Here is a 57,671-nt window from a genome sequence, read left to right on the forward strand (position 1 = left end):
AGGAGCGCGCCGTCGGGCGGGACGGCCAGGGCGAGCGCCCAGACGGCGACCGCGGCGGCCGCGAGCCGCGGTTCCAGCAGCGCGCCGGCCTGGACGGCCGCGACCACCGCGGCGACCCAGGCATGCCGGGGCGGCCGGACGGTCCGGGCAACCACGGCGAGCACGACCCAGCTGGCGGTCGAGACCAGCCCGACCGTCCGAACGGCGTCGTCCAGCGGCGCCTCGCCCGCCGTGCCCACGAGGCGTGGGCCGGCGAGCGCGGCCGCGAACGCCGCCAGGACGACGAAGGTGGGCAGCCACGCCGACGCGCGCCTGGCCACGCCGGAGACGCCGCGGGCGACGGACATGCCGGCATGCGGCGTCGTACTGGGAACGGGGCTGGTCATCGTTGCTCACTCGGCTCGCAGGACGTCCGGCACGCGCAGGCGGGCCGCGCGCCGGGCCGGAACGGACGCCAGGAGGGCCGCCATCATGACCGTGGCCGGCACCGCCAGCGCCAGCGCGAGCGCCGCGACCGGCGGCACGTAGATCAGCGGGGTGCTCGTCGCGACCGCCCGCCACAGCGCGCGGCCGAGCAGCAGGCCGACCGGCACGCCGACGGCCAGGCCGATCGTCCCGATCAGGGCGGCCTGGGTCAGCAAGATCATCCGGGCCTGCCACCGGGTCGTGCCGAGCGCCCGCAGCACGGCGACCTCGTGCCGGCGGCGGCGCACCCCGACGAACAGGGCATGACCGACCGCGCCGAAGGCGAGCACCCCCAGGAAGACCCCGAGCAGCCGGGGCAGGACCGCGATACCGCGGAATCGGTCCCGCTCGTCGACTGGGATGTCGTCGAGCAGGACGAGGAAGGCGTCGTGGGCGCCGACGGCCGCGTTGAGCCGGTCGCGCACGGCGGGGGCGCTGGCGCCCGCCCGCAGCTCGACGCGGATCTCGTGGTATTTGAAGCCGTCCTGGAACAGCGCGCGGTAGCCGGCCGCGCTTACCCAGCCGCCCTCGTTGTAGGTGGTGTGCGGGTCCTGGGGAACGAAGGCCAGGCCGGTCAGCCGCATCGGCGTGCCGGCCGCCGGGTCACGCCCGGCGACGGTGAGGACGTCGCCCACCTTGACGCCGGTCCGGCGGGCGACGCCCGGCGCCAGCACGATCTCGCCCGGCGTGGCCGGAAGACGGCCCGAGAGCACCTGGATCGACGGCGGGTGCCCGGCCACGGGGTCAAGGCTGAACAACGTCACCGGCAGGCGCTCGACGGTCGCGACATTGACCCGGGTGTCGTTGACCGCGAGCACGTCGGGGTCGGCGGCCGCGGCGCGCAGGAGGTCGTCGGCCGGCGCGACGTCGTCGCCGCCGAAGCCGACGAAGCTCCCGACCGCGAAGACCTGCCCGAACCGGGCGGGGTTGGCCACCGCGTCGGCGACGCCGGCCTGGAAGGTCAGCGAGCCCAGCACGCCGAGGACCCCGACGACCGCGCCGACCAGCGCCGGGCGCACGGCGGCGCCGGCCCGACCCGTTTCGAGCGCGAAGCGCGCGCCCGTCTGCACCGGCACCGGCAGGCCGAGACGGTAGGCCAGGCGCGCGACCGCCGACCCGCGTGGCCGGACCGGCCGGACGCCGCGCACCGACGCGGCGAACGCCGTCGTGGTCGCCGCCACCGTCACCAGCAGCAGCGTCACCCCCGCGACGGCGAGGATCACCAGGAGATCGACGTGGACGCCCGGATCGGGCTCGACGAGCGTCGCGGACCCGATCGGGAACAGCGGCGAGGCGGCCACCGCCGCGCCGGCCCCGGCGAGCACCCCGGCGGCCGAGGCCACGACCGGCCCCGCGGCGGCCGCGACGGTGGCCTGCCGGGTGGTCAGGCCGAGCGTACGTAGCACGCCGAGGTCCGCGGTCGCGCCGATCACGAAACGGACGACGGCCTGCCCGACCAGGACCAGGGCTGCGAGGTAGGCCGCCAGCGCGAAGGCGGCCAGACCGACCGCTTCGAACGTCGTGGTCTCGCGGAAGCTTTGCTCGTCCGCGACGACGTTGAGGGTTTCGACGGAACGCTGCGCCACTCGGTCGAGCGCCTGCTGGAACGCGGGTATCCCGGCGGCGCCGGCGCGCAGCCGGACCACGGCGTTCACGATGGCCGCGTCGCCGGTGGTGCCGAGCAGGTTCTCCCGGTAGGTCTCGGTGAACGCGAAGGTGGTGCCAATACCGCCCGGATTGTCCTGTCCTTCCCGGAACCACCAGCCGGAACGGACGACGCCGACGATCGTGAGCCGCTGGCGAGGGCCCGAGTAGGAGATCGGCTCCTCGTTCAGGGCGGCCGCTTCGGTCTGCGCGGGCGTCGGCAGCAGCGCCGTCACCGTGTCCCCGACCGACAGCCCGGTCGTCTCGACGAAGTGCGGGCTGACGACGGCCTCGTCCGCCCGCGCCGGGTCCGCGAGCCGGCCGGCCAGCACCGCGGGGCGCTCGACCGTCCGCATGATCTCGCCGTCCATGGGGGGAGACAGGACCTCCACCTCTGGGTGGCCCTCGATGGCGAAGGTGCCGGTGAGCAGGGCCGTGCCCAGCGCCTCCACGCCGGGCAGGCGCCGCACGGGGTCCCAGTCGAAGCCCGGCTCGTTCGGCACGGCGGCCACCGTGGCCGGTGATGTGACGGCGAGGATCCGGTCGAGGGCCGAGGCGCCGCGCCGGGCGCCGGCCGCCGCGGTCATCACGGCACCGGTGGCCAGCGCGACCAGCAGCGCGAGCGTGAGCAGCGACAGCCAACGGCGCCGCAGGTCCAGCCGCAGCCACGCCCACACCGGCCGCCAGACACGCGCCACCGGACCACCGCCGACCCGCGCGCGCCCGTCCATTGCCGTCTCCGACGTTCTGCCTGTCATCGTCGCTCTCACTCAGCTCTCAAAACGTCCGGCACGCGCAGGCGGGCCGCGCGCCGGGCCGGAACAGACGCCAGGACGCTCACCGTGACGATCACGGCCGGGACGACGAGCGCGAGAGCGAGCGTCGCGACCGGCGGCGCGTAGATCAGCGGTGTGCTCGTCGCGATCGCCCGCCACAGCGCGCGGCCGAGCAGGACGCCGACCGGCACGCCGACGGCCAGGCCGACGATCACGATGACGGCGGCCTGGGTCAGCACGATCGCCCGCGTCTGCCACCCGGTGGTGCCCAGGGCACGCAGCACCGCGACCTCGTGCCGGCGGCGGCGCACCCCGACGAACAGGGCGTGGCCGACCGCGCCCACGGCGAGCACGCCCAGGAAGGCCCCGAGGAGACGGGGCAGGACGGCGATGCCCCGGAAGCGGTTCATCGCGTCGATCGGTAGCTCGTCGGTCAGAACATAGAAGGCGTCGCCGGTGCCCGCGGCTTTGTTGAGCCGGTCACGCACGGCCGGCGCGCTCACGCCCGGCCGCAGCTCGACGTGGAGCTCGTGGTACTTGAAGCCCTTCGAGAACAGCGCGCGGTAGCCACCCGCGGTCACCCAGCCGCCCTGGTTGTAGTCGGTGTGCGAGTCCTGCGGGACGAACGCCAGCCCGGTCACCCGCATCCGCGTGCCATCCGCCGGGCCCCGCCCCACGGTGATGACGTCACCCACCTTGACGCCGGTCCGGCTGGCGACCCCGGGTGCCAGCACGATCTCGCCCGAGGTGGCCGGCAGCCGGCCGGACAGCACGGGGACAGGCAGCGGGCGGGCGGTGGCCGGGTCGAGGCTGAACAGCGTCACCGGCCGGCCCGCGACCTCCGCGACGTCGACCAGCGTGTCGTTGACCGCGAGCACGTCGCGGTCGGTGGCCGCGCGGCGCTCGATGTCATCGGCCGGCGCGAAGTCGTTGTCAAGCCAGCCGACGGTGCTCCCGACCGCGAAGTTCTGCCCGAACCGGGCGGGGTTGACCGCCGCGTCGGCGACGCCGCTCTGGAACGTCAGCGAACCCAGCACACCGAGGACGCCGACGACCGCGCCGACCAGCGCTGGGCGCACCGCGGCACCGGCCCGGCCCGGTTCGAGCGCGAACCGTATTCCGGTGAGCGCCGGGGCCGGAAGGCCCACGCGGTAGGCCAGCCGCGCGGCCGCCGACCCACGCGGGCGCGCGGGCCGGACACCGCGCGCCGATGCCGCGAACGCCGTCGTGGTCGCCGCCACCGCCACCAGCAGCACCGTCACGCCCACCACCGCGGCAAGCACTCCGAGGTCGACGTCGAAGCCCGGCCTGGGCTCGACGGCCGCCGCGGAGCCGATCGGGAACAGCGGCGAGACGGCCGCCGCCGCGACGGCCCCGGCAAGCGCCCCGGCGGTGGTGGCGAGCACGGGACCGGCCGCGGCCGCGACGGTGGCCTGCCGGATGGTCAGGCCGAGCGTGCGCAGCACACCGAGGTCCGCGGTCGCGCCGATCACGAAACGGATCACGGCCTGCCCGACCAGGACAACGGCGGCGAGGTAGGCCGCCAGCGCGAACGCCGCCAGCGCGCCGGCCTCGAAGGTGGTGGTCGCACGGTAGTCCGCCGCGCCCTTGACGACGTCGAAGGCGTCGACGGGGTGTGTCGCCTGCTGGTCGAGCGCGGCCTGGAAGGCCGGTACCCCGGCGGCGCCGTCGCGCAGCCGGACCAGGGCGACCACCAAGCCCTGGCCGCCGGTGCCGAACAGGTTCTCCCGGTAGGTCTGGGTGAACGCGTAGGTGGTCTCCAGCCCGCCTTGGTAGTTCGGCTCGTCGCGGAACCACCAGAAGGAGCGGACGACACCGACGATCTTGAGCTGCTGGCGCGGGCCCGAGAACGAGACCGGGGCCGAACCGTTGTCGGCCATCGCGGCGGTCTCGGCCGGGGTCGGCAGGATCGCGGTCACCGTATCCCCCACCGACAGCCCGGATTTCTCGAGGAAGCGCGGGCTGACAACCGCCTCGTCCACCCGGGTCGGGTCCGCGAGCCGGCCGGCCAGGACGACCGGGCGCTCGACCGTCTGGAAGATCTCGGTGTCCAGCGGCACCGAGCCGGCGTCCACCCCGGGGTGGCCTTCGATGGAAAGGGAGCCGGATGCCAGGAACGTGCCCAGGGCCGCCACGCCGGGCAGGCGCCGCGCGGCCTCCCAGTCGAAGTTGGGCTCCGTGGGCACCGGCACCAGCGTGGGGGGCAGCGTGACGGCGAGCATCCGGTCGAGGGCCGAGTCGCCGCGGCGGGCGCCGGCCGCCGCGGTCATGACCGTGCCCGTGGCGAGCGCGACCAGCAGCGCGAGGGCTATCAGGGAAGGCCAGCGCCGCCGCAGGTCCAGCCGCAGCCACGCCCAGACCGGCCGCCACAGGCCAGCCACCGGGCCGCCGATGCCCGGCGGCCTCGGGCCTGGCGCACTGTCCGCGGTTCGATCCGACCCCTGTTTCGTGATCATGGCGGCCTCAGGCCACGATCCGGCCGTCGCGCATCGGCACGACGCGCTGCGCGCCGGCCGCGACATCCGCTGAGTGGGTGATCATGATGATCGTCTGGCCGTCGGCGTGCAGTCGGCGGAACAGCTCGAGGATCTCCAGCCCGCCCTCGCTGTCGAGCGCGCCGGTCGGCTCGTCCGCCAGCACCAGCGTGGGGGAGTTGACCAGCGCCCGCGCGATCGCCAGCCGCTGGCGCTGTCCACCGGACAGCACGGACGGAAGCTGGTCGGCGCGGTCGGCGAGGCCCAGCAGGTCGAGCAGGTCCCGGGCCCTGGACTCGGCAGCGCGCCGGCGCATTCCGCCGATCGAGGCTGGCAGCACGATGTTCTGCAACGCGGACACGCCGTCGATGAGGTTGAAGAACTGGAAGACGATGCCGACATGGTGCCGCCGGAACCGGGCGATCCAGTCCGGGTCGCGTTCGCTGATCCGCTCGCCGACGACATCGACGGTGCCGTCGTCGACGGCTTCCAGGCCCGCGATCACATTCAGCAGCGTCGACTTGCCGCACCCGGACGGGCCGGTGACGGCGACGAAGTCGCCGGCCGCGACGTCCAGGTCGACGCCGCGCAGCGCCCGCACCGGCGCGAGATCGGCGTCGAAGGTGCGCCGCACGCCCCGCAGCCGCACGACCGGCGCCGTGCCCGCGTCGCCCACCGCGGCCCCCCCGAGATCGGCCGCGGTGGGCGGCGCGGGCGCGGCGCCGCCAGGAACGGCGGCGGTACCAGCGCCGGGCTCCGGCCCGGCGGCGCCGCCGAGCAGGTCAGTACTCGTCATGTCAGTTCCTTCCCCCGGCCGGCGTACGCCGGCATTCCCTTCCGCCAGCGACGCGCCGGCGGTTTCCGTGAACGCGGCTCCTCGGATGCGGCCGCGTCGCCCGAGTGTCATTGGCCGCCGAGAGACGGCCCGCTGACGGCCGTGCGAGGAACAGCCGCGCCGGCTTACTCATCGCGCGCCTGGACATTGCCCCGGCCACGAGTGGGCCACCACCGGCGGCCGCGGCCGGAAACACTCGCGCCAGCCCGGGCGACGGGCGTGACGGCGAGCCCGCCCGCCGCGCCCACCGCCTCCACCTGCAGGGAATCTGCCATGAGAGCGCCGACCGGTGGGACGCATTCCACCAGGCGCGGGAAGTCGGCCACGTCGGGGCCTGGAGAACTCGCTCCAGAGCGAGGCGGGTGCAGCTGGAACGGGCGTACCGGGGTGGTGCGGCCTTTGACGGTGCGCGCCGGCATCTCCCAGACGTCGAACTCCCCGTGGCCCCGCAGCGCGGCGGCGGTGGCATCGCTGATCACCGTCGTCCCGGCGGGCCGGGCGAGGTCTCCCAACCGCTGGGCGAGGTTCACGGTGTCGCCGACCAGGGTGTATTCCAGCCTCTCCTCGCTGCCGAGCAGGGCCGCCGCCACCGGGCCGCTGCACACCCCGATACCGAGCCCGAACGGTTCCAGGCCGTCCCCGGCCCAGGCCTGGTCGAGGCCGGCCTGCCGGGCGTGCATCGCGCCTGCCGCGCGGCAGGCCGCCAGTGCGTGATCCGGACGGGCGAACGGGGCGCCGAACACGGCCATCACCGCGTCGCCGACGTACTGCATCACCGTCCCGCCGTGGCCGAGGATCGCCGCATTCATCTCGCGGCGGTGGGCGTTGAGCTGGCCGGCCAGCACCGCCGGATCGGTGTACTCCGCGATGGTCGAGTAGCCGCGCACGTCCGACATGAGCACCGTGACCTCGAGCCGCTCGGTGCGCCCCGTGGCTGCGCCCACGTCGGTGCGCAGCTTCTCGGCGAGCCCCGACGGGAGCAGCCGCGACAGCGTCTCCCCCTGCTCCTCGCGGCGCAGCAGCGCGGTGTGCAGCAGCCGCAGCCTGCGCAGCGCGCCGCGCCGCCCGGCGCTCGCGCCCTCGGCCAGCCGCAGGAAGATCTCCTCGATCTCGCCGTTCATCGCCTCCGGGGTGCGCCGGCGCGCCGCAGCGATCGCCTTCACCGGCCGGCCGGCGGCCATGTCGGCGAGCAGGTCCTCCTGGTCGGCCGTCAGCTCCCCGCGCCGGGTCACCGGCGAGAGCATCGTGGCGACGATCTGCGGGTCGAGCATGGAGCCCCCGGTCGCGACCTCCCGGATGGCCCTCGACAGCCGGTCGGAGTCGCCCACCTGGTCCTTGAGCAGGTAGGCGAAGCCGGCGGCTCCGTCGGCCAGCAGGGCGATCGCGTACTCGGGGTCGTCGAACTGCGACAGCACCACCACCCCGGTGCCCGGATGCCGGCGGCGGACCTCCTTGGCGCCGGCGATCCCCTCGTCCTGGAAGGTGGGCGGCATCCGGATGTCGGTCACGACGACCTGCGGGCACAGCTCGAACGCCGCCCGGACCAGCTCGTCGCGGTCGGCCGCGACCGCCACGACCCGTACGGCCGGGTCGGTGCCAAGCAGCGCACGAATACCTTCCCGCGCGATGAGGTTGTCATCGGCGAGCAGTACCGTGATCGGTTCCATGGCGTCCATTCAGCCGGATTCGGCCCGTCACGCCAAGGAGATCAGCACGGCATTTCTGGCGTGCTAGCACCCGGTGGCCCGGGTGCGGGCCACACAGAAAGCCGGTGCCGGCCGCCGGCCGCCGGCGCGTCCGGCCGTTGTCCACCAGGTTCTCCCTGGTCAGGGCGCGGCGCGGGGGCCGGCCCACGCCGGCAGCACCCGGCCCGCGGGGTGCTGCCACGCACGGAGCAAGCGGCTGACGCCCTCGGCGGCGCACGGGCGCGCCCGTAGCTTCTGACGGTGTAAACCGGACGGCGGGATTTCGGAAAAGACCCGCCTCACATTTCCTTTTGGAGGGCGTGATGGGAACGCGGATGGTCGAGTCGAGCGTCATGTCGTTGTCCTGGATTCCTTCGGAGGCTATCCGGGGATTCGGCAAGCTTCCTTTCTCGCTCGGGGTCAGCCACTACGACGAGCCGCTGCCCGCCCAGGTCGACGACCTCGACGCGCTGCGCCGCGCGGACCGGTTCCGGTTCGCCAACCGCCTCTCGGCGGCCGCGACGTTCGGGGACGACGGCGAGGTGCTGGCGTTCCGCTACACGGGCGGCGCGGTGACCGGGTCGACCACGGTCCGCCTCGGCGGGCTGGGCGCGACGTTCGCCGGGGTCGCCATGCCGGACATCCAGGCCGAGCCCGTCGTGGGCGACGGCTGGGTGCGGTTCACCCAGACCGGCGGCGGCCGCACCGCGCTCCCGCTGCCGCGCCAGACCGCGCGGCCGCCGTACTTCCGGCTGCAGAGCCCCGTCACCTGGTCGACGCTGTCGCTGACACTGTTCGCCGACGGGCGGGCCGAGTACGACATGGTCGGCGCGAGCGCCTTCCCCCGGCACTGGGTCTACGACGCGGACGGCCACCTGGTGCTCAAGTCGGGGATCACCGACTGGTCGAGCTGGACCTCGCAGCCCTCGTGGCGGCACACGCCATGGGGCGACGAGGACTCTCCGGCGCTGGTGGTCGCCGCTGAGACGGCCCTCGAGCGGGAGCTGTCCCACCACATCATGCGGGCCGGTAAGCGGCCCCAGATCGACAACCTGGCCGCCGGCACCGAGCTGGTCCGGCAGGGCACGCCGGGCGACGCGCTGTTCCTGCTGCTCGACGGGGTGCTCGGCGTCGACGTCGACGGCACGCGGATCGCCGAGGTCGGCCCAGGCGCGATCGTCGGCGAGCGCTCGCTGCTGGAGGGCGGCCTGCGGACCGCGACGCTGACCGCGCTGACCGCGGTGCGCGTCGCCAGGGCCAGCAGGGACGCCGTCGACCTCGCGGCCCTCGCGCAGCTGGCCCGCGGGCACCGCCGCGAGGAGGGGGACGGTGCGCCGAGCGAACCCGGGCCACGGGCGCCGGCGATCCCGGCGGCGCGGCGCGAGTCGGTGACCGCGTGAACGTGCACCTGCTCGGAGTCCGCGGGTCGACGCCCGCGCCCGGCGAGCCCTTCGCCCGCTACGGCGGCCACACCTCCTGCGTGGCGGTCACCGCGGCGGGCGAGCCGGGGCCGACGCTGCTGCTCGACGCGGGCACCGGGGCCCGCAACCTCGACGCCCTGCTCGGGCCGGCGCCGTTCCGGGGCACGGTCCTGCTGACCCACCTGCACTGGGACCACACCCAGGGGCTGCCGTTCACCCGGTGCCTCGACCGGCCGGACGCGCGGGTCGACCTGCGGGTGCCGGCCCAGCGGGGCCGCAGCGCGGCCAGCCTGCTCGCCCGGTCGATGTCGCCGCCGAGCTTCCCGATCGGGATCTCCGGCCTGCGCGGGCAGTGGCGCGCCCGGCTCGTGCGCCCGGGCCGGCTCACCGTGCCGCCGCGGTTCGCGGTCACGGCGGCCGAGGTCCCGCACAAGGGCGGCCGCACGTTCGGGTACCGGGTTAGCGCGGACGGGGCAAGCCTCGCCTACCTGCCCGACCACGCGCTGGCGGGCCGGCCGACGGCGGCGGCGGTGGCGCTGGCGGCCGGCGTGGACCTGCTGCTGCACGACGCCTCGAACGGCTTCGGTGACCGGGCAGCGGCCGACGCCTACGGCCACTCGACGATCGATGACGCTATCCGCTTCGCGCGGGACTGCCGGGTACGGTCGCTGGTCCTCATCCACCACTCCCCCGGCCGGACCGACGCCGACCTCGACGCGCTCGCGGCCAGGCTCGCCGCCGACGGCTCCAACGGCGACGACGACGGCCCGGCGGTGAGCCTCGGCAGGGAGGGCGAGGTGATCTGGTGCGGCCAGCCGGCCGCGGCGCCCGTCCACGCCGGCTGACCGTGCGGGGATGGGGACGCCGCGGCCGCCGGCTCGACGGGCGGGCTACTCGCCCGTGACGAAGGCCAGAGTAAAGCCGTCATAGCCCTTGGTGCCGACGGTCTGGACGGCGGTCGCGCTGACGCGCGGCTCGGCGGCGATCAGCTCGTGGACGCGGCGCGTCCCGACGACCGAGGGCTCGGTGTTGTCGGGATCCGCGACGGCGCCGCCGCGGACGACGTTGTCGATGATGATCAGACTCCCGGGCCGGGTGAGCCTGAGCGCCCACTCGAAGTAGCCCGGGTTGTTCGGCTTGTCCGCGTCGATGAAGACCAGGTCGAACGGGCCACCGCCCTCGGCGGCGAGCTTTGGCAGGGTCTCCAGCGCCGCTCCGACCCGCACGTCGACCACGTCCGCGACGCCGGCGCGCTCGGCGTTGGCGCGGGCGACGGCGGCGTGCGCCGGGTCCACCTCGAGCGTGACGAGCCGGCCGCCGGCCGGCAGCGCCCGTGCCAGCCAGATCGTGCTGTAGCCGCCCAGCGTGCCGACCTCGAGGATCGAGCGCGCGCCGACGGTCCGGGCCAGCAGTTGCAGCAGCTTGCCCTGGCTCGCCGACACCTGGATCGCCGGGAGCCCGGCCGCGTCGCTGGCCCGCAGCGCCGCCGCCAGCGCCGGGTCGGCCGGCACCAGCAGCCCCTCGAAGTAGTCGTCGACGGCGTCCCACAGCTCCCGCGTCATCCGGCCTCCTCGCCAGCGCCCGTCATGGCTCTCGCTCTCGCCGTCCCCAACTCTCCCCCGACACCCGGGACATCTCCAGGTGATTCCGGCCGCGCCCACCGCGGTCCCGTCGCGTAGGGCCGCAGCGCGGCGCCGTCAGCGGCCGGTGGGGCCGAAGCGTTCGGTGCGGATACGCGACGGGTCGTGGCCCTGGTCGACGAGCAGGTCGGCCACGGTCTCGACGAAGCCGGTGGGGCCGCAGACATAGCACGTGGGGCTGAACTCGGCGGGCCAGCCGGCGGCGGCCAGGTCCGGGCCGGTGATCCGGTGGGGCGGGACCGGCCAGCCTTCCGGGACGGACCGGCTGTAGACGTAGGCGACGTCGAGGCCGCCGTCGTCGGGGCCGAGGCCGCGCAGCTCGGACGCGTAGTACGTCTCGCCGGGGCCGCGCAGCGCGTAGACCAGCCGGAACGGGACCCGGCTGCGGGCCGCGCGGCGGGCACGGATCATCGCCATCAGCGGGACGATCCCGGAACCGCCCGCGACGAGCAGCACCGGATCGGGCGGGCCGTCCGGTTGCCACACGAACCAGCCGCCGATCGGCCCGCGCAGCTCGACCGGATCCCCCACCGCGAAGACCTCGGTCAGGTAGGGCGACACCTCACCGTCCGGCACCCGCTGGACGGTGACTTCCACCCGGTCGCCGTCCACCGGCGCGGCGATCGAGTAGGCGCGCGACGCGCGATAGCCGTCCTCGGCGGTCAGCCGGACGTCGACCCGCTGGCCGGCGAGGTGCCCCGGCCAGCCGGGCACGTCGAGGACGAGCGTGCGGGCGGTTGGCGTCTCGTCGACGACCTCGGTGAGCCGGCCGACCCGCCAGGCCATCCGGGCCGCGACCCGGGCCGGGCGGCCGGTCACGGAGTCCTCGCCATCAGTCGCCCTGGTAGCGCTGCTCGAGCCACGGGTCGCCGCGGTCGTGGTAGCCCGCGGCCTCCCAGAAGCCCGGCGAATCCTCGACGAGGAGCTGGATGCCGCGGACCCACTTCGCGGACTTCCAGAAGTACAGGTGCGGGACGAGGAGCCGGGCGGGGCCGCCGTGTTCCGAGTCCAGATCCTCGCCGTCGAACGTGTGGACGATCCAGGCCTGGCCGTCGAGCAGGTCCTCCAGCGGCAGGTTCGTGGTGTAACCGCCGTAGGAGTGGATCATCGTGTAGTCGGCGGTCGTCTCGACGTCGGCGAACAGGGTGTCCAGCGAGACGCCCTTCCACGTGGTGCCCAGCTTCGACCAGCGGGTGACACAGTGGATGTCGACCGTCGGCGTCTCCTGCGGCAGGGCCTGGAGCTCGTCCCAGGTCCACGTGTACTTCTCGCCGGTCTCGGTCGTGATGGTGAACCGCCACCGGTCCAGCGGGACGCGCGGCGTCGGTCCGGCCGACAGGACCGGGAAGTCCTCTTCGAGGTATTGGCCGGGCGGCAGCGTCGGGCTCAAACGGCGCCGGCCCTGGAAGCCAGGCGAGACGATCCCCATGCGCCTACACGTACCACGACACCGGCGGTGCCAGGTCCGGAACGGCGTCCGACGGTCCCTCCGACGACGTGATCCGACCCACGGCCGGACGCCGCCCGGAGATCGCGGATTCAGAAATCGCGGATGAGCAGGACGACGGCGACGCCGACGCCGAGGGTGATGACGCCGGCCCGCAGGCCCTTGGCGGGCAGGCGGCGGGCGACGCGGGCGCCGAGCACGCCTCCGATCGCCGAGGCGACGACGAGGATGCCGGCATAGGCCCAGGCGACCTGGGCGCTCACCAGGAAGATCACCACGCCGACGGCGTTCACGATGAACGACAGCAGCGTCTTGAGGGCGTTCGTGCGCTGCAGGTCGTCGACCAGCAGGATCCCGAGGACGCCCAGCAGCAGCACACCCAGCCCGGCCCCGAAGTACGACCCGTAGGCGCCGGCGAGGAACACCCCGACACGCGTCGGCCAGGTAACCGGCTGCGCGGCTCCCGCGCCCACGGTCATTTCCGCGCCCACGGTCATTTCCGCGCCCAGGGTCACCTGGGTGGTCGCCGTCGCCACACCAGCCGAGGGCACCGCAGGCGGCGTGGCGGCCGCCGCCGAGGCGGTGGTCCTGGCCGCGCGACGGCGGGCGACGAGACCGCCGAGCCTCGTCTGGCTGGCCAGCAGCGCGCACGAGAGCAGGACCAGGAACGGGACGGCCGCCTTGAACGCACCCTTGGGCGTCACCAGCAGGATCACGGCCCCGACGACGCCACCGAGGACCGCGGCCGGCCCGAGCGCCCGCAGCCGGGCGGCCTGGCCCGCGAGCTCGCGCCGGTAGCCCAGCGCGCCGCCGGCATAGCCGGTGACCAGCCCGACCGACGAGGTGATGTTGGCGGTGACGGCCGGCAGTCCGGCGGCCAGCAGCGCCGGAAAGGCGATCAGCGTGCCGCCGCCCGCGATCGCGTTGACGCCACCGGCCAGCAGCCCGGCTCCGGCCGTCAGCGCCGCGTCCACCCCGTTCACGCCCTACACCCTCCGGTCCACCCACCGGACCCGCCTTGTGCCCGGCTCACAATTCTCGCGGCACCTGCGGCCAGGCCCGTCCCGAGCACCCGGACCGGCGCTTTTGCGGATCTTGGGCCGTGGCTCCCGGCGGGCCGGTGCCCTGACCGTCAGATGACGCGGGTGCGGATGAGGACGCCGCAGACGGCGGCGGAGGGGGCCAGCGGGAGCCAGGCGGTGAGCAGGCGGTAGCCGAGGACGGCGGCGATCGCCGTCGCCGTGGGCACGCCCGCGCCGGTGAGCAGCGCCGTCAGCGCGGCGTCGAGGCCGCCGAAGCCGCCGGGCGATGGGATGACGGCCGACAGCGCGCTCGCCACCAGGTAGACCACGATGATCTTCCCGGGGCCGAGCGGCGCGTGCAGCGCGGCCGCGATCGCGCACAGGGTCGCGGCGTGCAGCATCGGGATCGCGATCGAGCCGCCCCACAGCAGTGCGGCCCGCCGCGTGCTGCCGGCGCCGGCCAACAGGTCGCGGTGCTCGACGAGCCGGCGCGCCACCGAGACGATGGCCCGGCGGACCTTGGGCACGCACGCGGCCACGAGCGCCGCCGCCACGGTCGCCACCACGAACAAGCGGGTGCTCCCCCCGAACGCGAGGTGCGGCACCGGGACCGCCCCGGCGAACAGCAGCACGATGAGCATCAGGGCGTGCGGGATCGCGCCGGCCGTCGCGTTGGCGGCGGTCGAGGCGACGGCCTCGGCCATCGTCAGGCCGCGCCTGAGCAGATAGCGGGTCTGCAGGGCAGCGACGCCCATACCGGCGGGTACCAGCACGTTCGGCAGGATCCCGGCGATCTGGATGGCGAGCAGCTGGCCGAACGGGAGCTTGCGCGTCACCGCGCCCTTCATGCTCGCCGCCGCGGCGAAGTAGGTCGCGCACGCGGCCACCACCGCGACCAGCAGCCACTCGCCGTCGGCCCGCTTACAGGCCTGGAAGGCGGCGCGCAGCTCCTCGTGGTGGGTTCCCAGCCATACGGCGCCCACCGCCGGCGCAACGATGCTGAGCACGGCCATGATCCGCCGGGACCGGCGGGATTTCGCCGTCGACGGCAAGCTCGTCGGCGTCGCCTGGGGCAGCTCGATCGCGGACAGCGGAGTTTCTGAAGGCTGGATTCCTGAAGGCAGGGTTTCTGAAGGCTGGGTCTCGGGCAACGATGCCTCGAGCAGCATCGTCGCCGGCGCCGGCGACGGCGCGTCCTCTCGTTCGGCTGGTTCGCTCATCGTGCCGTCGCCCCGTCTGTGTGGCCCGGTGAGGACGGGGCGGTTGGCAGGGGAGCCGGGGATGGCTGGCCAGCTCCCGGCGCTGGGCCGCCCGCGAGGGCGGAGGCATATGACGGGCCGGTCAGCAGCGCGGCGAGCCGGCCACCGAGGTACTCCCACGTCCAGGCCGACGTCATGAACTCGCGGCCCGCGGCGCCCATCCGGCGGGCGCGGTCCGGGTCGGCGAGCAGCTCGCCAACGGCGTCGGCGACCGCGGACACGTCGGTACCGTCGACGACCAGCCCGGTCTTACCGGGGATCACGACCTCGGGCGCTCCCCCGGCGGCACCGGTGATCACCGGTTTGCCCGCGGCGGCAGCCTCCAGCGACGACAGACCGAGTCCCTCCAGGTCCAGGCCCAGCTTGGCTGGCCGCGACGGCATGGCGAACACGTCGGCCGCGTCCAGGTATGCGGGCAGTTCTCTCTCGGGAATGGCGCCCGCGAGAACGACATTTTCCCTGACACCGGCGCTCGCCGCCAGTCGTCGCAGTCGGCCGGCGCTCCGCCCCCGGCCGATGACGACCAGCAGCGTGTCCGGGTGGTTACGCAACACCGACGGCAACCCCCTGATCAGGACGTCCTGGCCCTTACGCGGCACCAAACGGGCGACACACGTCACAACAGGACGATCACCCCATCCATGCCTGCGTCGGATGTCCTCGCCGCCCACGCCGGGCTGGAACCGGTCGACGTCGACGCCGCCGGTCAGCCGCTCGAAGCTGGTACCGGCGGGCGCGACCTTGCTCAGGCGGCGCAGGGTCACCTCGGTCAGGTGGGTGACGACGTCCGCCCGAGCGGCGACCGCGCGCACCAGGGACCAGCCGTAGGGAAGCTGCGACCACCCGTACTCATGCCCGTGCGTGGACGACACCACCCATTCCACGCCAGCACGGCGCAGCGCGGGCGCGATCATCCCGCGCGGCGTGCCGGCCGGGAACCAGGCCGCGGTACAGCCCTCCGCGCGCGCGATCCGGCCGATGGCGGGACCGGCTCCGGGCAGGCGCAGCCGGGCGGCAGGATGCCGAATGATCTGAAAGGGCGCGTCCGCGTCCAGTTTGGGCGCGTCGGGGTGCGGCGGGGCGACGACGAGGACCTTGTCCGCGGGCAGCGTCGCGGCGAAGGCGTAGGCGAAGGTCTGTATCCCGCCCAGCACCGGCGGGAACTTGTCCGCGACGATCAGAGTGCGATGCATCGATCGGTGCGTGGACATCAGCTGTCGGCCGCCTTTCGGGCGGACGACGCGACCTGTCCGCGTTGACTGGAGGACGGCTGGCGGACGGGCCCCGGTACCGCCAGGTCGGACATACCGGAAGATACCCCGGACCTCAAGCATCTCCATGTGGTCTGTCTCGCCACCGTCCCGATCGCGCGGACGCCGGCCAGCCACTACCGACCGCCGGAGCCACCGCCGGAGCGACCGCCGGACCCGGCCACTGAGCCGGCCACCGAGCGGCCTACCTGGCGGTCGGCCTGGTCGCGTCAGCTTACGGCGGCGGCCTGACCGAGGGCGGCCGATCGCGCCCGAGGCAGGCCACGACCGTGGGAACTGGTGAAGCCGGCGAGATTTGGTGGAGCCCGGAGACTACCCTTCTCCGGGCCCCGAGGGATGGCCATCATGCACACGCCAGTCCGTTTTGTTGGCGGCCGGTCAGCATCACACGGGTCGCGCTCTTCCAATTGAGCTAGCGGCGCAGGTGGAGCACCGCGCGGGGCTTGAACCCGCAACCTCGACCTTAATTTTCCGGACGTCGGCCGGGCCGGCGATATGGCCTGTCTTCAGTTGTGGAGCGAGAGACTAAGATTCAATGACGGCTGCCTCTACCACTGGGCTACCCCGGCAGGTTCGAGCCGGGGAGGGGAATCGAACCCCCGCTGTCACCGCCCTTCATGATCTTGAGTATGAGTCTCAGCTTCACGTCCGTCGCCGGACGCGTCCCGCCGCTCCAGGCGGGAGACTGTGAACCGGTCCGCCACGGGCCGGTCTGCCGAGGGCCGGTTACCTCGGGCCGGGCGAGCTAACGGGCGAACAGGTAGTCGAACACCTGCCGGCCGACGGTCTGGTCGGTCACCTCGAACTGGTTCGCGGCCTCGCGGGCGACCTTCACGCCCTCGGCGAGCGCCACGACCCGGTCGGCCAGCTGACGGCGCCGGTCCGCGGGCAGGGAGCCGGAGAACTTCACCGTCGACCACTCGCCGACCGGCTCATCGACGGTGAACACCTCGGTCTGCGCCGGGTGGTGTTCCGTCGCCTCGTACTTGACGAGCACCTTGGGCACCTTGCGGGAACGCACGGTCTTCGTCGTCGGCGTGCGGTAGACGCCGGCGGCCGGGTCCCAGGTCCAGTCCTCGGCCGGGTCGAGCACCGGCAGCTTCGCGAGGAACGCCTGCAGGTCCGCGAGCTGCTTCTCCAGGAAGAGCAGGTAGGCCACCGGCACGTCACGCAGCAGCGTCACGCCGTCGACGACGACGTCGGCCGTCGCCTCGCGGTTCGCGATGTCCTTGGTGGCGACCACGTCGAACAACCGGGTCAGGACCGCGGAAAGCTGCGTCAGCACCTCTTCCACGCGTACCTGGACCTTGGTGCCCTCCGCCGGCAGCTGGTCGCCTTCCTCGTCGCGCGGCTGGTAGGTCCGGGAGATGCCGGCGAGCAGGGCGTCCTTCTGCGTGGAGCCCTGCAGGTCGGCGAACTCGCGCGCGGCGCGCGCCTTCACACCCTTCTCGATCGCGATGATCTGGTTCAGCTTGGTCACGGCACCCCCTGGGCTGGCGAACGCGGACCGGAATACCCGGACTGATGCCTGGATCGGCCTCTGGGACCGGTGAACCCGATTGATCCCTGAACGTCGTTGATCTCAGGCCGTCGCCAACAGTACCGAAACCGACCGAATTGTCCGAACGAATTTCCGGCCGCCAGCCGTCGGCAACGCGACATCCGGGCGGCTCGTCCGGGCGCCGGCCCGGCCGTCCGGATCTCGGTACGTTCCGGATCTCGGTAGGTTGGCACCGTGCGGCTCGGGGAGCGGAACGGCGCGACAGCGCCACAGCCGGCGACGGCGCAGCCGGCGGGCGGCCGGAGAGGGCTGGGCCTGGCGGCCAGGCTGAGCAGGCGCGACCCCGCGGGCGAGCGAGCGGACACCCGGGTGGACACGGGCCGCCGGCGGCTCGCGCAGATCGCGCTGACGGCGCTCGTCGTGATCTGCTGGCTGCCGCTGGTCGTCATCCTCACCGCGCGGTCCACCGTGCTCAGCCCGGACTTCTACACCGAGGGCCTGAGTCACGTGCACGCCTACGACCGGGTCTACACCGAGATCCTGCCGGACCCGGCCGTCGACGACCTGCTCGCCGGACTTCCGGTCGACCGGACGCTGGTCACCGCCAACCTGCGCACGGTGCTGCCGCCGTCGACGGTCGAGGGGATGACCGACGAGCAGATCCGCCGGGTCGTCGCCTATCTGCGCGGCGACGAGGACGACATCGCGCTCACCGTCGACATGCGCCCGCTGTTCACCAACATCTCGGGCCTGGCGAACCGTTACCTCGCCGGCGAGCTCGGCGCCGGCACCACCTACCAGGTGTCGAACGTCTCCGAGTTCACCGACGGCGTGATCGCCACGCTGAACGACGTCGCCGCCGGCCGCGCGCCCACGTCGCTGCCGACGATGAAGCTGCGCCCGCAGGACGCCGACCTGGTGCTCGGCACGGTACTCGCCCGGTTCGACCCGGTGACCAGGGCGAAGCTGCAGGAGCCGGCGCGGGCGCTGCTGCTGTCCGGCAACATCGCGGGGGCGCTGGCCCTGCTCGGGCCACCGCTGTTCCAGGGCGACGACCAGGCGATCCAGCAGCTGCGCGGCCGGCTCGTGGACGGCACCGTGCTCAACCTGGGCGTCTCGCTGTCGGACCTGGGCGACCGGCCGGCGATCAGGGCGATCGACCGGCTGCACGACATCTCCGGGCTGCTGCTCCCGGTCGGCGCCGCGTGCGTCGTGGCGATCTTCGGTGGGCTCGTCGGCGCCGCCGCGATCGCCACCTCCCGCGGGCGCTCGCCGGTGCGGGCGCTGGGCTACGTGGGACTCGCGGCGGGCCTGGGGTCACTGCTGCTGGGGATCGCGATGCGGCTGGCCCTGCCGAACCCGTTGACCTCCCTGGACGCCCCCGGCTCGAAGCTGCCCAAGGGCGCCGCCGACGTGCTGACCGACTTCGGCGCCACCGCCTACCGCGGCATCGAGAGCGACTTCCTGCGCCTGACGATCTGGATGCTCGTGCTCGGCGCCATCCTCACCGGGCTCTCGCTGCTGGCCGCCGCGGCGGCGCGCCTCGAGCGGCACACCCGGCGGCGCCGGCTGGTGGCCACCGCGGTCGTCGTCATCCCGGCCATCGTCGCCGTCACCTGGGCGGCGTTCCCCGGCGCGGCGGCGGACGCGCGGGTGGTGTGCGAGGGCTCGGCGCGGCTGTGCGACCGGCACTACGACGAGGTCAGCTACGCGGCCAGCCACAACGCGATGGCCAACAGCGAGGACCAGTTCCTCGGCCCGGCGCAGGACCCCTCGATCGTCCACCAGCTCGACCTCGGTGTCCGTGGCCTGCTGCTCGACGTCCACCACTGGACGACACCCGAGGAGGTGAGCAAGGCCCTCGACGCGCTCGACCCCACGACGCGGGCGGCGCTGGAGCCGCTGACCCGTGGCGCGCTGTCGACCCGGCCCGGGCTGTGGCTCTGCCATGACATGTGCCAGCTCGGCGCGCTGGACTTCACCACCGAGCTGCGCGCGATCGGCGACTGGCTGGACCGCAACCCCACCGAGGTCGTCACCCTGATCCTGCAGGACCAGGTGCCGGCGAACGAGATCATCGGCGCGGTCGATCAGGCCGGGCTGGGAAACAAGGTGGTAACCCCACCGGCCGACCCGGACGGCGAATGGCCGACGCTGCGGCAGATGACCACCTCCGGGCACCGCCTGGTGGTCTTCACCGAGAGCCAGGACACCCCGGGCAGTTTCCTGCGCTCGTTCTACCGCTACGGCTCGGACACCCCGTTCGACGCCCGCCTGCCCGCCGACCTCGCCGGCTGCACGGTCAAGCGCGGCTCCGCGGACGCCAGGCTCCTGCTGGTGAACCACTGGCTGACCGCGGCCGCGCCCAGCCGCCGCGCGGCACTGGACGACAACGCGACCGGCCTGCTCCTGGCCCGGGCGGGCGTCTGCGAACGCGCGCGGGACCGCCGCCCCACCTTCGTCGCCGTCGACTTCGCCAACATCGGCGCCCTCCCCCAGGCCATCGCCACCCTCAACGGCCTGTCCGTAACCGCCAGCTGAGCTTTGACCGCCAACTGAGCCTCAACCACCCGCTGACCGCGCCCCAGCCCGGCTGCCGAACCCGGAGCCCCGCCGGCTCGTCCGCAGCGCCCACGCCACCCGCACCATCCGTACCAACCGCCGGCCGACCCGGACGAGCACGTAGACCATCCCGGCCGCCGGCAACGCGACCAGCACCATGCCGACGGCACCGGCGATCGCCGTGACCGGCTCGCCGTCAGCCAGGGCCCGGCTCGCCTGGCCGAACTCGTCGCGTACCGCCACGGCCGTCCGGGGCAGCACGAAGGGCGCGTAGACCGCCAGCAGGACGATGTTCACGGCGATCATCGGCGCGGCGCACAGCGCCCAGGCGGTAACCAGGAGACGGGCCCGTCGGGTCAGCCCGGCCAGCCCCGGGTCCGGTGCCGATCCCGCGTCCGCCCGGGCCCGCCGCCGGGACGGGATCCCGCGCGTCGCCGTCCGCCAGGCCGAGCGCACCGCCGGACCCATGCGGTTGAACAGGTCCGGTACCCCGACGAGATCGCTGACGATGTAGTAGCCGTCCAGCCGGACGAACGGCGCGAGCTGCCGCAGCGCGTCCATGTGAACGAGGAGCGCTACCATCACCAGCACCTCGGCCCGGGTGACGGCGAACGTCCCGGCCACGAGCAGCGCGAAGAGCCCGTTGAAGTAGATCCCGCCCAGATCGGTTCGCAGCCGCCCCCATCGGCTCAACCGGTAGGAGTCGGTGACATCGGTGAAGAAAGCCGGCCAGACGAGGTACATACCGACGCCGATCACGCCCGGCCGCGCGCCGCCGTAGCGGCAGGCCGCCGCGTGGCCGCACTCGTGCACCAGCGCGCCGACGAGGGTGAAGCCGAGCAACACCAGGATCATCGACGGGGTGGCCAGCACCATGGCGGCGCTGTCCCGCACGCTGTGCCGACCGAACAACCAGACATCGGCGACCACCAGCAGCGCCAGCAGCACGGAGACGACCGCCGGACGGAAGAACCCCGCGAGCACCCGGCTGATCCGGCGCACGGCCTGCGCCGGCAGCAGGGTGCGCCGGGCGGTGAGCGCGAGCAGGGCCCTCGCCCGGGGCGTCGGTGTCGCACCGGTCGAGGCGGCGATCAGGCCGAGGGGCATGAGCCGGTGGGTCAGGAGGTACGCGACGTCGGCGCCGCTGACCGCGCGGCCGCAGCGCCGCCCGGCGCGGTCAGCGATCGCGGCGAGGTCACGGGTGCCGTCCGCCGCCTCGATGATCCGCGCGAGCAGCTCCGTAAGCGTCACGACCTGGCCATCGGCACGGCGCGCCAGGTAGACGGGGCGCGCGAGGCCGGACCCGGCGAACTCGCCGAGCAACGCCAGACCGTCGGCCCGGCTGGGCCGGTCGGGCAGTTCCGGCAGTTCTGACGGTTCCGGGGCTGGAGCCTCGAGAACCGGAGCCTCTGGGGCTGGAGCCTGTGCCGGCCACGCGGGCTCGGTCATCGCGCATCCTCTCCCCTGGCGCCCGTCCGTCAGCTCCTCTCGGCGCCTCGTCGATCATGGAAAATATCCACTATCGACCGAACATCCGCCGCAGGAAGTCCATCCATCCATCACCGCCGGCATACGGGTCAGCCGTGTGACCGGTGTCGGCGGGAGAGTCATTCGCGTTCCCATGGTCGGCAAGTGGGTCAGCATGCCCATCACCGACAGGGGCGTCATCCGCGTGCCCGTCGTCCGAGTGATTCCCGAGGCCGAGATCGTCGAGATCCGACTTCTGGACTATGATGTTGATGCTCGGCATCAGCGTGATCAGAATCGGCATGAAGCCGCCCGTGACCTCCGGCGCCGAGGCATTAGCGAGAATCGCGTTGTTCGACGCAGGAGAGCCGACCGGAAAGTTGTTCGACGTGGGAGATTCGACGGCGACGTTGGAGGGGTAGAACTCCTTCCGACCGATCTCGACCGCGGCAAGGGTGGTCCGCTCGGGGAGCAGCTCAGCCCGCTCCTCCGACAGCTCCACCCGCTTCTCGGAGAGTTCCGCTCGCTCGTCCCACTGCTTCGCGCCGGCCTCACTCATCTTCATCTCCCGGTCCGGTGCCTCCACGACTACTTTCAGCGAGAGGCTAGCCGCACCGAGAGGCGACTCAAAACATTTTCACGGGCGTGTCGCCGCCGCCGGAAAAAATGTCGGGACCATTCGATACGCAGTCAGGGCAGGGAGAACCCGGCCGGCCGGCGAACGGGCCCGGCCGGGTAACCCCATGGCCACGAGAGCCTTCCAAGAATTTAGGAAAACGCGCCCGACGGCGGTCAGAAAAGCGGCTCGCGCGGACGGGCCCACGGACGGAGAAACCCGCACCCGCAGTGGTTTTCACCCGCCCGGCGGTCACCACTGGTTGATGAGTACATCACCGCTGGCGACAGACTGGATGAACGGACTGGCGCTGCCGATCGTCTGTACCATGGAGCTGTTACCGGAAACGATGTTGTTGCTGCCCGGCGAGTTGACCGGCGAGTTGTTACCGGTGCCGATGGACTCACCGTTCTCGATCACCATCAGCGTCATGCGCTCAGGCAGAAGCTCGGCGCTCTCCGCCGCCAGCTCGGCGATACCCATCCCCGGGCGAGGCGTTCCCGTCTGATCCATTCCCACGTCATCCCGCATGACTTGCTCCCGTTTCGGTATACCGGCCCGGCGCCCGCCATGACCTGTCTTTGGGGGCACACCGTCGGTGGTTTGCGACGGCTTGACGCGCGAACACCGGCCAGCGGCGCGGGCGCCATGGCCGAAATGGGTCAGTGCCGGGCCGGTGTTCATCACCCGCTGTATCCGGCTGGCACATCCGAACCATAGGACCTCCCCGATGGGGCCGCAAAGCGATGTTGGCCGGCGTCACCAGCCCGGCGCGGCCAGGAGGGTCAGCCCGGCTACAGCCCCTGCCAGGCCGGCTTGCCGGCGTACACCTCGCGGTAGTAGGCGCCCCGCTCGAGCCCCGACGCGGCGGCCTCGTCGAGCAGCACGGTGGCGTGCGGGTGCAGCTGCAGCACCGACGCGGGGCAGGACGCCGACACCGGCCCCTCCACCGCGGCCGCCACCGCCACCGCCTTGCCGGCCCCGGTGGCGACCAGCAGCAGGTGGCGGGCCCGCAGGATCGTGCCGAGCCCCTGGGTCAGCACGTGCCGCGGCACCTCGGCGAGGGAGCCGAAGAAGCGCGCGTTGTCCGCGCGGGTCCGGGCCGTGAGCGTCTTCATCCGGGTGCGGCTCGCCAGTGACGAGCCCGGCTCGTTGAAGGCCAGATGGCCGTCCGAGCCGATCCCGAGCAGCTGGAGGTCGACACCGCCGGCCTTGTGGATCAGCTCCTCGTACCGCTCCCCCGCCGTCGCCAGGCCGTCCTCGTCCGGGTCGGGGCCGTGCACCCGGCCGGGGTCGACGCCGAGCCCGTCGGTGAGCTCGCGGGCGATGGTCGCGCGGTAGCTCTGCTCGTGGCCGACCGGCAGGCCGACGTACTCGTCGAGGTTGAAGCAGGTCACCTCGTCGTAGGGCGGACCCGTGCCGGCGTGGCGGCGCCGGATCAGCTCCTGGTAGGCCGGCAGCGGGCTCGAGCCCGTGGCCAGTCCCAGCACGGCGGCCGGCCGGCGGCGCACCAGCGCCTCCACGACGTCGGCCGCCAGCGCCGCGACGTCCCCGGCGGTCGTGAGCGGCACGACCTCCATCAGCACCTTCCGTTCGTGTCGTGGGCGGTGCGGCCTGTGCCGTGGAGAGTCACAGGCTCGCGTCGTGGACGACGCGGCCGGCCACGACGGTGGCGACCACGTCGAGATCACGGTCGAGGACCGTCACGTCGCCGCGCGCTCCCGGCCGAAGCCGCCCCCGGGCCGGGTCGCGCACGAGCGCGGCGGGTGTCGACGTGGCGCACGCGACGGCGTCGGCGAGGCCGCAGCCCGTGGTCCTCACCAGCGTGCGCAGGCACTCGGGCAGCGACGCCGCCGAGCCGGCCAGCGTCCCGTCGGCGAGGCGGACGGCGCCGGCCGAGACGATCACGTCCTGGTCCCCGAGCCGGGCCGGGCCATCGGGCATGCCGAGCGCGGCGGTGGTGTCGCTGACGGCGAGGAAGCGGCCGGGAGCGAGGGCGCGCCACGCCAGCCGCAGCGTGAGAGGGTCCAGGTGCAGGCCGTCCGCGATCACCCCGGCCACCAAACCCGACCCGCCAAGCGCGGCCCCGATCGGTCCCGGCTCGCGGGCGGAGAACGGCGGCATGGCGTTGCCGAGATGGGTGACGAGCGTGGCCCCGGCCGCGACCGCGGCCGCGACCTGCGCCGCCGTGGCCTCGGTGTGGCCGACCGACACGAGCACGTCGCGGGCGACGAGCTCCCGGATGACCTCCAGCGCGCCCGGCAGCTCGGGCGCCACCGTCGCCATGAGCACACCGGCCGCCCGCGACCAGCCCTCGATCACGGCCGCCGACGGCGCCACCAGCCGGCGCTCGGGGTGCGCGCCCTTGCGGCCGGGAGCGATCATCGGCCCCTCGAAGTGCAGCCCGAGCGGCACGGCGCCGGCCCAGCCGGCGGGCGGGCCGGCGTGCAGGGCCGCCAACGCCGCCGCGCGCGCCCGGGGCGACGAGCTGATCACCGTCGGCGCGAAGGCGGTCACGCCGAAGCGGGCGAGCGTGGCGGCGACGTCCCACAGCCGGTCCGGCTGGTCGGTCAGGTCACACCCGCCGGCGCCGTTGACCTGCAGGTCGATGAGGCCGGGCAGCACATAACGGCCGCTGGCGTCGAACTCCGGCGTTCCGCCCGATCCGCCGCTCGCAGCGTCGCCCGCAGCATCGACGACCAGACCGCCCGCGATGGCGACGTCCACCGGCCGGCCGGCGGCGTCGAGACCGCCGACGACGCGCAGGTCGCCGGTCATCTGGGCCGCGCCGGTCATCTGGGCCGCGCCGGTCATCTGGGCCGCGCCGGTCATCTGGGCTGCCCGGTCACCCGGCATCCCCGATCATCGCGGCGCCCAGGGCGCCGACAGGCATGCCGGGAGGCACGAGCGCGAGCCGGCTCGCCAGGTCCAGCGAGGCGAGGAACGGCGAGGTCGCCGCCTGCGCGCGCAGTGCCGCGGCCACCGCGTCGCGCAGCGGGGCGCCGAGGTTCGCGACGCCGCCGCCGAGCACGATCACCGCCGGGTCCACGGTCAGGCCGAGCATCCGGACCGCGTCCGCCACGCCGTGCACGAATCGGTCCCGCGCCGCGACCGCGGCGGGGTCGCCGGCCGACGCGGCCGCGAACAGCGCCTGGGCGGCGGGCTGGTCCGGCGACGGCCACGCCGCCGTCACGGCCGAGCCGGACGCGACCAGCTCCAGGCAGCCCTTCTGCCCGCACGAGCACAGCTCGCCGGCCGGGTCGACGGGCACGTGCCCGATCTCGCCGGCCGCGCCGTGCGCCCCACGCCGCAGCACGCCGTCGAGGACGAAGCCCGCCGCGAGCCCGGTGCCGAGGCTCACGTAGGCGAGGTCGTCGGCACCGCTGAGCACATGGGCGCCCCACGTCGCGGCGTTGAGGTCGTTCTCGAGCGTCACCCGGGCCGAGCCCGCTCCCGGAGGGCACAGGTCGCCGGCCCGCGCGCCGATCCGCTCGGCGAGCGGGAACCAGTCGCCGCCGAGGCCGAGGTTGACGGCGTGTTTCACCGTGCCGGTGCCTCGGTCGACGATGCCGGGCACCCCGACGCCGATGACCGCCGGCAGCGACCCGCCGGTGGCCGCGGCGAGCCGTTCGAGCACGGCCCCGGCGGAGGCCAGGACCCCGTCGGGCCCGGCGACCGACGTCTGCCTGGCCTGGGCCAGCACGGTCCCGTCGTCGGCGACGACCACCCCGAGGATCTTGGTCGCCCCGATGTCGAGCCCCACCCGCGCGCGCGGCGAGCCTGCTCCCGGGGTTCCTGCTCGATCGCCGGCAGGGTTCCTGCCGGATCCGCGAAGCGGATCTGGGAGGTCTGCGATCGGGGAGGTTCGGCTCACGAGACCCCCAGCTCTCCGGACAGCACCAGCACCGCGGCGCCGGCGAGGACGACGTCGTCGCCCAGCGGAGAGGTGCGTACCACGAAATCCGCCGTGGTCACCGACATCGTGCGCTCCCGGACGGTCTGGTCGACGGCGTCGCGCAGGGCGCCGTCGAGCAGGTCCCGCGGGCCGGCGAGGACGAGCTGGTGCAGGTTGAGCAGGCCGACGACCGGCGCCAGCACCTCGCCGAGCACCTCGCCGACCTGGGCAAGGGTGGCCGGGTCCCGCTCCCGCAGCCGCGGCACGGCGAGCACCGTCTCCAGGCAGCCGACACGCCCGCAGGCGCATGGCTTGCCCCCTGGGTCGACGATCACGTGCCCGATCTCACCCGCCGCGGACCCGTGGCCCTGGACGAGGACACCGCCGACGACGAGGCCGGCGCCGACACCCGTCGCGATGCGCAGCAGCAGGAAGTCGCTGTCGCCGGCCTCGCCGAACGTGTGCTCGCCGAGGACGGCGGTGTTCGCGTCGTTCGCGACGTGGACGGGGACGCCGAACTCGCGGTGCAGCGTGCCCGCGAGGTCGACGTCGCGCCAGCTCAGGTTGGGCGCGTCAAGCACGACACCGCGGCCGTCGACGATGCCCGGGCTGCCGACGCCGATCCCGAGCACCGGCCGGTCCGTCGCCCGCAGCAGCTGGCCGGCCAGGCGCACCGCCAGCTGGACGGCCTGGGCGCCGGACCGCCCTTCGCGCGGGAGCTCGACGCGCGCCTTGACCGCGCCGAGCAGGTCCTGCACGGTGCCGATCATGCGGTCGTCGGGCGACAGGTCGAGAGCCACGATGTGCCGGGCGTCGGCGGCGATGCCCACCAGTGTCGGCGGCTTGCCGACCCGGGCCTCCGCCGGCGAGCCGAGCTCGACGATCAGGCCGTCGTCGATCAGGCCGCCCACCAGGTCGGACACCGTCACCCGGGTCAGGCCGGTGGCCCGGGCGAGGTCGGCGCGGCTGACCGGCCCCTCGCTGAACAGGCGTTGCAGGATCAGGGCCCGGTGGTGTCGCCTGGCGTCCTCGGCGAGCAGCTTGCCGGTCGGCCGGAGCTGGCGCCGCCGCGGCGCGCCCGCCCGCCCGCCTGCCCCCACGGTCACTTGACCGCTCCGGCCGTCAGCCCGGTGACGACCCGGCGCTCGATCAGCGCGAAGAGAATGATCACCGGTACCGTCGCGACCAGGCCGCCCGCGAACAGATGGCCCCAGTCGGTGGAGTACTGCCCGACGTACCCGTCGATCGCCACGGTCAGCGGCCGGTCGCCCGGTGGCGAGCCCAGGCTGAGGGTGAGAGCGACCAGGAACTCGTTCCAGGCCGTGATGAACGTGAAGATCAGCGCGGTCACGATGCCCGGCGCCGCCAGCGGCAGGGTGATCCGCACGAGCGCGCCGATCCGGCTGAGGCCGTCGACCTGCGCGGCCTCCTCCAGCTCGACCGGGATCGAGGCGAAGAACGCGTTGAGGATCCAGATCGCGAAGGCGAGGTTGAACCCGGCGTTCACGATGATCAGGGACACCGTCGCCGAGGGCAGGTCGAAGTTCGTGAACTCGCGCTGCAGGCCGACGAGCATGGCGGCCGGCTGGAACATCTGGGTCGCCAGCACCACGAGCAGGAACGCCGTGCGGCCGCGGAATCGGTGCCGCGCCGTGTAGTACCCGGCCGGCACGGCGACCAGTAGCGCCAGCAGGGTGGCGCCGCCGGCGACCCGCAGGCTGACCCAGATGTTGCCGCCGAGCCCGTCCGCGGACCACAGCGACGTGAAGTTGGAGAACGTGAAGTGCTTCGGGAAGTAATTCGCGTCCAGCAGCTCGTTCTTCGTCCGACCGGCCGTGATGACCATCTCGACGTAGGGCAGCAGGAAGACAATCGCGACCAGGTACGCCCCGGCGGCGACCGCCACCGTGCGGGCACGGGAGGTCCTCACCGGTCCACCTGCTCCTTCCAACGGGTCGTCGACAGGTAGACCACGACGATCACGATCACGAGGGCGAAGTTGATGACCGACATCGCGGCCGCCTCGCCGACATTGCCCTGCTTGAGGTCGACCATGTAGATGGTCGAGGTGCTCGTCTGGTAGCCCGGGCCGCCCCGCGTCATCTCCCAGATGATCGGGAACGAGTTGAAGACGTTGATGACGTTGATGAGCGTGGCGACCACGATCGCCGGCCGCAGCAGCGGCAGCGTGATGTCGCGGTAGGTGCGCAGCCCCGTCGCCCCGTCGAGCGACGCCGCCTCGTACACGTCCTCGGGAATGCCCTGCAGCCCCGAGAGGATCGCGTACGTCGTGAACGGGACCGACACGAACACGGCCACGGCCATCATCCAGGGCAGGGCGCGGTGCGGGTCGCCGAGCCAGTGCGCCTGGTTCGAGCCGAGCTTGTCCACGACACCGATCTGGTGCAGGAACAGGTTGATGACGCCGCTGCTGGGGTCGAGCGCCCACCTGAAGATGAGCGCGGTCATCATCACCGACGCGGCCCACGGGACGATCAGGGCCCAACGCGCGACCCGGCGCCCGGGAAACCGCTGGTGGAAGAGCTGCGCGAGCCCGAGCGACACCAGCATCGTCACGACCACGACGACGACCACCCACAGGAGCGTCCGCAGCAACACCTCGGCGAAGTCGGGCTCGTGAAACAGGCGGCGGTAGTTGTCGGTGCCGTTGTAGCCGGCGACGAAGCCCTCACCGCCGATGTGCTGGAACGACGACTGCACCATGACCACGACCGGCCATAGGACGACGACGCCGATGAGCACGAGCGCCGGGCCGAGCCACGCCAGGGGCGTCAGGCGACGCAGGGCGGCCATCTGATCCTCACGTTCTGGTTCGGCTGCTGGACAGCTGGACAGCTGGGATACCGGATAGCTGTGAATACCGGACAGCTGGTGACAACTGAGGTGAGCATGCCTCGGGCTGGGTCCGGCCCCGGGGCCGGACCCAGCCCGAGGTGGCATGAGATCTAGGGCTGTCCGACGGCCTCCGGGGACGCGAGGCTTCGCCATCTTCGCGCCCCCTTTGGCCTAGCTGCCGGCCGCGGCCGACTTCTGCAGGTCGCCGAGAACCGACGCCGGGTCGTCGGTCACCGCCGTGCCGATGGTCTGCTGGATCTTCGTCTTCACGTTCGCCCACGACGTGTCGCTGGGGTACTGGATCGACTTGGGCAGGGCGGTGAGGAACGGCGCGAACACGGGGTCGGACGCGAGCGCCGTGGTCGCCGTGGTGGTGGCCGGCAGGAGCTTGTACTCCTTGTCGAACTGGAGCTGGTACTTGTCCTGGTAGGCGAAGTCCAGGAACTGCTTGATCTGCGTCTGGTGGCCGTTCGGCTTGAACGCCGCGACGTTGTCGCAGACGCCGAGCGTGGTCGCGAGCGGACCGGTCTTGCCCGCGATCGGGACCGAGGTCCAGTCGCTGTCCTGCAGCTTGCCGGCCTCCTGGATGATCGGGATGAGCGCCGGCGAGCCGTTGATCATCCCAACCTGGCCCTGCGCGAACTTCTGCCACAGGTCGGTGCGGTTGACGGTGCCGGGGTTCGGCTCGGTGTCACCCGCGGAGACCAGGCCCTTGAGGAAGGTGAAGGCCTCGACGTTGGCGGCGCTGTCGATGGTGTACTTGCCGTCCGTCTGGAAGCCGCCGCCGGCGCCGAGCATCCACAGCAACGACTCGGCCTGCGCCTCCTCGGCGCCGAGCGGCAGCCCGAAGCCGATCTGGCCGAGGCCCTTGACCTTCTCGGCGTCGGTCTGCACGTCGGCCCAGGTCTTCGGCGCGCTGGTGATGCCGGCCTGCGCGAACAGCTTCTTGTTGTAGAACAGCGTGCGACTCGACGTCGTGAACGGCAGGCCGTACTGCTGCCCGTCGAACGTGCCCTGGTCCTTGAAGGCGGGCAGCAGGTTGCCCGGGTTCGACAGCACGTCGGAGGCCGGGTACAGCAGGCCGTCCTCGGCGTAGTTCGAGAAGTAGTCGCCCTCGGTGATATCCGGGTACTGCTTGTTCTGGATCATCGTCTGGACCTGCTGGTCGAACTGGGTCCACGCGATCGACGTGACCTTGACGGTGATGTCCGCGTGCGCCGCGTGGAAGTCGTCCGCGATGCCCTGCCAGTACTTGGAGCTGGCGTTGTCGGGTCCGGTGCCGTAGTCGGCGACGACGAGCTTGAGGGTGGTCGAGCCGTCGTCGGACGAGCCACCGCCGCACGCGGTCAGCGCGAGCGTGGTCGCCGCCACGAGCGCGACGCCGCCCGCGACCCGACCGGTGAGCTTCTTCTTCATCGGACTCCCGTCTCCTGACTGTCACTGGCTGCCACAGAGCCGTCTGGGCCGCCCGGCCGATCGACCGCCCAGGGATGTTTTGTTAGTTGACCAGCCTTACTTATTCAGGTCAAGCGGAATCTCCCGGTTTCACCGGAACGTAACGACGCCTCCGCCCAGCGCCGGCCCGCCCGGCTCGCCCCGGCCACGGGCGGCCGGGGCGAGCACGCTGGTCAGGCGCTCAGACCCTCGGATCCTGAGACCCTCAGGCGCTCAGGCGCTCAGGCGCAGGCCGGTGACGGTGTCGAAGAGGTGGATGTCGCCACCGTCCACGGCCACCCGGAGCCGGTCGCCCTTGGCGACCTCCTGCCTCGACGGGACCCGTACCACCAGGTTGCTGGTCCCCGAGCCCAGCGGCACCGTGCCATGGGCGTACGAGTCAGAGCCGAGGTGCTCGACGACCACGACGTCCAGCGGGAGGCCACCGTCGGGCACGACGTGGAACGCCTCCGGGCGCAGACCGACGGTCAGGTCCCTGGGCAGCTTCGCCAGCGTCGAGGCCGGGACCGGCAGGGTGTACCCGCCGAGCCGGATGGAGCCGTCGGTCGCCGTGGCCGGCAGGAGGTTCATCTGCGGACTGCCGATGAAGCCGGCGACGAAGAGGTTGACCGGCCGGCGGTAGAGCTCCATCGGCGCGGCTACCTGCTGCAGCTCGCCCTCGTTCATCACCGCGACGCGATCACCCATCGTCATCGCCTCGACCTGGTCGTGGGTGACGTACACGGTCGTGGCACCGAGGTCGGCCTGCAGCTTCGCGATGTCGGTCCTGGTCTGCACCCGCATCTTGGCGTCGAGGTTCGACAGCGGCTCGTCCATGCAGAAGACCTGGGGCTCCCGGACGATCGCCCGGCCCATCGCCACCCGCTGGCGTTGACCACCGGAGAGCGCCTTCGGTTTGCGGTCGAGGTAGTCCGTCAGGCCGAGCAGCGCCGCCGCGGCCTTCACCCGGCGCTCACGCTCCTCCTTGGGCGCCTTGGCGATCTTGAGCGAGTACTCCATGTTCTCGAAGACCGACATGTGCGGGTACAGCGCATAGCTCTGGAAGACCATCGCGATGTCGCGGTCCTTCGGCGGGGCGTTGGTGACGTCACGGCCGCCGATGAGGATGCGGCCCGAGGTCACCTCCTCGAGCCCCGCGAGCATGCGCAGTGTGGTGGACTTGCCACACCCCGAGGGACCGACGAGCACCATGAACTCGCCATCCTCGATCGTCAGATCGATGCCCTTCACCGCCGCGGTGGGCGCTCCGGGATATCGCCGTTCGGCCTTCTCGAAGACCACGGTCGCCATCTTGTTTCCCCTCCACCGGCAGGTACGTGCCGGACGATCCGTTGTGAAGAGACACCGGCGCCTTGTCTCGGCACGCGGCGGACGTCACCGTACACCCGGTTTCGAGACATCCCGGTCAGAGACGCCCGGTTCGAGCGCAATGCCGCGACGCTCACACGGGCTCGCCGTCAGTCACCGGGGGCCAGGACCAGCGCCGCCGCCCGGTCTCGGCGGCAGCGGCCGAGACGGTGCGGGTGGTGTAGCCAGGTCCATCGACGTTCCAAGAAATGATCTTGTGTGGGTGCACGCGGAGCACGTCGTTGCCGAACCCCGTCATCGGCGGCTCCCCGGCGACGAGGATCTCGACGCTGCCGCGGATCTCCAGGCCCCGTCCGGTCTGGCCGCCCGGCCCCACCGATTCCTCGGGGGTGGCCTGGTCGTCGACGATGAGGGAGATCCGCGGGTCGGCCTGGACGTTGCGGAACTTCTGGCTACGGCTCAGCGCCGGGCCGCCGATGTCGATGGTCCCGGCGTCGAGGTCCACCCAGAGCGCGACCGGGTGGACATGCGGCGCCCCGCGCGGCCCGACGGTGGCGAGACGCCCCAGTGGGTGAGTGGTGAGATACCGGCGCTCGGCCTCGGTGAAGATCATGGCGATACTCTGGTAGTTCAAGCATGCTTGAGGTCAACCCCCGCCGGTGACTCGTCGTCCGGGCGCCGGGAGCGCACCGCGATCGTCGGACGTTGTCTGGGCAGATTCGGCAACGCCGACGACGGCGCGGCCCGTCGCCGACGCCAGCGGCGACCCTGCTGGCGCGACGGCACCCGGCGGCGATCCGGTCGGAGGCGGACGAGGGACCGGCCCGGCATACCCGCCCGGCCGGCCGCGCGCGAAGGAGCAGCGGTGGCAATCTGGAATCAGTTGCGGCAGTCGGCACAGGGCATGCAGACCCAGCTGGTCGCGAAGAAGAACGACCTGAAGAGCGGGGCCTTCCGCGACGCGAGCATGGCGATGTGCGCGCTGGTCGCCGCCGCCGACGGCAGCGTCGACCCGGCGGAGCGTCAGCGGGTGGCCGGCCTGATCGCGACCAACGAGGTCCTCAACAACTTCCCGGCCGACGACCTGCAGCGGCGCTTCAACGAGTACCTGAACAAACTGATGGCCGACTTCGCCTTCGGCAAGGTCTCGGTGCTCCAGGAGATCGGCAAGACGAAGAAGAAGCCGGCCGAGGCCCGCGCCGTGATCCAGATCGGCATCATCATCGGCGGCGCGGACGGCAGCTTCGACAAGACCGAGCAGGCGGTCGTCCGCGAGGCCTGCTTCGCCGTCGGCCTGTCCCCCGAGGAGTTCGACCTCTGACCCGCGGCCTCTGACGCCCGCGATCGAGGCACGGATGGCCGGGATGGAGACCGCGTCTGGTCGCCATCCCGGCTTGGCGATCGGGCCTGGAGCACGAATCCGAACCGACGGCCGGCATCAGGTCCGCGAATTTAGGACAGGTTCCGGCCTGTAGGGGTTCTAGCGTTGATCCCGTTGTCGAGACGAATCGGGAGAGACATGAGCGCCGAGATCCGTCCGTTCCAGATCGAGATCGACACCACGGACCTGCACGACCTGAACGAGCGGCTGGGCCGCGCCAGGTGGCCGCGGCAACTGCCCGGCGAGGACTGGAGCCGCGGCGTCCCCGCCGCCGACCTCCGAGAGCTGGCCGGCTACTGGCGTGACGGCTACGACTGGCGCCCGCACGAAGCGCGGCTGAACGAGTTCCCGCAGTTCATGACGGAGATCGACGGCCAGGACATCCATTTCCTGCACGTGCGCTCGGCCGAGCCCGACGCTCTGCCGATCGTCCTCACGCACGGCTGGCCGAACTCGTTCGTGGAGTTCGCCGACCTCATCGGCCACCTCACCGACCCCCGCACGCACGGGGGCGACCCGGCCCAGGCATTCCATGTGGTCGCGCCCTCCGTGCCGGGATTCGGGTTCTCCGCACCGCCACGGGAGACTGGTTGGACCGCGACGCGGGTGGCCCGGACGTGGGCGGAACTGATGCGCCGTCTCGGCTATGAGCGGTACGGCGCGCAGGGCGGGGATTTCGGCGCCTATGTCGCACCGGAGCTGGCCAGGGCGGCGCCGGACCAGGTGGTGGGCGTCCACGTCGTCAGCGGTCTCGGCTTTCCTACCGAGAAGGATCTTCCCGACCTGACCGAGGACGAGCGGGCGGCGTACGCCAGCATGATGTCGCAGGACTGGGCGAGCGGCGTCGACCATCACGCGCTGTTGCGGGCCGCGCCCCAGACCTTCACGTACGGGTGGCACGACTCCCCGCTGGGGGCACTGGCCTGGATGACCCAGAAGTTCCACGAGTTCAACGCCTCGGGCCGGCCGCTCGACCAGGTGATCGACCGGGACCTGTTCCTGACCAACGTGAGCCTGTACTGGTTCACCGGAACGTTCGGAACGTCAGCCTGGCCGTACTACGACAGCACCAGTTCCAGCTGGCCCGAAGGCCAGACCGCCGCGCCCACCGGCGTCTACAGCGGACCGCCAGGCATCCGCCGACTGGCCGAACGCCACAACACCATCGTTCACTGGCCGGACGACAACCCGGCCGGCCACCATTTCATCGCGATGGACCAGCCGGGTCCTTTCGCCACCGATCTCCGCGCCTTCTTCGCGAAGGTCCGCTGACCGCCCCTCATCAGCATCCGCCGACCAGCCGAACGCAGACATGCCGGGATGACGACCGCAGGGGTCGCCTTCCCGGCTGGGGAATGTCAGCGCTGGAGTCAGTCTGGAGGTTCCCAGATTCCAGTGTAGAGGTGGTCGAGGGTGCGGTGGAGCGGGTTTCGCCGGGGCCGCTGCCGGGTGTCGACCGAATAGGGCGGGATGAAGTACGGGTGGCCGTCCGCGCCCATTAGTACTTTCCGTTCACCGCGGTGGTCAAGCACTACATTTGTGACTTCGCGCAGACGGCTGTGACCTGCGAGTTCACCACTGCCGCCCCCAGCGGTCGGACCTGCGGCCTGATCGCCGTCTCGGCCCTCCGGTGGTCGCGATTGTGCCCCGCCGGCAACCACGGCAGGGCACACACAGCGATCACTGAGGGTCACGTCCAGCGGCGTGGTGTACGGAGAGTGACGTCGCGTGATCCCTGGTGCAGGTTATGCGGTGAGGGCTTCGGTGGTCACGCTGATCTCGGGTGTGTCGGGTGCTGTTTCGGCTGGGTCGGTTTTGGCGAGGATTTCCAGGCCGAAGTAGCGGTGGGTCTCGATCCATTCGTCGTGCTGTTCGGCGAGGACCGCGCCGACGAGTCTGATGATGGCGTCGCGGTTCGGGAAGATCCCGACGACATCGGTGCGTCGACGGATCTCCTTGTTGAGCCGTTCCTGCGGGTTGGAGGACCAGATCTGGCGCCAGATCTCCCGGGGATAGGTGGTGAACGCGAGCAGGTCGGCTTTCGCTTCCTCCAGATGGGTCGCGGCGCGGGGTAGTTTCTCGATGAGAGCGTCGACGACCCGGTCGAAGTGGACGGCGACCTCGTTCGCGTCAGCCTGATCGAATATCGTTCTCACCGACGTGGCGACCCACGGCTGTGAGCCCTTCGGTGTGAACGTCAGCAGATCCCGCAGATAATGCGTCCGGCACCGCTGCCACGAAGCGCCGGGGAGCGTCGCGCCGATCGCGGCCACGAGGCCGGCGTGGGCGTCCGAGGTCACCAGCCGGACCCCGGTCAGGCCACGGGCGAGAAGGCCGCGGAAGGACGCCAGCCAGCCGGCGCCGTCCTCGCTGCTCACGACGTCGAGACCGAGGATCCCGCGGTGCCCGTCGCCGTTGACGCCGACCGCGAGCAGGCAGTGCACGTTGATCACCCTGCCGTCCTCGCGGACCTTCATCGTCAGCGCGTCGGCCTGCACGAACCGGTACGGCCCCGCGTTGGGCGGCCTCGAGCGGAACGCCTCGACCTGGCCATCGAGATGACGAGCGAGCTCCGAGACCTGCGACTTCGAGATATGGGCGACACCGAGCTGCTCGACGAGTTTGTCCACGCGGCGCGTCGAGACCCCGAGAAGATACGACGTCGCGACGACGGATATCAGCGCCTGTTCGGCGCGCCGGCGTCGGGATCGCCGGCACCCCACCGCACTTCATCGGCGAACGCGCGCCGCGCCGCTGCCCGTGCGAACAACCTCCCGCCGTCGGCGCCTCGACGCTGGCATGCCCCTCGGTCGACGTCCGCGGCGTGCTGTCCGTTCACGCGTTCGCGCGGTTCCGCGGAACCGCGCGAACGGACAGCACGTCAGGAGGCAGATGAGCCCCGGAGGCGCGATCAGAAGCCTCGACGTCACGTCGGAACCCGACATCACCCAGGAGTCGGGTGTCAGCGGCCGGGGCGCGGCGGTTCGATGCGGAGCGCGACGGATCTGCCACCATGACCGCTACAGTCGACCCACGGCGAAAGATCGGGGGTGCCGTGCGTGGCGAATGGACTGATTCTGCGGCCGGTGGAGATCGCCGACGGCCTGCGATGGCGATGGCTGCTCGTTGACGGCGCCACCGGAAACCCGATCGCGGATCATCCGGTCGAGCTCGGCGCCAGCCGTGGCCAGTGGGAGTTCGCCGCGTTCACCGGGCTTCACGACTACCTGCACGCGAACACCGCGCCAGATCAGCGAGTGGCGTCGGCGACCCGGATCGTCGGCGAGGTCGGCGAGTGGGCCGCCGCACATGCCCTCGGCCCGACCATCAGCAAGGTCATCGCAGACCAGGCGCCCGTCACCGTCACCGTCGAGGTACCGGAGCGGCTCCGCTTCCTGCCGGACTGGCCCTGGGAGATCGCCCACGTCGCCGGCCGGCCGTTGGCCGCGCACAACGCTACGTTCGATTACCTGCTCGACGCTCCGGCCGGAATGCCACCCGCCCCGGCCTGGGCGGCGAGCAAGGCCCCGGTAGGCGAGAAACTGCGGGTGCTCGCGGTGTTCTCCCAGCCTTCCGGCACCAGCCCTCTGGCACTGCGCCGGGAACGTCGGGCGCTCGTCGACCTGATCCGCACCCTCGCCGGCCGCGGCGGCTACCGGATCGAGCTGCGCGTCCTGCAGTACGGCGTCACCCGGGAGAAGCTGCGCGCGACCGTCGAGGAAGCCGACGGATGGGATCTGCTGCATCTGTCCTGCCACGGCACCGTCGACACCCTGGCCCTGGAGCGGACCGACGGCCGTCTCGACCGGATCTCGACCGTCGACCTGATCGAGATGCTGCGCCCTTCCCGGCGCCGGATGAAGCTCGCCGTCCTGTCCGCCTGTCAGTCGGCCGCCGCCGACGCCGCCCAGATCCTGCGCTGGCTCGGCCTCGACGACCAGGCTGAAAAGGTCGAGCGAAACGCCACACCCGAGGCCACCGCCGCCACGGCGGCGGGCCCGGACAGGGCAGACTCAGGGAACGGTTCCGGCGCCGGGCTGGCACGCGGGCTGGTGGACGCGCTGGGGTGCGCGGTGCTGGCGATGCGCTACCCGGTGGGCGACGAGTTCGCGATCCGGCTCACCGACAGGTTCTACGACCTGCTCCTCGACAAGGGCAGGACCCTCGACACGGCGACCGGCCTGGCCGTCGTCCACGCGGCCGGCCCGGCGCCCACGGCCGCCATCCCGCCGCCCTGTGCCGTGACTCCCGTCCTGCTCGGCCCGGCCGAGGGCCTGCGGCTGGCCGCCCCGACCGGCGCCGTCGACCTGGGGACCGTGTCGACGAGGACAGCCTGGCTGCCCGCGGAGCCGGCCCGGTTCGTCGGCCGCGTCGCCGTCATGACCCGTGCCTCCGCCGCGCTGGCGCCACGCAGCGGCCAGTCCGGGGTGCTGTTCCACGGCATGGCCGGCGCCGGCAAGACCGCCTGCGCCGTCGAGCTCGCCCACCAGCACGCCGACAACTTCGCCAAGGTCGTCTTCTGGTCCGCATCCGACACACCCGACGACTACCTCCAGGGCCTCCCCTCCTTCGCCGCTGCACTGGAAACACAGCTCGACGTCCCGATCGCGGACAAGGCCGCCACCGCCGACCGGCTCGCCGCGTACCTCCCGACCCTCGCCGATCTCTGCGCCCGCGTCGGCGTCCTGTTCGTCCTCGACAATCTGGAGACCCTGCTGGGCGAGGATGGCCACTGGCGGGATCCCCGCTGGCCGGCGCTTCTCGGCGCGCTGACCAGGCGCGGCGGCCAGTCCCGCGTGGTCCTGACCAGCCGCATCCGCCCGGCCGGCCTCGACCCAGCCATCCGCGTCGAGCCGGTCAACGCCCTCCCCCTCGCCGAGGCCGCGCTGCTCGCCCGCGAGCTCCCAGGGCTGCGCGCGCTGCTCCACGCCGACGACCACGACCCCGGCGCCGAACGCGAATCCACCCTGGCCACGGCGGCCAGCCCCGCCGAGGTGGAGGAGGACCGTGCCCTGCTGGTCCGGGCGCTGCGGGTCGTCCAGGGCCATCCGAAGCTGCTGGAGCTGGCGGACGCCGCAGCCCGCGCCGGCCGCGACGTGTTCGCCGCCCGGGTGACACTCGCCGAGCAGGCCACCACCGCCGACGGCCGTGCGCTGGACGCGTTCTTCGGGTCCGGCGAGTCCGCCGTCGGCGCCGGTGGGTTCCTCGCCGCGCTGGCCGGCTGGGTCGAGATCGCGGTCGCGGCGCTGTCCGACCCCGCCCGTCTCTTCCTGCAGGTGGTCTGCTGCCTGGAGGAGGACGACCGACAGCTCTGGATCATCGAGTCGGCCTGGGCCGAGATCTGGTCGAAGCTGGGCCGCTCGGGCGATCCCCCCGCGGTCGAAGGCCTGACCCGGGAGCTGGCGGTAGGAGCACTGGCCGTCCTTGCGGTGGATCCCCAGACACCGGACACGTCAGCTTCGGCGACGAACGGCAGGAACGGCGGGTTCGGAGTGCATCCCGGTGTCGCCGAAGTGGTGCGAGCCGCAGCGACGTCCGGGGTGCGGCAGGCGGTCGACGAAGAGCTGGCCGACCTCTGGCATGCCGGTGTTGACGTGGGTCGTGGCCGTGAGGGCACTGCGGAGCAAGGGGAGCTGGTGGTGCGGGCGGGGGTGGCGGCGGCGCCGTACCTGCTGCGGCTGGCCGAGTTCGACCGGGCGGCGTTCCTCCTGGAGGAGGCGTATCGGCGGACGGGGCGGAATCCGGGGGTAGCGGGTCGGGTGTTGCCGTTGCTGGCGCGGGTCGCCGAAGCTACCGGCGCGCCGAGGGCTCTGGGGATGTATGGGCGGGTGCTGAGCCGGGTGGATCCGGTCGGAGCGGAGGGGGTACTACGCGCCGCCTTGGCGGCAGCGACCTCGGCGGGCGACGACCGGGGCGCCTCGGCGGCAGCCGGGGAACTGACAAACCTGCTGTGGGGGCAGGGCCGGCTGCGGGAGGCGCTGGCCATGGCACGGGACACAGCGGCGCACACGGCGGCGGGCGGACTGGGCGCCTGGACGCAGGCGACGGACGAGGGCCAGGTGTTGCAGATCCGGGGCCTGTTGGGGGATGCGGCCGGAGTGCTGGCCGAGCCTGTCATGATTTCCGTGTAAGCCAGAGGTGAATAGCAGCCTACACGTCGACGTTATCAGAAAGGCAAGCGCCCCGGGAAGAGGTTCACGAGCGAGTTGAGTGCCACTTTCCAGCCGTGGGTCCCGGTCCCGGACTCACCGCCTCGATGGCTCGATATGTTCCGGAGTCCGAGGTAGAGGAGCTTCATCGCCGCATCCCGGTCCGGGAAGTGGCCTCGGTTCTTCGTGATTTTCCGGAGCTGGAAGTTCATCGACTCGATGGCGTTCGTCGTGTAGACGATCTTCCGGAGCTCCGGCGGGTAGTCCAGGAAAGGAATGAACTCCGCCCACGCGTGACGCCACACGTCGACAGCGCCCGGATACTGGGCCCCGAAGTTCTTGTCGAAGGCGGCCAGGCCGAGTTCGGCGGCCTCGAGGGTAGGCGCGGTGTAGATCTCCTTCATGGCCCTGACGACGGCCTTCCGGTCGTTGTAGGAAACGAAACGCATCGCGTTACGGATCACATGGACGACGCACGTCTGCACCACGGTCTCGGGAAAGACCGCGACGACGGCCTCGGGCAGGCCGGTGAGCCCGTCGCAGCACACGATCAACAGGTCCCGCACGCCGCGGTTACGCAGGTCGGCCAAGACCTTCTGCCAGAACTTCGCCCCCTCGGCATCCTGGATCCAGCAGCCCAGCGCGTGCTTGCGCCCGTCGACGTCGACCCCCACGGCCAGGTAGGCGACCTTGGTCGTGACCACGCCGTTGTCCTTGACCCGGATCCGCAGACCGTCCACATACAGGATCGGGTAGACCTCGTCGAGCGGCCGGGACTGCCACGCCTTGATCTCATCGACCACCACCTCGGTGACATTCGAGATCAACTCCCGGGACGCCTGGACCCCGTAGACCTCACCCAGGTGCGCCTCGATGTCACGCGTCGTCATTCCCCGCGAGTACAACGACAGGATCGTGTCATCGAGGTTCCCTATCCGACGGGCACGTTTCGGCACGATCGTCGGCTCGAACGAGCCGTTCCGGTCACGCGGCACCTCGATATCGACCGGCCCGTTACGCGTCGACACCGTCTTCGTGGACATCCCGTTCCTGGAGTTCCCCGTACCGTGACCGGCCGGATCGCCGACCTCGTACCCGAGATGGTCGGTCATCTCGACCTGCAGGGCACGCTCCAGGACCGCCTTCGTCATCCGGTTCAACAAACCGTCGACCCCGTCGACCGGAGTTCCGGTCGCTTTCGCATCCTTCAACAACGCGTCGATCGCATCCGGCGCGAAAGCCTCCGCGATTCTCTGTGCCGCCGCCTCGTCATTTGTCCGAAGCGTTCCACTCTGCGTCATTCGGTGTCCATTTCTGACCTACCCGATCAAGGTAGATCGATCCTGGTCCACCTCCGACTTACACAGTCGTCATGACACGCCCTGCTGGCCGACGCGCAGACGCTGCTGGCCCGTCTCGACGCCCTGCCCGACCAGGCGGACCCGGACGACGCGGTCACACCCTGGAACGTCCGCGAGGCCATCCTGGACACCGCGGCGTTCGCGGCCCAGAGCCTCGGCCGCTGGGAGCAGCAGCTGGACCTGACCGCATGGCAGGTGGACAGCATGCGGGCCCGGGGCGCCAGCGCCTACGACATCGCCCGCAGCCGGTTCAACGACTACGGCTCGCTGCTACGCCTCGGCCGCCTCGACGACGCCGACGCACTGCTGGCCGACTGCCAACGGGTCTTTACCGACACCGGCGACCTCGACATGGTCGGCAAGACGTTCTCCGCCCGCGCCGCACTCGCCAACAGTTACGGCCGCCCCGACGAGGCCACCCGCCTCGAATACACCGCCCTACGCCTCAGCTACATCCGACCCGACCCGAACGCCATCGCCATCTCCCACCACAACCTCGCCAACTACCTCGACCCCACCACCACCGGCCTGGTACTCGCCCACCGGATCGCCGCCACCCTGCTCTACCACCTCACCGGCATCACCAGCACCTGGCAGGCAAATACCGCCCAAGCGCTGAGTCACCACCTCACCGGCGGCCCCGACCTGGATATCCCCGACACCGTCGCCGCGGTCGATACCCTCGTCAGCCAGGTCGACGGCGTCCGCTGGGCGGGCCTCGTCGACAGTCTCGCCGGCAACCGGGCCACCGCCGACCAGGCCCTCCACGATCTGATCAACGCCGCCCGCGCTCTACCCCCCGAACCGGTCTCCGGGCCGGACCCCGACCGCCGCCTCGCGGCATGGGAACCGATCATCTCGGCCGTTGCCACCGCAGCGAACGCCCGCCAGCCCCTGCCCACTGAGGTTGACCAGGTACTCGACGAACTGGCCAAGGCCAACGACTGGGCAAACCTCGTCGCCGCGCTACGCCGAGTCCTCGCCGGCGACCGCGACCGCGACACCCTCGCCGCCCACCTGGACGACGTCGACACCGCGATCCTCGCCGCAGTACTCGACCGGCTCAGCTGAGCCAGCTCTCGACAGCCGTCCCACGCCGGGTTGATCGCCGCCGCCGTGTTGCGGCCGTCGTGAATCCGGCGATTTCGTGACGATGGCAACACGGCGGCGGCGATCATGAACGCGGCGACCGGCGGGAGCGCGCCGCTACGCCGCCGCCGCCGCCGCACCAGCCCTACGCCGACGCCAGCGCGGCGCCCTTCGTCACGAACGGCAGGTTAGCCGCACCTCGGACGTTCGACGACACCTTCATCACGGCCCGCTCCGGATCGGCCACGTAGTCGGGGAACCGCTTGAGGACCTCCTCCAGCGCGATCTTGACTTCGAGCCGGGCCAGGTGTGCCCCCAGGCACCGGTGGATACCGAAGCCGAAGAACACCGTCGACGGCTCGTCCCTCCGGTTCAGGTCGTACACGTCGGGGTTCTCGTAGACCCGCTCGTCACGCAACGCCGAGCCGGTGATCAGCATGACCCGGTCGCCCGCCGGGATCGTGACGCCGTGCAGCTCGACGTCGCGGGTGGCGGTCCGGCCCTGCAGCTGGGACGGGGCGTCGAAGCGCAGGGTCTCGCCGGCGGCCCGGTCGTAGAGGGACGGGTCGGACAGCAGGAGGCGGCGCTGGTCGGGGAACCGGGTCAGGGCCATCAGGCCGTTCGGGATGGCCTTGGCGACGGTCTCGTGGCCGGCGGCGCCCAGCTCCAGGAACCGGAATGCGATCTCGTCGTCCGGCAAGGTCCGGGTCGAGCCGTCCTCGTCGTCGTCCACCTCGGTGGTGATCAGCAGGCTGATCGGGTCGTCCGTCGGGTTCCTGCGCCGTTCGGCCGCCAGCGAGAGATAGATGTTGATGATCTCGGCGTTGGCGGCGATGAACTCCGCCTCCTCGTCGACGCCCTCGCCACGAGCGAGGATTCGGTCGCTGCACTCGTTGATGGTCTGCCGGTACTCCTGGGGGATCCCGAGCAGCTCGCTGATCACGTCGAGGGGCAGCTGGACGGAGAAGTCGCGGACGGCGTCGAACTCGTCGGCGTCGAGGAAACGGTCGAGCAGCTCGCCAGCGCGGCGACGGATGTAGGGCTCCAGGGCCAGCATCCGGCGCGGGGAGAACACCTTGCTGACGATCTTGCGGTGCCAGCGGTGCTCCGGCGGGTCCCGCAGAATGATCATAGGGGCGCCGGCCTCGCGGCCCTCGATCGTGACTCCGCCGGTGCTGGAGTAGGTCTGCCAGTCGTTGTGCGCGGCCAGGACATCGGCGTGCAGCGACAATGCCCAGAACTTCAGGTCGGCGTTGTAGTAGACCGGCGCCTCTTCCCGCAGTGCCCGGTAGACCGGGTACGGGTCGCGATAGGTCGCGAGGTCATACGGGTTGAACTCGACCATCCGCACTCCTGATCAGATACCGGACACCAGCAGCCACAGCGGACATGGCCACAATAGGCATAAAGTATCTAATCTGCATACTCGACACAACTTCTACGGACCTTGGCGAACGTCCGCCAGCCGAACCCAAAGCCCGGACACGCCGACGCGCCCCCGGCCAGGGACCGGGGGCGCGTGGTGTCTTGATCTGTCAGCTATCCACGGGTGACGTCGGTGAGGACGGCCTCGAGACGGGCGGCGACCTCGTCGGGAGTGCCGGAGCCGTCGACGGTGCGCAGGATGCCGCTGGCGGCGTAGTAGGCGCGCAGCGGCGCCGTGCGCTCGGCGAAGACCTTGAGGCGCCGCCGGGCGGTCTCCTCGTCGTCGTCCAGCCGGTCTTCGGAACGGGCGCGATGCCTGATCCGCTCCAGCACGGTGGACTCGTCGACGTCTAGGTCGAGCACGACGTCCAGCGCGCAGCCCGCCTCGGCGAACCTGGCGTCGAACGCCTCGGCCTGCGCGAGCGTGCGCGGGAACCCGTCGAGCAGGAAACCCTGGCAGACGTCCGCGGCCGGGGTCGCCGACGGCGCGGTCAGCGTGCCGGTGGAGACCGTGGACGACCTCGCGGACGCCTCCGAGGACGTGCCGAGAGCTTCCGCGTCCTTCGAGGCGCGCGCGGTCGCGGGCACATGATCCACCACCGCGGCGGCGCTGGAGCCGTAGAGCCGGTCGGCGACGAGGTCGAGGACCAGTTCGTCGGGGACGAGGTCGCCCGCACGGACATACGCCTCGGCGCGGCGGCCGAGCGGGGAACCGGCGGCGATCTCGGCGTCCAGCAGCCGGCCGGTGGAGATCGCCGGGACGCCGTAACGGGAGCCGATCCGGGCGGCCTGCGTTCCCTTGCCTGAGCCCGGCGGGCCGAGCAGCACGACTCTCACCGAGTGGACCCTACCCCGCACCAAACCCCCATAAGCCTGGATGACGTGTAAGAAACCTGACCCGGCGCTTTCGGAACGCGGCGGGAATCACTGGCGGTCCCGGGGGCCGTGGCCCTGCCGAGGCCCGGGCAGCGTATCCGTCAGCGTCGCGATACGTCCACCCGGCCGTAACCCACGTCGCACCACGGGTCTTCCGGCTCTGGGGGCGACCTCTTCCCCGCCGTCCGTGGCTGCCGAGACCCCCATCCCCGCGGTACCAGCCACAATTGGCCGAAGCCTGGATGAAAATCCCATTCTCAAAGAAGCAAATCACATTCTACAAAGGCTTCTCGCCGCGTTCGGTGACCGTGCCGAGCGACACGGCCACCGAACACAAATCACGATCACAAGCCACAGTCATCGTCACAGTCATCGTCACGGCCATCGTGATAGCCATAGTCACTGCAACGTAGCCATGGTCACTGCAACAGCCACAAGAAGGTAGAAGCTACCGGCCGGTCGGGATCCGGCGCTTAGCGGCGGGTCGGGGTGATCGGGGACGGCAGGTCGGTGGCGCCGACCAGGTAACGGTCGACGGCTGCCGCGGCCGAGCGGCCCTCGGCGATCGCCCAGACGATGAGCGACTGGCCGCGGCCCATGTCGCCGGCGACGAACACGCCGGGGACCGAGGACTGCCAGCCGGCGTCGCGGGCGACGTTGCCGCGTGCGTCCAGCTCGACGCCCAGATCGTTGACCAGGCCCTCGCGCTGTGGGCCGACGAAGCCCATCGCCATCAGCACCAGCTCGCAGGGCAGCTCGACGTCGGTGCCCTCGACCTTCTGGAACCTGCCGTCGACCATCTGGACCTCGTGCATCCGCAGGGCGCGCAGCCGGCCGTCCTCGTCACCGAGGAAGGACTCGGTGGAGACGGCGTACACCCGCTCGCCGCCCTCCTCGTGCGCCGACGACACCCGGTAGACGATCGGGTAGCTCGGCCACGGGTTCGCCGGCGGGCGGGACTCCGGCGGCCGCGGCATGATCTCCAACTGGTGCACGGAGACCGCGCCCTGGCGGTGGGCGGTGCCGAGGCAGTCGGCGCCGGTGTCACCGCCGCCGATGACGACGACCCGCTTGCCCGCCGCGCTGATCGGCGGCTCGGCGAGGTCGCCCTCCTGCACCTTGTTGGCCAGGGGCAGGTACTCCATCGCCTGGTACACGCCGGAGAACTCCCGTCCCGGCACCGGCAGGTCGCGCCCGATGGTCGAGCCGCCGGCCAGCACCACCGCGTCGTGCGACGCGCGGAGCTCGTCCGCGCCGATGTCGACGCCGACGTCGCAGGACGTGACGAACTTCGTCCCCTCGGCCTCCATCTGCGCGATACGGCGGTTGAGGACGGCCTTCTCCATCTTGAACTCGGGGATGCCGTACCGCAGCAGGCCGCCGATCCGGTCGGCGCGCTCGTAGACGGTGACGTCGTGCCCGGCCCGGGTGAGCTGCTGGGCGGCGGCGAGCCCGGCGGGGCCGGAGCCGACGACGGCGACCTTCTTCCCGGTGCGCGTCGACGGCGGTATGGGGTCGACGCCCCGGCCGTCGGCGAACGCCCGGTCGATGATGGAGACCTCGATCTGCTTGATCGTCACGGGGTCGTCGGAGATCCCGAGGACGCAGGCCGCCTCGCACGGCGCCGGGCACAGCCGCCCGGTGAACTCCGGGAAGTTGTTCGTCGCGTGCAGCCGGTCGATCGCCTCGGACCACTCACCCCGGCGCGCGAGGTCGTTCCACTCGGGAATGATGTTTCCCAGCGGGCAGCCGTTGTGGCAGAACGGGATGCCGCAGTCCATGCAGCGCGCCGCCTGCGCGGCCAGCGATGGCGAGGGGAACTCCTCGTACACCTCCCGCCAGTCCTGGATCCGCACGTCCACGGGCCGGCGCGCCGGAAGCTCCCGGTGGTGCCGGAGGAACCCAGTCGGGTCAGCCATGCCGCTCCTTATTGATGGTTCGCTTCGTCCGGGCGGCGCGCTCCGGCGACCTCCGCCGCGGCCCGGCCACGTCACGACCTCCGAAATCGGCTTCGCCGATTCCGCAGGAACCCCGGCGCTCGCGGACGGGCCTCCGCGTCTGGCCCGGCTGCTTGATCTTGAACCTCCCCACCAGGGTTTTACCCCCGGCGAGTCCCAGCCCAACTGCGTCAGCTGCGGGCTAGAGCCATGATCAGGTCGTCGGCGGGGATGCCCTGTTCCTTGGCTTGCTTGATCGCGGTCAGCACCCGCTTGTAGTCGCGGGGCATGACCTTGACGAACTTCTCCTGCTCGTCCTCCCAGTCCGCCAGCAGCCGGGCGGCGACCGTCGAGCCGGTCTCGCGGCGGTGGCGGGTGAGCAGGCTGACCAGCTGCGCCCGGTCCTCCGCGTCGAGCGGCTCCACGTCGACCATCTCGGTGTTGATCCGCGCGCTCACCGGGGCGTACAGGTAGGCGACGCCGCCGCTCATGCCAGCCGCGAAGTTGCGCCCGATCGGCCCGAGCACCGCGACCGTGCCACCGGTCATGTACTCACAGCCGTGGTCGCCCACGCCCTCGACGACGGCGGTCGCGCCCGAGTTGCGCACGCAGAACCGTTCGCCGACGACGCCCCGGAAGAACGCCTCGCCCGCGGTCGCGCCGTAGAGCAGCACGTTGCCGGCGATGATGTTCTCCTCGGCGCGCAGCGGCGCCTCCTTCGGCGGGAAGACGATGATCCGCCCGCCGGACAGGCCCTTGCCGGTGTAGTCGTTGGCGTCGCCCTCCAGGGTGAGGGTGATGCCGCGCGGGACGAACGCGCCGAAGCTCTGGCCGGCCGAGCCGGTGAAGCGCAGCGAGATCGTGTCGTCCGGCAGGCCGACCGCGCCGTAGCGGCGGGTGACCTCGTAGCCGAGCATGGTGCCGACGGTCCGGTTGACGTTGCGGATCGGCATCTCCAGCCACACCGGCCGGCCGTCCTCCAGCGCGCCCTCGCACAGCTGGATGAGCGAGTTGTCGAGCGCCTTGTCGAGGCCGTGGTCCTGGCTGGCCGAGTTGTGCAGCGACCGGCCGAACGGCGCCTCGGGGGTGTGCAGCAGCGGGCTGATGTCGAGGCCCTCGGCCTTCCAGTGCTCGACGGCGGCGGTCGCGTCGAGCAGGTCGACCCGGCCGACGGCCTCCTCGAGCGTCCGGAAGCCCAGCTGGGCGAGGTACCCGCGGACCTCCTCGGCGATGAACGTGAAGAAGTTCTCGACGAACTCGGGCTTGCCGGTGAACCGGGCCCGCAGCGTCGGGTTCTGGGTCGCCACGCCCACGGGGCAGGTGTCGAGGTGGCAGACCCGCATCATCACGCAGCCGGCGACGACCAGCGGCGCGGTCGCGAAGCCGAACTCCTCGGCGCCCAGCAGCGCGCCGATGACGACGTCACGGCCGGTCTTGAGCTGGCCGTCGACCTGCACCACGATCCGGTCGCGCAGCCCGTTGAGCAGCAGCGTCTGCTGGGTCTCGGCCAGGCCCAGCTCCCAGGGGGCGCCGGCGTGCTTGAGCGACGTCAGCGGCGAGGCGCCGGTGCCGCCGTCATGGCCCGAGATGAGCACGACGTCGGCGTGCGCCTTGGACACGCCGGCGGCGACGGTGCCGACGCCGACCTCGGCGACCAGCTTGACGTGCACCCGCGCCTTCGGGTTCGAGTTCTTCAGGTCGTGGATGAGCTGGGCGAGGTCCTCGATCGAGTAGATGTCGTGGTGCGGCGGCGGCGAGATCAGGCCGACGCCCGGCGTCGAGTGCCGCGTCTTCGCGATCCACGGATAGACCTTGTGGCCGGGCAGCTGGCCGCCCTCGCCGGGCTTCGCGCCCTGCGCCATCTTGATCTGCAGGTCGTCGGCGTTGGCGAGGTACTCGCTGGTCACGCCGAACCGACCGCTGGCGACCTGCTTGACCGCCGAGCGGCGCAGGTCGCCGTTCGCGTCGGGGACGAACCGCTCGGCGTCCTCGCCGCCCTCGCCGGTGTTCGACTTGCCGCCGAGTCGGTTCATCGCGATCGCGAGCGTCTCGTGCGCCTCTGCGCTGATCGAGCCGTAGGACATGGCGCCGGTGGCGAACCGCTTGACGATCTCGGAGACCGGCTCGACCTGCTCGATGGGGATGGGTCGGCGCAGGCCGGGCCGCAGCTCGAACAGCCCGCGCAGGGTGGCGTCGCGCTTGGACAGCTCGTCGACCTTGGCCGTGTACTCCTTGAACACGTCGTACTGGCGGGTCCTGGTGGCGTGCTGCAGCAGGAACACCGTCTCCGGGTTGAACAGGTGCAGCTCACCCTCGCGGCGCCACTGGTACTCGCCGCCGATCTCGAGGCTGCGGTGCGCGAGCTCGGTGGCCACCCGCGGGTAGGCGCGGGCGTGCCGGGCGGCGACCTCGGCGGCGAGCACGTCGATGCCGACGCCCTCCAGGCGCGAGGCGGTGCCGGTGAAGTACCTGTCGATGACGTCGGAGCGCAGGCCGATCGACTCGAAGACCTGGGCGCCGGTGTAGCTGGCGATGGTGGAGATGCCCATCTTGGACATCACCTTCAGCACGCCCTTGCCGAGCGCCTTGATGAGGTTCTTCTCGGCCTGCTCCGGGGTGACGCCCTCGATCTCGCCGCGGCCGATGAGGTCCTCGACGCCCTCGAACGCCAGGTACGGGTTGACCGCGGCGGCGCCGTAGCTGGCCAGCAGCGCGATGTGGTGCACCTCGCGCGCGTCGCCGCCCTCGACGATCAGGCCGACCTTGGTGCGGGTCTTCTCCCGGATCAGGTGGTGGTGCACGGCCGCGGTGAGCAGCAGCGACGGGATCGGCGCGAGCCGCTCGTCGGAGTCGCGGTCGGACAGCACGATGATGCGGGCACCGTCGGCGATGGCCGCGCTGACCCCGACGCAGATCTCCTCGATCCGCGCCGCGAGCGCCGCACCCCCACCGGCGACCTCGTAGAGGCCGCGGACGGTGACCGCGGCGAAGCCGGGCATGTCGCCGTCGTCGTTGATGCCGATGATCTTCGACAGCTCGATGTTGCTGATCACCGGGAAGGGGAGGTGGACCACCCGGCAGGTGGCGGGGCTCGCCGTCAGCAGGTTGCCCTCCGGCCCCAGGTAGTTGCCGAGGCTGGTGACCAGCTCCTCGCGGATCGCGTCCAGCGGCGGGTTGGTGACCTGGGCGAACAGCTGCTGGAAGTAGTCGAACAGCAGCCGCGGCCGCTCGGAGAGCGCCGCGATCGGGGTGTCGGTGCCCATCGACCCGATCGGCTCGGCGCCGGTGCGCGCCATCGGCGCGACGATGATCCGCAGCTCTTCCTCGGTGTAGCCGAAGACCTGCTGACGGCGGGTGACCGACGCGTGGCTGTAGACGACCCGCTCGCGGGCCGGCAGGTCGGCGAGCTGGATGACGCCGGCGTGCAGCCACTCCCCGTAGGGCGAGGCGGTGGCGAGCTCCGACTTGATCTCGTCGTCGCTGACGATCCGGCCCTTGGCGGTGTCGATGAGGAACATCCGGCCCGGCTGGAGCCGGCCCTTCTGGATCACCCGGTGCGGCGGGATGTCGAGCACGCCGACCTCGGAGGCCATGACGACCAGGCCGTCGTCGGTGATCCAGTAACGCGACGGGCGCAGGCCGTTGCGGTCGAGCACCGCGCCGATCATCGTGCCGTCGGTGAAGGCGATCGACGCCGGCCCGTCCCACGGCTCCATCAGCGTGGCGTGGAACTGGTAGAAGGCGCGGCGCCGCGCGTCCATCTCCGCGTGGTTCTCCCAGGCCTCCGGGATCATCATCAGCACGGCGTGCGGCAGGCTGCGCCCGCCCAGGTGCAGCAGCTCGAGGACCTCGTCGAAGCTGGCTGAGTCGCTGGCGTCGGCGGCGCAGATCGGGAACAACCGGGACAGGTCGCCGGGAATCAGGTCGCTGGCGAGCAGCGCCTCGCGGGCGCGCATCCAGTTGCGGTTGCCGCGGACGGTGTTGATCTCACCGTTGTGCGCGATCAGCCGGTAGGGGTGCGCCAGCGGCCAGCTCGGGAAGGTGTTCGTCGAGAACCGGCTGTGCACCAGGGCGATGGCGCTGGCGAACCGCGGGTCGTCGAGGTCGGGGAAGTAGGCCGACAGCTGGTGGGTGGTCAGCATCCCCTTGTAGGTCAGCGTGCGCGCCGACAGCGACGGAAGGTAGACCCCGGTCTGCCGCTCGATCCGCTTGCGCAGGCAGAACGCGCGGCGCTCCAGCTCCATGACGTCGAACGGCGTGTCGTCCTCGACCGGCGCGCCGACGGCCGCCGCGACCGGGACACCGGGCAGCGTGACAAACAGCTGGCGCATCCGGGGCTCGACCTCGCGGGCGGCGTGGCCCACGATGTGGCTGACGACGGGCACCTCACGCCAGCCGAGCAGCCGCAGGCCCTCCTGCCGGGTCAGCCTGCCGATGGTGCGCACCGCCTCGTCGCGGTCACCGGCCACCTGCGGGAGGAACGCGATGCCGACGGCGTACCGGCCGGGAGCCGGCAGCGGGAAGCCGGCCACGTCGCGCAGGAACACGTCCGGGATCTGGACGAGGATGCCGGCTCCGTCACCTGTGTCCGGGTCGCTACCCGAGGCTCCCCGATGGTCGAGGTTGCGCAGTACCGTAAGGCCCTGGTCGACCAGCTCATGACTACGCCGGCCGTGCACATCGACGACAAACCCGACACCGCAGGCGTCGTGCTCGAAGGAGGGGTCGTAGAGACCTTGCTTAGTCGGCATCCGGAGGTGTCCTGTCCGTCTTCAGGGCCTGAAGGGGTGCGGACGACGCTGTCCGGGTGACGCGACGACGGCCTGCACCGGGCGCCAGGCACCGGTGCCTGGGCACAGCGCGCCTCGAGGTCTCCCAGGTACGGAAGACCCGCCCCGAACAGCCAGGGCCGAGACAGCTGGGATCATGTCAGCTGAGGCCATGTCAGCCGGGTCAGGGCGCGGTGAGCCAGTCGCGTCATACGCTGCAACGAGTGTGCCACGCCCCCGCCCGATTCGCTGAGATCGTCAGTGTCCGCCAGGTCACATGAATGTGACAGTTGTGTTCCATACACACCCGGCTTACGCTGACCTGCCCGGTTCGTACCCCCCCTTTAGGGAGGTATGTTCCCACCATTCGCGCGCCCGGGGGCGGTCGACGACCCCGTGGCCGACGGCCTCCTAGCTGACGCCCCCGACGAGGACGCCGACCAGGTAGGTGGCGCCGGCGGCGAGTGCGCCGAGGGCGAGCTGGCGGACGCCGGACAGCAGCCGCGAACGGCCGGTGAACCGGCTGACGGCCACCCCGACGGCGAACAGGGCCACGGCGGCCAGCACACCGCTCGCCAGGAACGTGTCGGCGCCAAGCAGGTACGGCAGGACGGGTACCAGGGCCCCGACGGCGAACGCGGCGAACGAGGAGGCCGCGGCGACCAGCGCGCTCGGCAGCCGGCCGGGTGTGACGCCGAGCTCCTCCTGGCTGTGGATCGCGAGCGCGACCTCCGGGTCGGCGTGCAGCTGACGGGCCACCGCGTCGGCGAGCTCCGGGTCGACGCCCTTCCTCGCGTAGGTGGCGGCGAGCTCGGCACGCTCGTCCGTCGGGAAGTCCGACAGCGCCCGTCGTTCCACCTCGATCTCGGCGGCCATCGCCTCGTTCTGTGACGTGACCGACGTGTACTCCCCGGTGGCCATCGAGAACGCGCCGGAGGCCAGCCCCGCGAGCCCGGCGAGCAGCACCGTCGACCGCGACGACGCGCCGCCCGCGAAGCCGGACAGCAGCGCGACGTTGCTGACCAGCCCGTCCATCGCGCCGAACACCGCCGGGCGCAGCCAGCCACCGGAGACGTCGCGATGCGTGTCCCGGTGCCGGTGGCCCAGGCCGGAGTCAGGCATCGCGAGGGCTACCGCCAGCGGGACCGTCCCCGCCGCTGTCCGCGGCCCCGGCGCCGCTCGACTTGTCCAGGCCGACCCTCGCGGTGACGGCGCCGGCCGTGACGACCTCGCCCGCGTCGGCGGAGCCGGCGAGGTCGCCGGTCGGGGTGGCCGGGGTGGCCGGGGTGGCCGGGGTGGCCGGGGTGGCCGCCGGCTTTGGGGAGGCCGGCAGGGACTCGCTGGGCTTGGTGCCCGCCAGGATCTCGTCCGCCAGCACCTCGTCCGCGGGACTCGCGGCGGCGGCCGTCGCCGCGCCTGCCGGCCTGAGGTCCGCCGGCTTCGCGTCCACCGGCTTGGCGTCCGTCACGTTCGGGTCCGTCGTCGCGTTCTCCTCGGCCGGGGTCCCGGCCTCGGGCGCGTCGCCACCGGTCTGCGCGGGGGTGACCGCCGCCGGTGGCTCGCCGCCCCGGTCCACGGGCTTGCGCAGGAGGATGAACATCAGAAGCGCGCCGACGAAGACCGCGATACTGACCCAGTCGTTGAGCCGCAGGCCGCCGATGTGCGTGGCGTCGTCGATGCGCAGCGCCTCGATCCAGGCCCGGCCGACGGTGTACAGCATGATGTACAGCGCGAGCAGTCGGCCGCGGCCGAGGCGGCGCCGCTGGTCGACGAGGAGCAGGACCGCGGCGACACCCAGGCACCACAGCGACTCGTACAGGAACGTCGGGTGGAACGTCGCGAACTGCTCGTACCCGGCCGGCCGGTGCGCCGCATCGATCTCCAGCGCCCAGGGCAGCGTGCTGGGCCGGCCGAACAGCTCCTGGTTGAAGTAGTTGCCCCAGCGGCCGATCGCCTGGGCCAGGACGATGCCGGGCACCGCCGCATCGGCGAACATCAGGAACGAGACGCCCGACCGCCTCGTCTTGATCCAGACACCCAGCGCGCCGCCGGCGACCGCCCCCCAGATCCCCAGCCCGCCGTTCCACACCTTCAGGACGTCGGCGACGTGCCCGTCCGCCCCGAAGTAGGCCTCGGGGCTGGTGATGACGTGGTAGAGCCGGGCGCCGACGATGCCGAACAGCACCGCCCACACGCCGGCGTCCCCGGCGAGGTTCGGGTCGGCCCCGCGGGCGCGCAGCCGCCGCCCCGTCAGCCAGACCGCGACGACGACGCCAATTATGATCATAAAGGCGTAGGCGCGCAGCGGCAGCGGCCCGAGGTGGATGACGCCTCGGGATGGGCTGGGAATCGCGGCTAGTACCACGGCGCAAGGCTACCTAGCGACACCGCCGCCTCGTCCACCCCTCCGGCAAACAAGAGCTGGACAGCGCCTACCCACCGACCGTCGTGCGGCGGTGGCGGGCGGTCAGGCGTCGCCCGTGGCCGGGGAAGGGCGGCGGACCCCCGCCGCGAGTTCGGCGGTGAGCGCCCGGATGCCGTCCAGGCCGGCTGAGAGCCCCGTGCCCGCGCGCTCGGCGGTCAGCAGGGCGCCGACGAGGGCCGAGCCAACGATCACGCCGTCGGCGAAGGCGGCCACGGTCGCCGCCTGGGCGCCGTCGCGCACGCCGAGGCCGACCGACACCGGCAGGTCGGTCACCGCCCGCACCCGCTTGACCAGGCCCTCGGCCGCGGCGCCGACCGACTGGCGGGCGCCCGTCACACCCATGAGCGACGCGGCGTAGACGAAGCCGCCGGTGATGCCGGTCACCAGCTGGATCCGCTCGTCGGTCGAGCTCGGCGCGACGAGGAAGACCGGGTCGAGGTCGTGCGCGCCGGCGGCGGCGAGCCACGGGGCCGCTTCCTCCGGAGGCAGGTCGGGGGTGATGACACCAGCGCCGCCGGCGGCGGCGAGGTCCGCGGCGAAGCGCTCGACTCCGTAGCGCTCCACCGGGTTCCAGTAGGTCATGACGAGCGTGGGCGCCCCGGTCTCGGCGACCGCCTCGACGGTGCGGACCACGTCGGCGGTGGTGACCCCGCCGCGCAACGCGGCGTCGGCGGCTTCCTGGATGACCGGGCCGTCCATCGTCGGGTCCGAGTACGGGAGGCCGACCTCCACCACGTCCACGCCGGCCTCGACCATGGCGCGCATGGCCGCGATGGCGCCGTCGACCGTCGGGAATCCGGCCGGCAGGTAGCCGACCAGGACCGAGCGGCCCTCCTTGCGTGCCGCCGCGAAGGTGTCCGCGAGCCGCCCGCGCGTGCCCTGTGCCTGCACCAGCTGTCCGTCTCCCGGCCGGTCTCGGCCGTCATGCGCGTGCCTGTCGGGATGTCTGTCGGGATGCCTGTCGCCCACCCCGGGTCAGCTGTGAGCGGGCTCACCGCCGTCGGCGGGGAGCACGCCGAACCAGCGGGCCGCCGTGTCGACGTCCTTGTCGCCTCGTCCCGAGCAGCTGACCAGGACCGTCGCGTCCGGGCCGAGCTCGCGGGCGACGTCGAACGCGCCGGCGAACGCGTGCGCGCTCTCGATCGCGACCAGGATCCCCTCGGTCTTCGCGACCAGGGCGAGCGCCTCCATCGCCGCCGCGTCGTCCACGACCCGGTAGGTCGCCCGGCCGGTGTCGTGCAGCCAGGCGTGCTCCGGGCCGATGCCCGGGTAGTCCAGGCCCGCGGAGATCGAGTGCGAGACCTTCGTCTGGCCGTCGTCGTCCTGCAGGAAGTACGACCGCATGCCGTGCAGCACACCGGAGCCGCCGCCGGCGATCGCGGCCGCGTGCCGGCCGGTGGCGAGGCCGTCGCCCCCGGCCTCGCAGCCGATCAGCCGGACGGAGGTGTCCGGGATGAAACGATGGAAGATCCCCATCGCGTTCGAGCCGCCGCCGACGCAGGCGACGATCGCGTCCGGGAGCTTCCCGGTGAGCGTGAGCACCTGCTCGCGGGCCTCGACGCCGATGATCCGCTGGAAGTCACGCACCAGCATCGGGAACGGGTGCGGGCCCATCACCGAGCCGATGCAGTAATGCGTGCGATCGACGGTGGCGACCCAGTCGCGCAGCGCCTCGTTGATGGCGTCCTTGAGCGTCCGGCTGCCGGAGGTGACCGGGACGACCTCGGCACCGAGGAGGCGCATCCGGGCGACGTTGAGCGCCTGGCGGCGGGTGTCCTCCTCGCCCATGTAGACGACGCACTCCAGGCCGAGCAGCGCGCAGGCGGTCGCGGTCGCGACGCCGTGCTGGCCCGCGCCGGTCTCGGCGATCACCCGGGTCTTGCCCATGCGCCTGGTCAGCAGGCACTGGCCGAGCACGTTGTTGATCTTGTGGGAGCCGGTGTGCGCGAGGTCCTCGCGCTTGAGCAGCAGCCGGGCGCCGCCGATGCGCGCGGTGAGCCGGCGCGCGTCGGTGACCGGGGTCGGCCGGCCGGCGTAGCTGGCGAGCAGGCCGTCGAGCTCGGCGACGAACGCCGGGTCCGCGCGGGCCTCGTCGTAGGCCGCGGTCAGCTCGTCCAGGGCGGCCATCAGCGCCTCGGGCACGAACCGCCCGCCGAACGGCCCGAAGTGCCCCAGCGTGTCCGGCACGCTTGGCCGCGCCCCGGGCTCCGCGTCCAGGAACGAGGGGACGGCCGGTGCGGTGGTGCCGGTAGCTCCGGCGCTGCTGGGGCTCACGCCCCGACTCTATCCACCCACCCCACCCGTTCTTCGGGTCCGAGCAGCCCCGCGCGGGCGCTGGCGCGGGGAGCTCGCGCCCGGCGCTAGCGCCCGACCTTGGTGGCCGGGTGGGCGCCCGCGGCGACGAGGTCGGCGACCGTCTGGCGTGGGTCCGAGCCGCTGACCGCCGCCTCCCCGACCAGCACCGCGTCGGCGCCGGCCTCGGCGTAGGCGAGCAGGTCGTGCGGGCCGCGGATGCCGGACTCGGCGACCTTCAGCACGCCGGAGGGCACCAGCGGGGCCAGCCGGGCGAACGTCTCGCGCCTGATCTCCAGCGTCTTGAGATCGCGGGCGTTGACGCCGACGAGCCGGGCCCCCGCGTCGAGCGCGCGCATCGTCTCGGTCTCGTCGTGGACCTCGACCAGCGCCGTCATGCCGAGCGACTCGATCCGCTCGAGCAGGCCGACGAGCCGGGGCTGGTCCAGCGCCGCGACGATCAGCAGCACGATGTCGGCGCCGTGCGCCCGCGCCTCCAGGACCTGGTAGGGCGAGACGATGAAGTCCTTGCGCAGCACGGGCACGTCGACAGCTACGCGGACGGCGTCCAGGTCGGCTAGCGACCCACCGAAGCGGCGCCGCTCGGTGAGCACGCTGACGGCCGCCGCGCCGGCCGACTCGTAGATGCCGGCGAGCGCCCCGGGGTCGGGGATGCCCGCGAGCTCGCCCTTCGACGGGCTGCGCCGCTTCACCTCGGCGATCACTGCGACGCGGCGGGCGCGCAGCACCGCGAGGGCGTCCCGCGGGTCGGGGACCTTCTCGACCCGCTGCTTGAGCAGGTCAAAGGGGATACGCGCCTCACGCTCGGCCAAGTCGGCACGGACACCGGCGATGATCTCGTCGAGGACGGTCACAGCCGGGCTCCTCTGGCTTTCGCTGCCATGGCGCCGATGGTAGGCCCACGCACCAGGAACGCACATGGCCCCCCATGGCCGCGCCGAATCCTTGACCGTCCGTAGTTGCCCGGCGATCGTCCGGACTAGGCATTTGCAGACGATCAACGGCTAAGCAGGTCATATCCTGCAACGATGGCCGTCTCGGCGGACACGCAGCGTCGTTGTCTCGTTGTTGCTCGTTCTTCCCCGCCGACGGGAGCCCACCCGCGCGGAGCCCGGCACATCATCCGGCACGGCCATCCCGCGCATCATCGCCGTTTCGGACCCATCCCGCGTCCGGGCACCAGCGCGACGATCCGGACGGTAGAGCGTGTTCGTGGAGCTACCTGAGCTAACCGCCCTGGTCGGGCCGGTCGGGCCGGTCCACCGAGTCGGCCGAGGCCGTCGGGTCCTGACCGCGCTCGATCGCGTCCCAGTCGTCCAGCGGGCGGGGCGCCCTGGTGTGGTAGCGGCCGCCCATGCCCGGCCAGCGGGGACCGAACACCACCGCCACCAGGCCCGCGCCGACGAACGCCAGGCCCCCCAGCGCCGCGGCCCACGGGGCGGCCGAGAGCCGGACCTGGCCGATCCGGGGATGGCCGCTGGGGGCGAGGTCCACGACGTGGCGCGCCGCGCGCACGGCCGGTTCTGGCGTGACCCCGATCCGAGCGGCGAGCACCACCACACCGACGCCCGCCAGGGCGACCAGCACCCCGACGACCCGCCGGCCGGCGCCCCTGGTCGCCACCAGGGCGACCGCCGCGGCGAGGCCCACCAGCCCGAGCGCGCTCACCGCCGGCGCGAGGTCCCCGCCGCCGAGGGCCACCGCGAGCGGCGTCCCCACCGCACCGCCACCGGTCGTCGTCGCGTCCCGCACCTCGGTGCGCGCCCACGTCGCCGAGCTCGCGAACAGCACCAGCCCCGCCCCCACGAGGCAGGCGAGCACAGCGGCGCCCAGGCCCGCCCGGCCGGCCAGCCCCGGCCGGCCGGCCGGGAGTCCGCCGGCCGCGTCGCGCACGTGCATCCGCACGGCCGCGTCGGCGTCAGCGCCCGAGGCCATCGGCGCAGGCACGCCGACCGCCTCGTCCGCGTCGATACTTGCCTTCTGGTTCATGTGCCTGGACTCCCGACCACGTACGGAGGACGCGAAGCGCCCCGACGCCCAGCCCAGCCTCAGCCGGGGGAACGCAGCGACTCGGCGATCTCGATCGCCCGCAGCACGGCCGCGGCCTTCGTGCGGCTCTCGCGGTCCTCCGCGTCCGGGTCCGAGTCCGCGACGATACCGGCCCCGGCCTGGACATAGGCCCAGCCGTCGCGGACCAGCGCGGTGCGGATCGCGATCGCGGTGTCCAGGTCGCCGCCGAAGTCGAGGTACCCGACGACACCGCCGTAGAGGGCGCGCCGGGTCGGCTCGAGCTCGTCGATGATCTCCATCGCCCGCACCTTCGGCG

Annotated in this window: 43 protein-coding genes and 1 pseudogene (1 of these 44 only partly in view); 7 read left to right on the forward strand and 37 right to left on the reverse strand. The window is 72.2% G+C overall.

The window, feature by feature from the left end; translation table 11 throughout:
• The 5 genes from FRCN3DRAFT_RS55620 to FRCN3DRAFT_RS50825 all read right to left on the reverse strand — a co-directional run.
• On the reverse strand, window positions 1-386 hold a 386-nt coding region (locus FRCN3DRAFT_RS55620; protein WP_198536207.1), incomplete at its 3' end, for a hypothetical protein.
• Between the two features lie 6 nt (window positions 387-392).
• On the reverse strand, window positions 393-2,840 hold the full coding sequence (locus FRCN3DRAFT_RS0237355) for an ABC transporter permease (protein ID WP_007515633.1): 2,448 nt from the start codon (window positions 2,838-2,840) through the stop codon (window positions 393-395).
• Between the two features lie 35 nt (window positions 2,841-2,875).
• Entirely contained in the window at window positions 2,876-5,287 is a 2,412-nt protein-coding gene (locus FRCN3DRAFT_RS0237360) for an ABC transporter permease (protein WP_232794376.1), read from the reverse strand.
• Window positions 5,288-5,369: 82 nt separating this feature from the next.
• Window positions 5,370-6,176, reverse strand: coding sequence for an ABC transporter ATP-binding protein (locus tag FRCN3DRAFT_RS0237365; protein ID WP_007515635.1), 807 nt, complete (start codon window positions 6,174-6,176; stop codon window positions 5,370-5,372).
• A 164-nt stretch (window positions 6,177-6,340) separates the two neighbouring features.
• Window positions 6,341-7,882 carry an adenylate/guanylate cyclase domain-containing protein gene (locus FRCN3DRAFT_RS50825; protein WP_106410644.1) on the reverse strand — a complete coding sequence of 514 codons (1,542 nt, stop codon included), beginning with the start codon at window positions 7,880-7,882 and terminating at the stop codon, window positions 6,341-6,343.
• 341 nt (window positions 7,883-8,223) lie between these two features.
• Here FRCN3DRAFT_RS50825 and FRCN3DRAFT_RS0237375 point away from each other — a divergent pair, with 341 nt between their 5' ends.
• Both FRCN3DRAFT_RS0237375 and FRCN3DRAFT_RS48160 read left to right on the forward strand, forming a co-directional pair.
• Window positions 8,224-9,300 carry a cyclic nucleotide-binding domain-containing protein gene (locus FRCN3DRAFT_RS0237375; protein ID WP_007515637.1) on the forward strand — a complete coding sequence of 359 codons (1,077 nt, stop codon included), beginning with the start codon at window positions 8,224-8,226 and terminating at the stop codon, window positions 9,298-9,300.
• Window positions 9,297-10,166, forward strand: coding sequence for an MBL fold metallo-hydrolase (locus tag FRCN3DRAFT_RS48160; RefSeq protein ID WP_007515638.1), 870 nt, complete (start codon window positions 9,297-9,299; stop codon window positions 10,164-10,166). Before FRCN3DRAFT_RS0237375 ends, FRCN3DRAFT_RS48160 begins: the two co-directional genes overlap by 4 nt.
• Window positions 10,167-10,211: 45 nt before the next feature.
• On the opposite strand, the gene FRCN3DRAFT_RS0237385 is transcribed toward FRCN3DRAFT_RS48160, so the two are convergent.
• From FRCN3DRAFT_RS0237385 to FRCN3DRAFT_RS0237415, 7 genes are all read right to left on the reverse strand, one after another.
• The gene (locus FRCN3DRAFT_RS0237385) at window positions 10,212-10,883 is read right to left on the reverse strand and encodes an O-methyltransferase (protein ID WP_007515639.1); all 672 of its coding nucleotides are present in this window, start codon (window positions 10,881-10,883) and stop codon (window positions 10,212-10,214) included.
• A 135-nt stretch (window positions 10,884-11,018) separates the two neighbouring features.
• Entirely contained in the window at window positions 11,019-11,747 is a 729-nt protein-coding gene (locus tag FRCN3DRAFT_RS0237390) for a ferredoxin reductase (RefSeq protein ID WP_051467611.1), read from the reverse strand.
• 46 nt (window positions 11,748-11,793) lie between these two features.
• The gene (locus FRCN3DRAFT_RS0237395; RefSeq protein ID WP_007515642.1) at window positions 11,794-12,390 is read right to left on the reverse strand and encodes a sulfite oxidase-like oxidoreductase; all 597 of its coding nucleotides are present in this window, start codon (window positions 12,388-12,390) and stop codon (window positions 11,794-11,796) included.
• A 110-nt stretch (window positions 12,391-12,500) separates the two neighbouring features.
• Window positions 12,501-13,391 (reverse strand): sulfite exporter TauE/SafE family protein, encoded by an 891-nt coding sequence (locus tag FRCN3DRAFT_RS0237400; protein ID WP_007515643.1) that lies wholly within the window; start codon window positions 13,389-13,391, stop codon window positions 12,501-12,503.
• A gap of 149 nt (window positions 13,392-13,540) precedes the next feature.
• A complete protein-coding gene (locus FRCN3DRAFT_RS0237405; protein WP_007515644.1) occupies window positions 13,541-14,650 on the reverse strand; it encodes a lysylphosphatidylglycerol synthase transmembrane domain-containing protein in 1,110 nt (369 codons plus the stop codon).
• Window positions 14,647-15,882 carry a glycosyltransferase family 4 protein gene (locus tag FRCN3DRAFT_RS0237410; protein WP_035931593.1) on the reverse strand — a complete coding sequence of 412 codons (1,236 nt, stop codon included), beginning with the start codon at window positions 15,880-15,882 and terminating at the stop codon, window positions 14,647-14,649. Before FRCN3DRAFT_RS0237410 ends, FRCN3DRAFT_RS0237405 begins: the two co-directional genes overlap by 4 nt.
• 823 nt (window positions 15,883-16,705) lie before the next feature.
• A complete protein-coding gene (locus FRCN3DRAFT_RS0237415; protein ID WP_007515646.1) occupies window positions 16,706-17,440 on the reverse strand; it encodes a DUF7873 family protein in 735 nt (244 codons plus the stop codon).
• Between the two features lie 255 nt (window positions 17,441-17,695).
• Between FRCN3DRAFT_RS0237415 and FRCN3DRAFT_RS0237420 the strand changes: the two genes are divergently transcribed.
• On the forward strand, window positions 17,696-20,002 hold the full coding sequence (locus tag FRCN3DRAFT_RS0237420; RefSeq protein ID WP_007515647.1) for a phosphoinositide-specific phospholipase C-related protein: 2,307 nt from the start codon (window positions 17,696-17,698) through the stop codon (window positions 20,000-20,002).
• 21 nt (window positions 20,003-20,023) lie between these two features.
• Here FRCN3DRAFT_RS0237420 and FRCN3DRAFT_RS0237425 read toward each other — a convergent pair whose 3' ends face one another.
• From FRCN3DRAFT_RS0237425 to FRCN3DRAFT_RS0237480, 12 genes are all read right to left on the reverse strand, one after another.
• Window positions 20,024-21,472, reverse strand: a complete 1,449-nt coding sequence (locus tag FRCN3DRAFT_RS0237425) for a zinc metalloprotease (RefSeq protein WP_007515648.1) — start codon at window positions 21,470-21,472, stop codon at window positions 20,024-20,026.
• Window positions 21,473-21,542: 70 nt separating this feature from the next.
• Complete coding sequence (locus tag FRCN3DRAFT_RS56860) at window positions 21,543-22,049, reverse strand: hypothetical protein (protein WP_007515649.1); 507 nt, start codon at window positions 22,047-22,049, stop codon at window positions 21,543-21,545.
• A gap of 309 nt (window positions 22,050-22,358) precedes the next feature.
• Entirely contained in the window at window positions 22,359-22,637 is a 279-nt protein-coding gene (locus FRCN3DRAFT_RS0237435; protein WP_007515650.1) for a hypothetical protein, read from the reverse strand.
• A gap of 263 nt (window positions 22,638-22,900) precedes the next feature.
• Window positions 22,901-23,686, reverse strand: coding sequence for a glucosamine-6-phosphate deaminase (locus FRCN3DRAFT_RS0237440; protein ID WP_007515651.1), 786 nt, complete (start codon window positions 23,684-23,686; stop codon window positions 22,901-22,903).
• Between the two features lie 49 nt (window positions 23,687-23,735).
• Complete coding sequence (locus tag FRCN3DRAFT_RS0237445) at window positions 23,736-24,962, reverse strand: N-acetylglucosamine-6-phosphate deacetylase (protein WP_232794377.1); 1,227 nt, start codon at window positions 24,960-24,962, stop codon at window positions 23,736-23,738.
• The gene (locus FRCN3DRAFT_RS0237450; protein WP_007515653.1) at window positions 24,952-25,869 is read right to left on the reverse strand and encodes an ROK family protein; all 918 of its coding nucleotides are present in this window, start codon (window positions 25,867-25,869) and stop codon (window positions 24,952-24,954) included. The genes FRCN3DRAFT_RS0237445 and FRCN3DRAFT_RS0237450 overlap by 11 nt, the downstream gene beginning before the upstream one ends.
• A gap of 107 nt (window positions 25,870-25,976) precedes the next feature.
• Window positions 25,977-27,107, reverse strand: coding sequence for an ROK family transcriptional regulator (locus FRCN3DRAFT_RS0237455; protein ID WP_007515654.1), 1,131 nt, complete (start codon window positions 27,105-27,107; stop codon window positions 25,977-25,979).
• A complete protein-coding gene (locus FRCN3DRAFT_RS0237460; protein WP_007515655.1) occupies window positions 27,104-27,931 on the reverse strand; it encodes a carbohydrate ABC transporter permease in 828 nt (275 codons plus the stop codon). Before FRCN3DRAFT_RS0237460 ends, FRCN3DRAFT_RS0237455 begins: the two co-directional genes overlap by 4 nt.
• On the reverse strand, window positions 27,928-28,815 hold the full coding sequence (locus FRCN3DRAFT_RS0237465; RefSeq protein ID WP_007515656.1) for a carbohydrate ABC transporter permease: 888 nt from the start codon (window positions 28,813-28,815) through the stop codon (window positions 27,928-27,930). The genes FRCN3DRAFT_RS0237460 and FRCN3DRAFT_RS0237465 overlap by 4 nt, the downstream gene beginning before the upstream one ends.
• 213 nt (window positions 28,816-29,028) lie before the next feature.
• The gene (locus FRCN3DRAFT_RS0237470) at window positions 29,029-30,273 is read right to left on the reverse strand and encodes an extracellular solute-binding protein (protein WP_007515657.1); all 1,245 of its coding nucleotides are present in this window, start codon (window positions 30,271-30,273) and stop codon (window positions 29,029-29,031) included.
• A gap of 252 nt (window positions 30,274-30,525) precedes the next feature.
• Window positions 30,526-31,602, reverse strand: coding sequence for an ABC transporter ATP-binding protein (locus FRCN3DRAFT_RS0237475; RefSeq protein WP_007515659.1), 1,077 nt, complete (start codon window positions 31,600-31,602; stop codon window positions 30,526-30,528).
• Window positions 31,603-31,753: 151 nt separating this feature from the next.
• Entirely contained in the window at window positions 31,754-32,233 is a 480-nt protein-coding gene (locus tag FRCN3DRAFT_RS0237480; protein ID WP_007515660.1) for a PPOX class F420-dependent oxidoreductase, read from the reverse strand.
• Window positions 32,234-32,485: 252 nt separating this feature from the next.
• Here FRCN3DRAFT_RS0237480 and FRCN3DRAFT_RS0237485 point away from each other — a divergent pair, with 252 nt between their 5' ends.
• A complete protein-coding gene (locus FRCN3DRAFT_RS0237485) occupies window positions 32,486-32,941 on the forward strand; it encodes a tellurite resistance TerB family protein (RefSeq protein ID WP_007515661.1) in 456 nt (151 codons plus the stop codon).
• 198 nt (window positions 32,942-33,139) lie between these two features.
• Window positions 33,140-34,273: an epoxide hydrolase family protein gene (locus FRCN3DRAFT_RS0237490; protein ID WP_007515662.1), complete on the forward strand. Its 1,134-nt coding sequence runs from the start codon at window positions 33,140-33,142 to the stop codon at window positions 34,271-34,273.
• A gap of 473 nt (window positions 34,274-34,746) precedes the next feature.
• Here the strand turns inward: FRCN3DRAFT_RS0237490 and FRCN3DRAFT_RS48165 are convergent.
• Window positions 34,747-35,706 (reverse strand): annotated as a pseudogene (locus FRCN3DRAFT_RS48165) (IS256 family transposase); the annotation flags it as partial.
• A 354-nt stretch (window positions 35,707-36,060) separates the two neighbouring features.
• Between FRCN3DRAFT_RS48165 and FRCN3DRAFT_RS0237505 the strand changes: the two are divergent.
• Window positions 36,061-39,132, forward strand: coding sequence for an ATP-binding protein (locus FRCN3DRAFT_RS0237505; RefSeq protein WP_007515665.1), 3,072 nt, complete (start codon window positions 36,061-36,063; stop codon window positions 39,130-39,132).
• Window positions 39,133-39,167: 35 nt separating this feature from the next.
• On the opposite strand, the gene FRCN3DRAFT_RS0237510 is transcribed toward FRCN3DRAFT_RS0237505, so the two are convergent.
• Window positions 39,168-40,451, reverse strand: coding sequence for an IS256 family transposase (locus FRCN3DRAFT_RS0237510; RefSeq protein ID WP_007510736.1), 1,284 nt, complete (start codon window positions 40,449-40,451; stop codon window positions 39,168-39,170).
• Window positions 40,452-40,715: 264 nt separating this feature from the next.
• On the opposite strand from FRCN3DRAFT_RS0237510, the gene FRCN3DRAFT_RS0237515 reads away from it, so the two are divergent.
• Window positions 40,716-41,582, forward strand: a complete 867-nt coding sequence (locus FRCN3DRAFT_RS0237515) for a hypothetical protein (RefSeq protein ID WP_007515666.1) — start codon at window positions 40,716-40,718, stop codon at window positions 41,580-41,582.
• 163 nt (window positions 41,583-41,745) lie between these two features.
• Here FRCN3DRAFT_RS0237515 and FRCN3DRAFT_RS0237520 read toward each other — a convergent pair whose 3' ends face one another.
• The 11 genes from FRCN3DRAFT_RS0237520 to FRCN3DRAFT_RS0237570 all read right to left on the reverse strand — a co-directional run.
• On the reverse strand, window positions 41,746-42,945 hold the full coding sequence (locus FRCN3DRAFT_RS0237520; RefSeq protein ID WP_007515667.1) for a cytochrome P450: 1,200 nt from the start codon (window positions 42,943-42,945) through the stop codon (window positions 41,746-41,748).
• Between the two features lie 194 nt (window positions 42,946-43,139).
• Window positions 43,140-43,862 (reverse strand): adenylate kinase family protein, encoded by a 723-nt coding sequence (locus tag FRCN3DRAFT_RS0237525; RefSeq protein WP_027141288.1) that lies wholly within the window; start codon window positions 43,860-43,862, stop codon window positions 43,140-43,142.
• A gap of 512 nt (window positions 43,863-44,374) precedes the next feature.
• On the reverse strand, window positions 44,375-45,820 hold the full coding sequence (locus FRCN3DRAFT_RS0237530) for a glutamate synthase subunit beta (RefSeq protein ID WP_007515669.1): 1,446 nt from the start codon (window positions 45,818-45,820) through the stop codon (window positions 44,375-44,377).
• A 209-nt stretch (window positions 45,821-46,029) separates the two neighbouring features.
• Window positions 46,030-50,589, reverse strand: a complete 4,560-nt coding sequence (gene gltB / locus FRCN3DRAFT_RS0237535) for a glutamate synthase large subunit (protein ID WP_007515671.1) — start codon at window positions 50,587-50,589, stop codon at window positions 46,030-46,032.
• A gap of 429 nt (window positions 50,590-51,018) precedes the next feature.
• Window positions 51,019-51,729: a VIT1/CCC1 transporter family protein gene (locus tag FRCN3DRAFT_RS0237540; RefSeq protein ID WP_007515672.1), complete on the reverse strand. Its 711-nt coding sequence runs from the start codon at window positions 51,727-51,729 to the stop codon at window positions 51,019-51,021.
• The gene (gene lgt / locus FRCN3DRAFT_RS52285) at window positions 51,722-52,972 is read right to left on the reverse strand and encodes a prolipoprotein diacylglyceryl transferase (protein ID WP_007515673.1); all 1,251 of its coding nucleotides are present in this window, start codon (window positions 52,970-52,972) and stop codon (window positions 51,722-51,724) included. The genes FRCN3DRAFT_RS0237540 and lgt overlap by 8 nt, the downstream gene beginning before the upstream one ends.
• Before the next feature lie 102 nt (window positions 52,973-53,074).
• Window positions 53,075-53,923: a tryptophan synthase subunit alpha gene (gene trpA / locus FRCN3DRAFT_RS0237550; protein ID WP_007515674.1), complete on the reverse strand. Its 849-nt coding sequence runs from the start codon at window positions 53,921-53,923 to the stop codon at window positions 53,075-53,077.
• Between the two features lie 84 nt (window positions 53,924-54,007).
• Window positions 54,008-55,306 (reverse strand): tryptophan synthase subunit beta, encoded by a 1,299-nt coding sequence (gene trpB / locus FRCN3DRAFT_RS0237555; RefSeq protein ID WP_007515675.1) that lies wholly within the window; start codon window positions 55,304-55,306, stop codon window positions 54,008-54,010.
• 86 nt (window positions 55,307-55,392) lie between these two features.
• The gene (gene trpC, locus FRCN3DRAFT_RS0237560; RefSeq protein ID WP_007515676.1) at window positions 55,393-56,199 is read right to left on the reverse strand and encodes an indole-3-glycerol phosphate synthase TrpC; all 807 of its coding nucleotides are present in this window, start codon (window positions 56,197-56,199) and stop codon (window positions 55,393-55,395) included.
• Window positions 56,200-56,572: 373 nt separating this feature from the next.
• Window positions 56,573-57,334 carry a Trp biosynthesis-associated membrane protein gene (locus tag FRCN3DRAFT_RS0237565; RefSeq protein ID WP_007515677.1) on the reverse strand — a complete coding sequence of 254 codons (762 nt, stop codon included), beginning with the start codon at window positions 57,332-57,334 and terminating at the stop codon, window positions 56,573-56,575.
• Window positions 57,335-57,393: 59 nt separating this feature from the next.
• A protein-coding gene (locus FRCN3DRAFT_RS0237570) for an anthranilate synthase component I (RefSeq protein ID WP_007515678.1) crosses the window boundary here: on the reverse strand, window positions 57,394-57,671 show its 3' portion. Its footprint extends 1,291 nt past the window's final position; 278 of the gene's 1,569 nt are visible here — the last part of the coding sequence; its start codon lies beyond the right edge, outside the window — the gene reads right to left on this strand; the stop codon is at window positions 57,394-57,396.

This window comes from Pseudofrankia saprophytica (genome assembly GCF_000235425.2).
GTDB lineage: Bacteria > Actinomycetota > Actinomycetes > Frankiales > Frankiaceae > Pseudofrankia > Pseudofrankia saprophytica.

Excerpts from the sequence above, each read along its gene's own strand:
- FRCN3DRAFT_RS0237540 (WP_007515672.1), bottom strand. The coding sequence starts at position 51,729 with ATGCCTGACTCCGGCCTGGGCCACCGGCACCGGGACACGCATCGCGAC.
- FRCN3DRAFT_RS0237395 (WP_007515642.1), bottom strand. The coding sequence starts at position 12,390 with ATGGGGATCGTCTCGCCTGGCTTCCAGGGCCGGCGCCGTTTGAGCCCG.
- FRCN3DRAFT_RS0237470 (WP_007515657.1), bottom strand. The coding sequence starts at position 30,273 with ATGAAGAAGAAGCTCACCGGTCGGGTCGCGGGCGGCGTCGCGCTCGTG.
- FRCN3DRAFT_RS0237355 (WP_007515633.1), bottom strand. The coding sequence starts at position 2,840 with ATGGACGGGCGCGCGCGGGTCGGCGGTGGTCCGGTGGCGCGTGTCTGG.
- FRCN3DRAFT_RS0237480 (WP_007515660.1), bottom strand. The coding sequence starts at position 32,233 with ATGATCTTCACCGAGGCCGAGCGCCGGTATCTCACCACTCACCCACTG.
- FRCN3DRAFT_RS0237565 (WP_007515677.1), bottom strand. The coding sequence starts at position 57,334 with ATGAACCAGAAGGCAAGTATCGACGCGGACGAGGCGGTCGGCGTGCCT.
- FRCN3DRAFT_RS50825 (WP_106410644.1), bottom strand. The coding sequence starts at position 7,882 with ATGGAACCGATCACGGTACTGCTCGCCGATGACAACCTCATCGCGCGG.
- FRCN3DRAFT_RS0237390 (WP_051467611.1), bottom strand. The coding sequence starts at position 11,747 with ATGGCCTGGCGGGTCGGCCGGCTCACCGAGGTCGTCGACGAGACGCCA.
- FRCN3DRAFT_RS0237440 (WP_007515651.1), bottom strand. The coding sequence starts at position 23,686 with ATGGAGGTCGTGCCGCTCACGACCGCCGGGGACGTCGCGGCGCTGGCG.
- FRCN3DRAFT_RS0237410 (WP_035931593.1), bottom strand. The coding sequence starts at position 15,882 with ATGCATCGCACTCTGATCGTCGCGGACAAGTTCCCGCCGGTGCTGGGC.
- FRCN3DRAFT_RS0237515 (WP_007515666.1), top strand. The coding sequence starts at position 40,716 with ATGCGGGCCCGGGGCGCCAGCGCCTACGACATCGCCCGCAGCCGGTTC.
- FRCN3DRAFT_RS0237475 (WP_007515659.1), bottom strand. The coding sequence starts at position 31,602 with ATGGCGACCGTGGTCTTCGAGAAGGCCGAACGGCGATATCCCGGAGCG.
- FRCN3DRAFT_RS0237530 (WP_007515669.1), bottom strand. The coding sequence starts at position 45,820 with ATGGCTGACCCGACTGGGTTCCTCCGGCACCACCGGGAGCTTCCGGCG.
- FRCN3DRAFT_RS0237465 (WP_007515656.1), bottom strand. The coding sequence starts at position 28,815 with ATGGCCGCCCTGCGTCGCCTGACGCCCCTGGCGTGGCTCGGCCCGGCG.
- FRCN3DRAFT_RS0237365 (WP_007515635.1), bottom strand. The coding sequence starts at position 6,176 with ATGACGAGTACTGACCTGCTCGGCGGCGCCGCCGGGCCGGAGCCCGGC.
- FRCN3DRAFT_RS0237490 (WP_007515662.1), top strand. The coding sequence starts at position 33,140 with ATGAGCGCCGAGATCCGTCCGTTCCAGATCGAGATCGACACCACGGAC.
- FRCN3DRAFT_RS0237520 (WP_007515667.1), bottom strand. The coding sequence starts at position 42,945 with ATGGTCGAGTTCAACCCGTATGACCTCGCGACCTATCGCGACCCGTAC.
- FRCN3DRAFT_RS0237510 (WP_007510736.1), bottom strand. The coding sequence starts at position 40,451 with ATGACGCAGAGTGGAACGCTTCGGACAAATGACGAGGCGGCGGCACAG.
- FRCN3DRAFT_RS56860 (WP_007515649.1), bottom strand. The coding sequence starts at position 22,049 with ATGAGTGAGGCCGGCGCGAAGCAGTGGGACGAGCGAGCGGAACTCTCC.
- FRCN3DRAFT_RS0237435 (WP_007515650.1), bottom strand. The coding sequence starts at position 22,637 with ATGCGGGATGACGTGGGAATGGATCAGACGGGAACGCCTCGCCCGGGG.
- FRCN3DRAFT_RS0237405 (WP_007515644.1), bottom strand. The coding sequence starts at position 14,650 with ATGAGCGAACCAGCCGAACGAGAGGACGCGCCGTCGCCGGCGCCGGCG.
- FRCN3DRAFT_RS0237385 (WP_007515639.1), bottom strand. The coding sequence starts at position 10,883 with ATGACGCGGGAGCTGTGGGACGCCGTCGACGACTACTTCGAGGGGCTG.
- gltB (WP_007515671.1), bottom strand. The coding sequence starts at position 50,589 with ATGCCGACTAAGCAAGGTCTCTACGACCCCTCCTTCGAGCACGACGCC.
- FRCN3DRAFT_RS0237375 (WP_007515637.1), top strand. The coding sequence starts at position 8,224 with ATGGGAACGCGGATGGTCGAGTCGAGCGTCATGTCGTTGTCCTGGATT.
- FRCN3DRAFT_RS0237425 (WP_007515648.1), bottom strand. The coding sequence starts at position 21,472 with ATGACCGAGCCCGCGTGGCCGGCACAGGCTCCAGCCCCAGAGGCTCCG.
- FRCN3DRAFT_RS0237445 (WP_232794377.1), bottom strand. The coding sequence starts at position 24,962 with ATGCCGGGTGACCGGGCAGCCCAGATGACCGGCGCGGCCCAGATGACC.